Origin of the sequence: Pedobacter chinensis, from assembly GCF_003339865.1 — a bacterium.
Lineage (GTDB): Bacteria > Bacteroidota > Bacteroidia > Sphingobacteriales > Sphingobacteriaceae > Pedobacter > Pedobacter chinensis.
Genome location: NZ_QPKV01000004.1, coordinates 634,388 through 692,058, shown reverse-complemented (window position 1 = coordinate 692,058; position 57,671 = coordinate 634,388). Strand labels below are relative to the sequence as shown.

Here is a 57,671-nt window from a genome sequence, read left to right as displayed (position 1 = left end):
TAAAGTTTTACCTGCAATATTTTATCCCTTATTATTTTTCCTTTTGTGGTTAAAACATAAGCTTTAAACTTAACGGTATCTAAAGGCTTGTACTTTGGCTTGCTAAAAACCATAAAACCTTTGTATTTGGGTTGGTTATTAGAATTATTATAACCATTTGAAAAAAGTTTTTTAAAAGGCAGCCAGGTATATTTTATTGGCGATGAATAGGCCACTTTTTTAAAAAAAGACCAGTTCTTTTTGTAATTATAAGGTTTTTCCTCATCTAAATCGAATGTAAAAAAATTAGAAACCCCTTGATAATTAACCTTAATGTAGCTTTCTGATTTTGGAAATGGGGCTTTATAGAGTTTAGCCTGATGATCAAAATGTACCGTTTTGCCATTGCCAATTTCGACCTTATCGGCATTAATATAATTACCTTTTTGATCTGTTAAATAAAATTGAAATTCTTTTAAATTGTTGATGAATTGGAGATCAACATTTTTTACAGCTTTATAAAAGTAATTGAGCTTGTTTTGGTTTGTACTTAGATAAATGTAATTGCCAAATGGAAGATCTTTTTTATAGCCCTTCGATGTAAAGAAACTATCAATCTGTGTATGAAGAAAACTTTCATTGAAACCAGATTTACCTTTTCCGGCAATCTCAGCAGTTTCCTTTTCAGTGATTTTATAAATGTAGGTAAAGTAGCCCGAATCTTTACTTTGGGAAAGTTTATTTTGCGCAAAACTTTGAAAAGAGAAAACAAAAAGGATGCTGAGCATTAAAAGTATCTTCATTATAAATTGATTTTACAATGAAGATGCAACTTTAATACTTATTCCACAAAGCGCTTTATGATCCTCAGCTTATGGCTGTAAACACCTAGCTCTCTGTTAAAAATCCCCTGATCATCAATCGGGTCTATTTTAACCTTTGCTGATGAATGGATAATCTCATTCGGGTTCAGCATAATTCCAACATGAGTGATTTTGCCTTCAGCATTATCAAAAAAAGCAACGTCACCAGGTTTGCATTCTGCTAAAAAGCCAACTAATTCACCTTGTTCTGCCTGCTGTGAAGCATCTCTGTTTAATTTAATGTTCAACATTTTAAAAACGGTTTGCACAAAACCAGAGCAATCTAATCCAAACAAATTTCGCCCACCCCATAAATAAGGAATGTTTTGAAAAAATTTGGCAGTTGATTCAATATCGGCTTTAAAATCTGCGCCTGAGCTATTGTAGGGATCGAAACCAAGTTTAAATTGTTCTTTACCTGCATAACAATACCCATCTTTTAAATACGGTAAATTACTAGCCGGGCTTAAATGATACAAACTTCCATCAGCAGCGGTTAAAACATTATTAAAACTCAAAGGAGCCAGCAATTTGCAATCATGCAATTCCGTAAACTGATTTTGAGTGATATTGGCAAGCTGTCTGAAATCCATCCAGCCCTGATAGCCATCATATCCATTTTGGATTAACCACCATCGATCTTCTTTTTGAATGATTTCAACATGTTCTCCAAATAATAATTGCGAAACAATTTCTGCTCTGTCGGATGGTTCAGCTCTTAAAGATGCCACAGCAACTCTGCAAATGCCGTATTGATTTTCCATTTAAATGTGCTCGTAAAAGATTTAGTAAAACTAATAAATTACATCCATTGCCTAACATTTTGTGGTCAAATTTTGTTATTTTTATATGATCACAATTAAATCTGCTCAATATGAATTTTAAAAAAATATTAATTGCTGTTGATAATAGCACTTGCTCAGAAAAAGCAGCCAAGGCTGGCTATGACATGGCCGAAAAATTTGGTGCAGAAGTAGCATTGGTTAACATTATTGAACCAATTCCTGCAAATGTAAATCCCGATTTAACGTTGGCCCCTGTGTTTTTAGAAACTTATGATAACAGTGAAGAAAATAGTCACATTCTGCTTAAAGAGATGGAAACAAAATATGGAAAAGGCATTAAAACCACTTATTTAAGCATTGTAGATACGGCCGCACATGGAATTATCCAACAATCTGATGAGTGGGGATCTGATTTAATCGTGATCGGAACTTATGGCAGAACAGGCCTGTATCACTTTTTAATGGGAAGTGTTGCCGAACACGTGGCCAGAAAATCTGCTTGCCCTGTTTTAATTATTCCAAACAAGTGCGATGTTTAGCTGATTAGAAAAAAAATCAACATGAAAAAGCTAATCTATGCCCCTGTTTTGCTTTTTTTATTAGTTTTCAAGATTTCTTTTGCCCAAACAAAAGATTCGAAACTTTCCATTTCGGAAAAGGAACTAAATAAAATAGATCATCTTTTCAAGCAATATCTGGATAGCGGTTGGATTAAAGGTATAACTGCCAATATTTCTTTCGATGGAAAAACAGTTTATAATAAAGCATTCGGAAATCAAATCGGGCGTCCGTTTAAAAGCGATGATATTTTAAGAATAGCATCTCAAACAAAAGCGGTAACCAGCGTAGCCGTGATGATGCTTTTTGATGAAGGAAAGTTTTTACTTGATGATCCGATTTCCAAATACATTCCGGCTTTTAAAAACCCAAAGGTTTTAGATAAATTCAATAGCAAAGATAGTTCATACACCACTAAACCTGCTAAAAGAGAAATTACCATTCGCGATCTGTTAACCCACACCGCCGGACTTGGTTATGCACAAATCGGATCGCCGGAAATGAATGCCATTTATGCTAAAGCAGGCATTGAAGCTGGTTTTGTGATCAATAAAAAGTTATTACAAACCGATATCAACAAACTTGGCAAATTACCGCTTTCTTCTCAACCAGGGCAGAAATGGGAATACAGTTTGAGTGTGGATGTTTTAGGCAGGCTGGTTGAAGTGGCATCCGGATTAAGCTTAGATGACTTTTTTAGAGAAAAGATTTTCAATCCATTGGGCATGAACGACACTTATTTTGCTTTACCTAAAGAAAAACAAGGCAGATTAGCGTCAGTTTATACCGAAGATTCAAAAACCCGTGAAGTTAAACCCTGGATAGATGGAACCTTTCCCGGCGCAACAATTAATTATCCAATAAATGGTAATGGTTATTTCGCAGGTGGGGCTGGTTTAGTTTCTACCACGAAAGATTATGGTATTTTTCTACAGATGCTACTTAACGGCGGCGAATATAACGGGAACAGGATAATTTCCAAACGCAGCGTAAACCTTATGACAATTAATCAAATTGGAAATTTACCCTTTGGAGATAACCAGTTTGGTTTAGGATTTGAAATCATTTCTGATAAGGGTAGTAAAAAACTGGGGCAGAGTGCGGGTTCTTTTGGTTGGGGAGGTTTTTTCGGTTCCACTTATTGGGTTGATCCGCAAAAGAAAATTGTGGCACAAATTTACATTCAACAATGGCCGTTTTCTCATGGGCAATTGGGTGATCAGTTTAAATCGCTTATTTATCAGGCAGTTCAATAACTCAGGGCATAAAAAAAGTCCCGACAAATCGGGACTTTTCATTCATATTATTTTTTCTTATATGAACTATCCTTCCTGGTGCAACCAGGCTTTCTTAGCTAATAATTCCTCTTCTGTTTCTCTGATATCTTCATCATCCACGCAACAATCTACCGGACAAACCGCAGCACATTGAGGCTCATCATGAAATCCTTTACATTCAGTACATTTATCAGATACGATATAATAAACTTCATCAGAAATCGCCTCCTGAGTCGCATCTGCCTCTATTTGTTGGTTTCCAAAATCGATAATTCCTTCCAAATTGGTTCCATCAGAAAAACGCCATGCAGTTCCTGCATCGTAAATTGCATTATTAGGGCATTCAGGCTCGCATGCCCCACAGTTTATACACTCATCTGTTATTTTAATTGCCATGTCTTCGTCTAATTCTTTTGCTTAGTTTACCTTTGCAGCTGCAAATATAAGATATAATCAATTAATAATAATTCTAAATATGTCAGCATTAACTCAAGAAAAAATAATAATTGCGCTTAAGAAATTAGGAAGAAAGCTTACAAACCCTACTGACATACTAGGAAATGCATTATCTATCGCTCAAAACAGCAATGCATGGTTTACGTTAGAAAACATAAATAAATCTATTTTATCTTTTTCGGAGATGTTGAACGATGCTGAGATAGACCATTGGTTTAAAACAATCAGCTTTACATCAACACCCAAAAAGGTTGGACTAATCCTCGCCGGAAACATCCCTATGGTGGGTTTTCATGATGTTTTATGCGTTCTGGCGACAGGAAATATCGCTTTGGTTAAACTATCATCATCTGATGATAAACTTATTAAAGCTGTTATCACTGAATTGATTAACATTGAACCAGCATTTTTAGATAGAATAGAATACGTAGAAAGACTTAAAGATTTCGATGCCGTAATTGCAACAGGAAGTAATAATTCATCCCGGTATTTTGATTATTATTTTAGTAAAGTGCCAAACATTATCAGAAAAAACAGAAATAGCGTTGCTGTTTTAGATGGTACAGAATCTAAAGAGGAAATAGAAAACCTCGGGCATGATATTTTTGATTATTTCGGTTTAGGATGTAGAAATGTTTCAAAAATATACTTCCCAAAAGGTTACGACATAGCAAATTTTTACGAAGGAATTGAGAAATTTCTCCCTGTAATTAACCACTTCAAATACCAAAACAATTACGACTATAACAAGTCAATTTATCTGGTTAATGCTGCTAAACACTTTGACAACGGTTTTTTATTACTGAAAGAGGATGAAAGTTTAACATCGCCCCTGGCGGTGCTGTTTTATGAGGAATACGAAAATATTCAGGATTTGGATCAAAAGCTTAATCTTCAATCAGAAAATATTCAATGCATTATCACTAAAGCAAATCTGAGCGCCAACACGTTTGCTTTTGGCGAAAGCCAGCACCCCAAACTTTGGGATTATGCCGATAATGTAAATACGGTTGAATTCCTGAACAATTTGGCCTAACACATTTCATAACTTCTTATTTTATAGTTTTTTATTTGGATATTCGCTGAATGCCATTTAGCCATGCGAAATCCATTTAAATTACTTTTACTTCTATTTTTATCTTTTTATAGCGGTAATCTAATTGCTCAACAGTGTGCTGGCGCATTGGGAGATCCTGTAATCAATTTTGATTTCGGCTCTGGAACTGCAAATTTTGGACAATCATTAGGTTCAATTACCAATTATAACTTTGTTACCGGTACACCAAACGATGGAGAATACACCATTGCAAAAAACACTTTTGGGATGCATAACGAACAAAGGGGCTGGCACCAAATAACCAATCACACCCCTAACGACCCCAGTGGTTATATGATGATTGTGAATGCATCCACAAATCCAGGAATTTTCTATCAGGCTACCCTACCCCCATTATGCTCAGGAACCACATATGAGTTTGCCGCCTGGATTATGAATATTCTGAATTATTCTGGCATAAAACCCAACATCACTTTTCAAATCGAAACTAAAAGCGGGCAAATTCTGAAAGCTTACTCCACACAGGACATTCCAGAAACCACAACGCCAACCTGGATTAGGTATTCGACAACATTTACCACGGGAAATGAAACCGATCTTGTGCTCAAAATCATTAATTCGGGCAGAGGTGGAACTGGTAATGATATCGCTTTGGATGATATTACCTTTAGGGCCTGTGGGCCAATCATCACTCAAAAGATAAATGATAGTGATGTGACAAATACCAGTTTATGTGAAGGACAAAGTGGAAGTTATATCTTACAAGCCACTGTTTCAAACAATGTTTACACCAACCCAAAATACCAGTGGCAAACGAATAGTGGCACTGGTTGGACCGATGTTTCAGGCGAAACCAACACAACATATACGGCAACGTTCATCAATGCACAAAAAGGCATTTACCAATATCGATTAGTTGCGGCAGAAGCTCAGAACATTAATTCAGTAATTTGCAGAGTTGCATCTGCGCCCATTACCATTAACGTAAATGCTTATCCGGTGGCTGTTGCAGAAAATTTCGGGCCGGTTTGTATCGGGCAAACCATTCAACTTAATGCCAGTGGAGGCACATCTTACAGCTGGTTGGGCCCGAATTTTTCATCAACGGAAAAAAGTCCAATAATTACAAATGCCACAAAAGCCATGGCCGGAGATTATGTGGTTACTGTAACCGGCAATGGTTGTTCAAGCACTGCAACAACAACTTTAACGGTTTTAGATCCAATTGTTGTTACCACCAATATATCAGAAACCACTATTTGCGAAGGAAGTGCAATTACACTTTCTGCATCTGGCGGAAGTAATTACCAGTGGACTCCTGCAACGGGCTTGTCTGATCCAAAATCTCCAAACCCAATCGCTTCGCCAACAGAAACCACAGTTTATAGGGTGTCAGTATCAAACGGAGGTTGTACAAATTTTGCCGATATTAAAGTAAATGTCATTAAAAATGCAGTCGCAAATGCAGGAATGGATGAGAAAATCCTTGCCGGGCAATCCATAAAGCTGAACGGGAAAGTAAGTGGCGATTATGAATATTTTTACTGGACTCCATCAAATTATCTTAACGACCCAACAAGCTTAACCCCAACCGCAACACCACCAACCGATATTACCTATACCCTGCATGCAGTGACAAAACTGGGTTGCATAACCGGAACAGATGATGTTTTTATCAAGGTATATCCGAAAATAGTTATTCCAAATACGTTTTCTCCAAATGGCGATGCCATTAACGACACCTGGAACATTCCGGCAGCTTATGCATTTCCAAATCCAATTGTTAAAATCTTCAACCGGAATGGGCAACTCGTTTATCAAAGCACAGGAACATTCAAACCCTGGGATGGAAAGTTGAATGGCAAAGATCTCCCTCCTGCTGTTTACTATTACAGCGTTTATTTTAATGAAGATTTTGAGATCTTTACCGGTTGGATTAACCTGATCAGATAAAAAGCTCTTCTTACTTTCTCTTATCGTTTTGAAATGCTATTTTTGGACGCAATGTATATCATTAAAGTAAAAGGCATCGCCAAAATTCCGGATTACGTACAGCTAAGAGATGATAAGTTCACACTACTGGCTTATTTTAGGGTAGATAGACCTGATAAATCATTGGAAAAATTAGGTCTTGGCGATAAACAAGATTACATTATGGAAATGGTTAAAGATTTGCCTTTTGGGCAGATTGCTAAATTAGAAATATAAAATGGCAGGAAACGCAGTAATTCATTTAAGCAATGTTGATGTATTTCAACAGAAACACTTGGTGCTCTCAAATGTAAATTTACATATTGAAAAAGACGAGTTCATTTTTTTGATCGGTCAAACGGGTTCAGGTAAAAGTAGCTTACTGAAAATATTATATGGCGATTTACACATAGGCAATGGAGAAGGAAATATCGCTGGTTTCGACCTCAAAAATTTAAAAGAAAGCCAGGTTCCGTTTTTACGCCGTAAACTTGGTGTAGTGTTTCAGGATTTTCAATTATTAACTGATAGAACCATTGAAAAAAATCTGGAGTTTGTATTGAAAGCTACTGGCTGGAGTGATGAGAAATTAATTAATGAGCGTATTAAAGATGTACTGGATAAAGTTGGCCTGCGTTCGAAAATCAAAAAAATGCCACACGAGATTTCGGGTGGGGAGCAGCAACGTATTGTTATTGCAAGGGCTTTATTAAACGACCCGGAAATTATTCTGGCCGATGAGCCTACCGGTAACCTCGATCCGGAAACCTCAGAAGAAATTGTTACGCTTTTAAAACAAATTAGTCAGGGCGGAACTGCGGTATTAATGGCCACTCATGATTACCACATTATTCGCACTTTCCCGTCACGCATCATCAAATGCGAAAATGGCGCAGTGCTTGAAGGTGCACAAATAGCCTGATTGAATTATTATTTAGATTGACGAATTACGATTTACACTAAAAGCGGCTTTTGACAGCAATGCCGAAGTTCCTACTAGTATTCAATTTGAAAACGGATCAATTACCCCGAATAACTAATGAAGTATTCAACCAAAATAGTGTTGGCTCTACTAGTATATAACTTAGTATTCTTTTGTGTAAACTATTTCTTAAAGTTTGAAATTCGATTAAGCGTTCAGGTAGCATCATCATTGATTGTAGTTTTTGTGCTTTTTCCTCCAAGAAAACTTTACAACAAAAAATCTGAGCTATAATCTGGTAAATAGAGTAGCCGGTTAGAAGTATTCTAATCGACTCCGGATATCTATAAAAATCTTAATGCTCTATTAACATAGTTTAATGGCTATACAAATTATAAATGAGATTATGTTACGATTTAACGTTACGCCAATCTAAAGCTGTAAATCTACAATCGTAAAATATATTGTCAGTTAATCAGCCAATCTGTTCAGATAAATTCAAATAAATCTGACAGCTTGGCTGATTTCCGTTTATGGCAAAATAGTTGAGATCAACACCAAAAAATTCAGCCTGGTATTATGTTTAATAAGAAGAAAAACAACGATAAAGAAGAAAATATAATGAATCCTGAAAACACATCAGAAAATGCTGCTGAAAATGCAGAAAATACTGATGCCTCTGTTAATGAGACTGAACAGGCCCCTGAATTATCTGCCGAAGAGAAATTGCAGGCAGAAGTTCAACAGCTTAATGATAAATATTTACGTTTATATGCTGAGTTCGATAACTACAAACGTCGTACTCAAAAAGAACGTGTTGAGTTATTACAAACAGCTGGTAAAGATGTAATTGTATCATTACTACCTGTTCTTGATGATTTTGACCGCGCTTTAAAAGCAATGGAAACCGCAGCTGATGTAGCACCTGTTAAAGAAGGTATACTTTTGGTTAGTACCAAATTGAAAAATACCCTGGCGCAAAAAGGCTTAAAAGATGTGGAAAGCATCAACCAACCTTTTGATACTGATTTTCATGAAGCCATTACCAATATTCCTGCACCAACAGAAGATTTAAAAGGAAAAGTAATTGATGAAGTTGAAAAAGGTTACACGCTAAATGATAATGTAATCCGCTTTGCTAAAGTTGTAGTTGGAGCGTAAGGATTGAAATGTTGTAAGGTTTAAAAGTTGATATGTTTCAAACATAGCGCAACATGATACCTTACATAAATAAATAAAAAACTGAGTGTTTGCTATTGGGTATTAAGCATTAAAATGTTTTAACCTTCAAACATTTCAACGTTTACAAAGAAGATGAGTAAAAGAGATTATTACGACGTATTAGGCGTTAGCAAGAGCGCACCAGCTGATGAGATCAAGAAAGCTTATCGCAAGATGGCTATTAAATATCACCCAGATAAAAATCCAGGAGATAAAACAGCAGAAGATAAATTTAAAGAAGCTGCAGAGGCTTACGAGGTTTTAAGCAGCCCTGAAAAGAGACAGCGTTATGATCAATTTGGTCATGCAGGTGTTGGCAGCAGTGCATCTGGTGGTTATGGTGGCGGAAGCATGAACATGGATGATATTTTCAGTAATTTTGGAGATATTTTTGGTGGCCATAATCCTTTCGAAAGCTTTTTCGGAGGTGGTGGAGGCCAGCAACGTGGAGGCGGCCGTCGTGTGGCTAAAGGTTCTAACCTGCGTATAAAAGTTAAATTAACACTTGAAGAAATTGCGCACGGAGCAGAGAAAAAAATCAAGGTTAATAAATTAATTGTTTGCAAAACCTGCGATGGTTCTGGTGCTAAGGACAAATCATCAGTAAGTACTTGCGGTACTTGTGGTGGTAGCGGACAAGTTCGCCGGGTAACCAATACCATTTTAGGACAGATGCAAACAGCATCTACCTGTCCTACTTGTAACGGTAGCGGACAACAAATTACAGCCAAGTGTAATGTTTGCCACGGTGATGGAGTGGTTCGTGGTGAAGAAACCATTACCATTAACATTCCTGCCGGTGTAAGTGAAGGCATGCAACTGAGCATGAGCGGAAAAGGAAATGCCGCTCCTAATGGCGGTATTCCAGGAGATTTAATTATCTTAATTGAAGAAACTCCTCATGAAACTTTAAAACGCGAAGGCAATAACATTGTTTATGATTTGCATTTAAGCTTTGTTGATGCAGCTTTAGGAATGAGCATTGAAGTACCAACCATTGATGGTAAGGCTAAAATTAAAATAGAACCCGGAACGCAAAGCGGAAAGTTATTACGTTTAAAAGGTAAAGGTTTACCAGAGGTAAATTCTTATCACCGGGGCGATGAAATTATTCACATCAATATTTGGACACCAAAAGCTTTAAGTAGCGACGAACGTAATACTTTAGAGAAATTACGTGAATCTCCAAACTTTAAGCCGCAGCCTGGTAAAAATGATAAAAGCTTCTTCGAAAGAATGAAGGAATATTTTGAGTAATAGCAATTAAACAAATGAAAAACCGATGCCTGAAACATCGGTTTTTTTATGATCGTCATGATGAAAGTGAAGGTTTGGAAATGGAGTGAAGCAATCTTCTGCTTAAAATGTTAAATAAATAATAAACTGATAGCTGTATTATATTAGCCTAAGTTTATTCATTTAAAAAATAAATTTTCAGGCAGCTACGGGGCAAACTTTAAATTTCAATAGCTGTTATATCAACATGAAATGGAGAATTGGTTGTTCGGGTTTTTACTACCGCGAATGGAAGGAAGTATTCTACCCTAAAGGTTTGGCACAAAAAGATTGGTTTAAATATTATACAACACATTTTAACACCATCGAAATCAATTCGACCTTTTACAAAATGCCAACTCAAAAATCTTTTGATAAATGGTACGATGAAAGTCCGGCGGAGTTTGTATTTACCATTAAGGCACCAAGATTAATTACTCACTATAAACAGTTAAAGGAATGCGAAGAACTTTTAGCTGATTTTTATGATCGTATTTCTACTGGTATAAAAGATAAACTTGGCTGCGTGTTATTTCAGTTTCCGCCTAAGTTTGAATATAATGATGAAAGATTAGACCTGCTGTTGAAGAATTTGAATCCTAAATTCCAGAATGTAGTGGAATTCAGGCATATCAGTTGGTTTAGTGATGAAATATATGAAAAGTTAGGGACCAAAAACATTATTTTCAGCGGGCAAAGTTATCCCGCTGCCCTCCCCGATCAAGTTATTAAAAATACAAGTACAATTTATTATCGTTTTCACGGAAAACCAGTTTTATACAAATCAGAATATGATCCGATAGTGATACAAGATTTCGTTGAGGAAATTCCAACTGGTACTGAAGAAGCCTTTATCTATTTCAATAATACCTGGGGAGTGGGTGCTTTAAACAACTCCAGATACCTGAAAGAAATGATAAACAAAAGTTAATTTTACTAAAAATTTTAGTAATTTTGAGCATGGAAAATTTATTTTTGGTATGTCTTGTTCCACCGCCTGCAATTGTAGAAGATATTGATGAGATCAGAGCATTTATTTCAGCAAAATTTAATGTTCATGAATCATTAAAGCGGCCAGCACACATTACTTTATACAATCCAGTGAAAGTTACTTCATCGATGCAAGAACAGCAGTTCTTCAAAGCACTTGAAGAGGCTACATATTCTGAAAATTTTAAGCAAATAGTTAAGAATTTTAGTTCTTTTCCAGAACATACATTTTACCTCGATGTAGAGCAAAATGCAGGAATCATGAATCTTCATGCACAGATCAAAACGCAATTGAAACCATTGAAATTACTAACCAGTAAAGATAATTTCAAATTCACACCTCATTTAACGCTGGCTTTTAAAGATGTAAAACCACCAACTTACTATGCGATCATGGATGAGTTTAAGGATAGAAAATTCAAACGGGAATTTACTGTATCGGGTTTTTCCGTTTACAAACATATCGATAAAAAGTGGCGGCCTTTTAAAGAAATAGCCTTTAAGTTACCCAGTGAAAAGCCTAAACCGTTAAGACTTTTTGAATAGTATTAGAATGGCATCCCGATACCAAAGTTATATTGAAGAAAACGATAAGTATCAGGTGCATGGGTTGCATTATACTCGTTTTTGAAAGCTCTCGCGCCTGATAAAAATTTTCCGATAACCCATTGATTGCCTCCTAAAAACTGAGGATCTTTTAATTTCAAGCCAACATCAAATCTAAATACAAAGTACTGAACATCATAACGTAAGCCAACACCAGTACCTATGGCAACCTGTTGGGCCAATTTGCTTAGTTTAAACACAGTAATTTCATCTAGTTCTGAAACTTCCTGGCTAATCGATTCACCTCTACGAATATTCCATATGTTACCGGCATCTACAAATGCAGCACCTTTCAATGTAGCACCAAAAAACTTTTTTGCCACTGTAAAACGATATTCAAAATTTGTTTCAAGCCGCATTGTACCTAATTGATCTAAGCCAAAAAATGCTCTTCTCAAATCATCAGTTCTAATTACTTCTCTGTTATAATTCCCAGGCCCTATGGTTCTGGCTTGCCAAGCTCTTAATCCATTTGATCCTCCCGCAAAAAATTGCTTTTCAAAAGGGATTCCTGTCAATATAGAGTTGCCATAAGAATAAGCTATACCGGTATTTAAACGCGCAATGAATTGCCTATCACCACCTAAATGCTTATACCATCTTAAATCCATTTCAGGCCGTACATATTGATTGAATGGCAAGCCAAGTATTCTGGCAGGGTTATTATTGGCCGGGTCACTGTCAGCACTGCTAAGTTTTGATATACCTTGGAGCAAATTACCTGCTATATCCATATTTACCCTTAAATAAACAAAACTTCTAAGCTGATTTAACTTATCAGCATTTAAAGAATAACTATATTTCATTCCCAGTGTTAAATCTTTACGATCTAGCAAAGTAGCATAATATAAGTTGTTTACCACAGTAGCCGAGTCTACTCCAGGTTCAAGGGTTCCTAAACGATACTCAAAATTAAGCGGTGTAAAAGAGTGAAGTTTCGATTTTGTTTCAAACCAATCATAAGTTACAGAGTTTATAAATACACGCCTTACAGAAACATCCTTTTGCAAAGCATAGATATAACTTGATGAAAAAGTAGTGTGTGGCATCCCATTTCCACCAAGAATAGGTTTATAAAATGGGATTAATAACCTTGGTACCGAAATGCTGGCACTAATTGAAAAATCCCGCTGATAAATATCTTTAAGCGGAGTTTGTCCATTCCCTATTCTGGATTGCAAACCGCCTTTTAATTGCAACTCAAACCGTTCTGCCCCTCTGAATAAATTATTATTGGTATAGGTATTACTTAAGGTAAAGCCAACTGTACCTCCGTTAAAGGGAACTTCTCCTTCAATTCTGTTGCTCATCACTTTCTGAGGTGTAAGCAATATAATCGGGTTTATTTTATTCCCTGTACTATCTCTATTGAAGTAATCAATTTTAACATTTTTAAAGATATTTAATTCATAAAGACGATCATAAGTTAAATTCTCATTTCTGATATCGAACAGTTCGCCTTGTTTCAGGAAATCATATCTTACAATAGGATTTCTTCTATAACGTTTAGAAAAATCGGTAAAAATAATTCCGTTAACGGTGTCTTTACTCAACTTTGTTCTTGCAGAATCAGGAAATCCATCCGGGCTCGGAGCAATAACCATGTGAGTAATGCCTATATTATACTGCTTATGAGGACCATTTGGGGGATTGGTAATATTTAATCTTAAGTCTACTTTCTCTGGTTCATCCGTTTCTATTACATCAAAATTCACATATGGCCTTAAGAAATAGAAATAACCATTCTCTTTCATTACTCTATAAATCTGTTCACGTTCATAGGTTAAAGAGTCTACATCGTACTGCATTCCGGCACGTAAGCGGGTAAAAGTAGGTTTTGTGGTTTCATAAACTTCCTTAACTTTTTTACTGAAAATAGAATCGCTGAGTTTACCTACATATGATGCTTTCCCTTGATTGGCTAAAAAATTAATTTCTGCTTTTTTGTTTTTTACTTTGATTTCTGATGTGACTTTAGCACTGAAATAGCCTTTTCCATTAAGAAATTTCTGAATCTGATTTCTGGATATTTCGACTAAAGTACTGTCCAATATGGCTGGCGGAGTACCAAAGGGTTTTATGTTATTGGTTTTATAGCGTCCATCTTTAGTGTTGAATAAATTATATAATGGAACATTAATACTAAGTGCAGATGCTGGCCTGATGTCTTTCTGAACATAATTGTAAGCCTGTTCCTCAAATTTTGCATCCACGCTGTCAATTGTAACCTTTTTTACAATCGCCTGGTAATCGGGAATATATTTAGTAGATGAACAGCTCTGAATTAAAACAATAATAAATAGTAATATTGCAGTGCTTTTCAGTTTAATATTTATTAAGTATTGGTATGCTTTCAAAGTCTCAGATTAGTTTTATAAAGTCGTTACATCAAAAAAAATATCGTAAAGAGCATGGTTTATTTTTAGTTGAAGGTTTAAAATCCATTCAAGAATTTATCCATTCAAGTTACCAAATCCACAGCATATTTTACAATAGCGAACAATCCAATTTGTTACCCAAATTGCCTGCAAATATAAACTTATTTGAAGTAAAGAACGTTGAATTGGAGAAGATTAGTACTTTACAAACACCCCAGGGATTTTTAGCATTGATTTACCTGCCAAAAAACAAAAAAATTAACCATAAAGCATTGAAGAATCAGTTCACTTTGGTTCTTGACGGCGTGCAAGACCCAGGCAACATGGGAACCATAATCAGAACAGCAGATTGGTTCGGGTTTAACAAAATCATTTGCTCAGAAGATACCGTTGAAGCCTTCAACCCGAAAACGGTTCAGGCTACCATGGGCTCGTTAGCCAGAATTGATGTTTACTATGAAAATTTAAATTCTTTTCTTGCTCAAAGCAATTTACCCGTTTTCGGAGCTTTGCTTGATGGAGAATCCATTTATAAAACAAACTGGGGAAATGAGGGTTTGGTAATTTTAGGCAATGAGGGAAAAGGAATTTCAGAAGAAATTATCAAAAAAATAAATAAACCAATAACCATACCTCGGGTTGGAGAAGCTGAATCGTTAAATGTTGCAGTGAGTGCCGCAATTTTTTGTTCTGAACTAGTGAGAGTTAAAAATTAATAGGATAATAATTAAGATAATATTTGCGGGCTAATTAATAATTGCTATTTTTGCAGCCTTGAATTTAAAGGTCGAGTGGCCGAGTGGCTAGGCAGAGGTCTGCAAAACCTTCTACAGCGGTTCGAATCCGCTCTCGACCTCCATTTGTACAAATAAAATAATTAAAAGGTTATTACCATGGCAGTTACCAGATTAAAAAGAAAAGACAGAAGAAATAAAAATACAGCTCACCAAGAGGTAGCATTTTTAAAAAGAGCAACTAACATTGAGTTAGGAAGCCGCTCTGCACAACCTAAAAACGATCAATTAGCTAAAAACAATGCTGTTTTAGCTGGTTTAGCAAAATAGTTTTTAGAAAAATTCTTCTTAAAGATTTAAAGCATCCTTCTGATCAAAGGATGCTTTTTTTATGGACTGGATTTTCTATTTAATCAAATGGCTTTCACTTTGTTTTGCCAACATCAGTGATGTGTGTAAATTTGGTTGATGCTAAACTCTTATACCCTAACAGTTGCTGGATATACCAAATATCTGTTCCGCTTTCTAATAAACGTGATCTGGCAGTTTCCATCCCCCCGCTTAAAATCTCTGAATATTTCACATTTATTATATTTAGGGTAAATATTGTAAATTCAAAAAGATATACAGAATAACAAGTTGAATATGAACAAACTGATTAAAGAAATTTACTAAATTTTGATTTACGAAGTTTAGTTAATTAAGATTTGCGCAATGCGTAAATTTAGAGCTTGATGCCATATCCAGACGAACCGAAACATTTAATGAGAAATGAAGAAAAATTTAATACTTATTGTTTTTTTAGTGCACAGCGGTCTGACACTTTTAGCGCAAGACCGAGTAAAATTTAAATTGCATTTTTCCGAAATCTATGCGACTTATGATTTCCTTACTAAAATATCTGATAATTATCCAGACAATGATTTGAAGACAATTTATACTAACTCAAAGTATAATACAGAAAATTACAAGAAACAGGTTTCGGATTTTGAAAAAATCCGTTTAAACTATACTTATTCCTACGACCAGTATCCACAACCACTAAAAGTGGCGATGATGTCTGTTGATCTGTTAGAAAAAAATTTGGCCACAAGCCAAACCATGCAAGAGTTCAGGAATAAGTCTTTAGGAATTATTCCCAATGAAGACCTTATTGCTTTTTCTGAAACCATAGAAAAGTTTCAACCTATCTATCACGAACTAGTAGCCCTGCCAAATATTTCAGCTCTTGAAGAGCAGAAAACCAATCTGTTGAATTACGTGAAAAGCAACCAATTTTCAGATTGTTTTCAAATAGGCTTATCGTTTTATAATACAGCCTGGGATAAAAGCGTACCATTTGAGCTCAATCTGCTTCCTTCTCTTGACAAAGGGAATTTGGGAGCAAGAGCATTTTTCAATGTGGCTGTTTGTGAAGCATCATTGGGCCTTAAAGACCATAAATCTTTTTTTAGTGTGGCCATGCACGAAATATACCATATCATTTACGACAACCAGTCACTTCAATTGAAAAATAATATTCAACAATGGTTTAATAAAACAAATTCACCAAACAGTCAATACGCTTTGTTATTGTTGAACGAAGTGCTTGCAACTGCATTGGGAAACGCGTATATAATGGAACAGCTTAATGGGAAAATTGAAGACGACGACTGGTATGGAAATAAATATATTGCTGAAATGTCAAAGGCAATTTATCCAACAGTGAAAAAATATGTTGAGAACAAAAAAGCTATTGATGAAGACTTTATAAAAACATATGTACAACTGTATGATACTAATTTCCCCAATTGGCCAAACGAACTAATGCATTTATTTATGTACCGCTACATTGTAACAGACACAAGAGACGACTGGCAATATTTCAGAAAAACCTATCGTTTTTATTCGTACAACAGGCTATCAGGTAATATTTCAGAATCAGAGATAGAAAAGGCTAAAAACAGTCCTCTAACTAAGTGCTTTGTAATTTCTACGAAACATAAAGAAAAAATAGGGTTGTTAAGAAACAACTTTCCTGAGACGAAAAAAAGAAATATGAATTACAAAAAGGAATTTATTGAAATTTTTATGCTTGAAGACCGAACAAAACTAATTATCATTAACAAATATGAATCGACCGTGGAAGATTTGATGAAAAAATATTTTCCGAATAATATAATCAAATGATATGACATATAAGATCGGGACAATACTTGTTCGTTGCCAGCAATGTCAAACGACCGAACAATTCTGAGAGTTTGTAAAACATCTGTGGACTGTCTGCTGACAGAAATTTATCAGACTATGCCATAATTTGAGCAATAGTGCTTCAATCAACATTTGACAGGTATCATTTAACACAACTGATAACGCTAAAAACCATTACAACGATTAAAAAAACCAAGATATGACAACAAAAGACAGTAAAGTATTTTTTGCTCCTGAACTTTTCATCAACAATGGAGTGAAAGACATTTCATTTTATGAAAAAGCATTCGGAGCAACGGAACAAATGCGCTTTTCCAATGATGACGGCAGCATTCACGTTGTAGAGCTTTCTATTAACGGAGCTATATTTCACATGCATGAAATGACGGCAAAGCAGTATTTCTTTTCTCCTGACAAAAACCACGGCACTACAATCTGTATTGGCTTGTTTGTTTCTGACGTTGAAGAAGTAATTAGTAAAGCAATTAAAGCAGGAGCAACTGAAATAAATCCTGCCCAAGATTACGAATACGGTTACAGACAAGGAACAATCAAAGATCCGTTTGGACATTATTGGCAAATACAGAAAAAAATCTAAAGAACAAACACAAGTCTGCCGGCAACAAGGTATTGCCAAAAACGGGCTGTTTCATTTACCTATTTCCAACAATTTCATTTCTAAAATGAGTCCCCCATTTCAGAAACTCCTCTAAAAGCTTATCCGTCGATCTGCCAAGTGGAGTTAAAGAATATTCAACGGTTACAGGCATGCTATCATACAAAGTGCGAGTGATGATTTTATTTTCCTCCAGCGCCTTTAATTCCTGCGACAACATTTTAGGAGAAATATTACCAATTTCTCTTTGAATTTCTCCAAAACGCTTATCTCCATCTGTGAGAGAAATAATAATCGGAATCCGCCATTTGCCCTGAAGCACTTCCATAGCATCTTTTCCGGCTATCAATCTATACTGACAAGTCTCTTTTTTAATTGCTTTTGCCATTGTTTTTCAGATTTACTTACCTGAAGGTAACTACTTACCACGAGGTAACAACTATATTTTAGAAAGCAAAGATACCTATTTTTGCAGAACAATTAATAAAAGAAGAATGAAAAAGAACAAAATCATTTATTGGACAGCAACCATATTGATGCTGCTGAGCGGAGTATCAACAGCTCCAATGTATTTTACTAACCCTATGTTTATTGAATCATTTCATCATTTGGGTTTCCCTGATTATTTCAGAATAGAGCTGGGTGTATTCAAAATAATTGGTGCAATTGTGTTATTGTTGCCAATGATACCTGCAAAATTCAAAGAATGGAGTTATGTAGGTTTTGCAATCGCATTTATTTCTGCATTTATAGCACATTCTGTGGTAGATAGTTTTCCTGCTTCTATCTTCCCATTAATACCACTTGCATTTTTAGTAGTTTCTTATATTTATTTTCATAAGAACCTGGCAACAAAATAAATGATGGAAAATAATTCTCTGAGAAGTTTCCTGCGCCTACTCTTTTTGAGTACAATATCAGTATTTGGTTTACCCAAATTTATTTTCGCAAAACAATTATTTCAATGAACAAAAAAGTAATAAAAAAAACGGATTCAGCATTTAACCCCATTGCAAAAGGACTTAAAGGTGCGGGCTTCTTTGCAAGAGAATTTCCTATTGAACCATTTTTACTCTTTTCAGAATTTCGGATGTCACTACCTGTATTTGGTCCTCATCCACATGCTGGTGTTTCGGTAATGACCTATATGCGACCTGATAGTAAGGAAAGTTTTATAAACAGAGATAATTTAAGTGGCTTAAGTTTTATTGAACCAGGAGGTTTGCATATCATGCAAGCAGGAAGCGGAATGCACCATGATGAATTTCCCAAAGAAGATGGTGTAGTAACAAGCGGTTTTCAAATTTGGTTTAATCACTCTGGCAAAAATCGTTTTGTAACACCCCGGTCAATTCATGTAGATGCGAAGGATGTTCCGGAAGTAGAATCAGAAAATGCTTTGATAAGAATAGTTCATGGCGCTTATGGTGGTAAAAGCACCATGCATAAAATGGTAACAGATGTTGACCTTCTGCATATTTATCTGAAACCACACAAAAGCATTACCATAGCTACTAAACAGATGGCTTTTGTATATGGCATGGAAGGTGGCGGTACGACGGAAAGTGAAAAAATATTGCCCAAAACAATGATTAATTATTCATTGGATGGAGATAATATTACGATAAAAGCCGGCCAGGAAGGTTTGCAATTTATGCTTGGAACTGGCAACCCACATCATGAACCAATAGTTTATGGTGGACCATTTGTAGCTACTACATCCGAACAAATGGAAGAAATGCAGCGTAGATATTCTCGGGGAGAAATGGGACAATTAGAACCTTATGAAAATGAATGATGAGCAATCAAAAAGTGTGATTTATATAAAGACACCTTTCTTCTTTTGTTTTTTTCCTCGTTGACAACATGAACTTTGATACGACGAAAAGAAAGAAAGTAACCGCACAGGGGTAAGCAACCGTTTACCATATTTCATTTCTTAAAACAAGAATTAAGAATGTATTTGACCAAAGCAGTACGTTTCCAGGACAAGGTGGACAACGGAAATTCAGACAAGTTTAAACAAGCATTAAAAAGTTCATTTTTTTGATCAAACTTAACAACAAAAGTATGCCAGCCATCAACATCGGTTTGGCGATATGATAGCTAAAATGCTTCTTTTGAATTTTTAGTGCTTAATAAAGTTTAGGAATTTTAAGTAATTTAGTGTTGAAAGACCCCCATGTCGCCAAGTGCTGAACCGTTACCTGCAATGCGATTGGGCAGTTCTTAAATGCAAAATTTGACCATGACAAATCTTACCTGTATAATGCCTTGTTTTATTATTGCAGATTTGAAAATTTCGGTTTCATTCTATGTTGATCAACTTGGTTTTCAGATCACATATATTGGTCCTGACGAAAATCCTTATTGGGCTATTGTGGGTCGGGACAATATTTCTATTATGCTTAAGGCCGTTGCTCCTGAAATAAAACCTATTCCTAATCGTACCCGACACGAATGGGCACCCACAGATGCTTATATTTCTGCTGCTGAACCAGACACTTTGTTTGAAGAATATCGCTCAAATGGTGTAACATTTAGCAAGCCTGTACGCGACAATAGCGATAATTTGCGAGGCTTTGAAATAGAGGATGCTGACGGGTATATCTTGTTTTTCGGGCACCCCAATTTATAACAATTAACTTTTAGTGAACACTTTGCCTTTAATTGCAATTTGTGTCATTGCTCAATAAGAAAATGGGAGAAATGAAATGGCAACAGACAAATTTACGGTAACAATACACATGGTTTCAAGTCTTGACGGAATTATTGCCAAAAAAGACAACAGCGTTTCGTGGTTTGACACCTCAGACAACTATGATAAAGGAGTTGTTGGACAAGATCCCGAAGAATTTCTTAAAACAATAGATTGCTATGTAATGGGTTCACGTACCTATGAACACGCTTTTGAACTTTCAAAATCTTATGGTTGGGCTTATGGTGACAAGCCAACAATTGTGGTCACTAACAGAAATCTGCCGGTTGACAGACAGAACATTGAGTTTTATTCGGGCGACCTGAACAAACTTGTAAACGAACGACTGAAACCGGATTATAAAAATGTATGGGTAGTAGGCGGTTCTATGCTTACCAAAAACTTTATTCGCCTAAAATTGGCAGACGAGATAAGGGTAAGCATTTTGCCAATTATTTTAGGCGATGGGCTGTTATTTTTTGACCAAATAGGACAAGATCAGGCATTACATCTGAAAGACACGACAGCCTACAAAAATGGAATGGTTGAACTGTGCTACGGAATAGTAAAGTAACATCGAATGAAATACTGCCTGTAATATGGGTTTCACGTCTCGCGGACTGACCTGCTTCGTATGAACATTTGAGCTAAATTTAAATTCGGTCTCCGTACCAAGGTTAGTGCAAAAAAGCCCGCCCGAATGCAAAGCCCGAAACGTTGGCAACAAGGCTAACGAACGTCCGAACTAAATCAAAACACAGACAAAAACGAGCCGTTTAACTTGTTGTCGTAAATCGGAAAACAATTGCGGCAAAATCGAAGAACAACAAAAAAGGCGAGTTCTACACCCAACTTTCTGACATCAAAAGAGATGATGAGAACGAGGGTAAATTTTACTTTATCTTTTGAACGAGAGTAAATTTTTGGCGTTTTTACTCTTGTATTGGAAACGAGATTAAAACTTACACTTGAACAAACCATTCAGTTAGAAATGCGGTTGTTGGTTCAATTAAAAAAATGGGAGAGAAAAATCCTAAACCTATTTTGAAATGGGCGAAAAAATATTTGCATCACACAGACAAGGAAGTTCGCAGAGAAATTTGTCACGGCATTGAACTTCGCGGACGAACACATCCACAGGATATTTTACCATTGCTCAAAGAACTTCAATTTGACAAGACAATAAGAGTTAAAAACACTTTAGTTCACGTTTTAGGTCAAATTGCATATAAAAAAGGCTGTCTTGCAACTGTTGTTGAACAGCTTAAATCGTGGGATAACAAAGAGCTTGTTTTACAAGCTTTAGATGAAATTATTGATGTTCATAATCGTTATAAAGACCTTGCAATACTGACACAGGAACAAGCAATAAACTATATTGACAAGCATTACAAACAAAAAGGCAACAGTGCTTTTTAAGGCTTAATAACAACTCAATTGTTAACTTTTTCACACAGCCTGCCTTGCTTTTATTTCTGAAACAACCAGATTCCGTATTTTATTTATTTGCCAACGCACAAATGATTTGTGTATATTTACCGGTACAAAAGCACGGGGTGCCATTTATGGCTGAGATTATACCCGATACCTGATTTGGATAATGCCAACGTAGGGATGCAAGTTGAAAAAATCTATTTCAAATTCCATCTGTTGGTTTTTCCGGGGATGGGGTTTTTGTTAAATAAAATAACAGAAATGGATTTAGAAAAATTTTCAACTGACTTAATACCGCAAGGTCAGCAAAACTGGCAAGGAAGACCGGAATGGTTTTTCAATCGTGAACATACCGATACCTATGAGCAATGGTATGAAGGAAGGTATAAACGTGCCGAAATCTGGCAAAAAAAAATCATGGAACAGCTTGTTTCTAATGATAAACGGGTCAAAACATTATTAGAATTTGGTTGCGGAACGGCACGTTTTACAAGGTGGTGGAAGAAAATAGGTATTGAAGCAACCGGAGGAGACATTTCTCCCCTTATGTTATCGCAAGCAAAACACCTTTTTGAAGGCGATTTGGTAATGGCAGATTCGCATCACATGCCTTTCAAAAACCACAGTTTTGATGCACTTGCTTTCATTACCACTTTTGAATATTACAAAGACCCTGTAAAAGTTATCCGGGAAGCAGCACGCGTAGGCAAATACGGTATAGCAATGGGAATGATGAACCGTTACTCTACCAAAGTATTAAGAAGAAGAGTTCAACAATTATTTGGGAAGAATCCTTTTTACATAACAGCAACTTTTTACTCGCCACAAAAACTGACAGACATTATCCATGAAGCACTTGAAGGACGGGAATATTCTATTCACTGGACCTGCACCGGACTTCCAAAGTGGTTCCCTGTTCAACAATGGAAACTACCATTTGGCGATTTTTTCGGCTTGTATATACAACTAAAAGATGTAGACTAATGAGCGAAAAACTTGGCAAAATAGAGCATCATTTATTTGAACAACTCATCTATAACAAATGCGGCCATCAACGTGAAGAAGTAATTGAGGGGGCACAGTTTGGTGTAGATGTTTCTGTTATTGATTTACCAGGCGGCATGGCTTTGGCATTAACCAGCGACCCGTTATCGCTAATCCCTTCGCTTGGTTTGCAGGAATCGGCATGGTTGTCTGTTCATCTCATGGCAAATGACATGGCAACAACAGGGCATGCTCCAATGTATGGTCAGTTTGTATTAAATCTTCCTTCCTCATTTTCAAAAAGCGACTTCAAAATATATTGGGAATACATTCATAAATTTTGCTCAGAAATAAAAATTGCCATTACCGGAGGGCACACAGGCTTTATTGAAGGTCAGCACTCTACAATTGCCGGAGGCGGAACTTTTATTACAGTTGCACCTAAAAATAAAATACTGGTATCAAAATCAGCAGAATCAGGAAATGCGATTTTGGTAACCAAAACCTGTGCGTTATCATCATCGGCAATTCTTGCGATGAGTTTTCCAAGCACGGTAAAGAATAAAGCAGGAATGGAAATATACCAGCACGCATGCAATTCATTTTATCATACATCCTCTTTGCAAGATGCTTTAACTGCTGTGGGCGAAAACAATGATCATTTAAATGTTACCGCCATGCACGATGTAACCGAAGGTGGAGTATTGGGAGCTATCTATGAATTGGCCGTTGCTTCGGGAAACGGTGCTGTTATCTACAACAATAAATTACCCATTGCAGAAGTTCAGGCAGAAATTTGTAACATTTTTTCCATAGACCCAAGATATTGCATCGGTGCAGGCTCCATGATCATTACCTGTAAAAAGGAAGCATCTGATGAGGTAATTGCCCGTTTGGCTAAAAGAAATATCCCCTGTGTAGAAGTTGGCGAATTATGCGAAAAGAAAGATGGGATAACGCTTATTGAAAACGAGAAGAAAACTGATTTGAGATATACAGAGGAAGACCCATACTGGGCTGCATTTTTCAGCGCATCAAAAAAAGGTTGGAAATGAGAAAAAGAATACAGAACGGCATTTATCTTATCGTTGATCCATCCATGGATCGGGATAGATTACTGAACAAATTGAAGGAAATTGTTCACGAGGAAATAGCAGCGATACAAATATGGGATAACTTCAATCCCAATGAAAACCTGGTAGAATTCATAAACGAAATATTGAATTTGTGCCATCCTAAAAACATTCCCGTATTAATCAATAACCGATGGGAATTATTAAAGGACACCAATTTAGACGGCGTTCACTTTGATGAAGTGCAGGATAATATCCGTCAATTGAAAGATGAATTAGGCAAAGAAATTATTACAGGCATCACTTGCAATAATGACTTATCCATTATTAAATGGGCAAACGAAAACGGACTTGATTACATTTCATTTTGCTCTATGTTTCCATCATCAACAGCAAACAGTTGCGAATTAATAAATTTTAACACCGTTAAAGAGGCAAAAAAAATCACCTCACTACCTGTTTTTCTGGCAGGAGGAATAAAACATGAAAATATAGAAATGCTAAACGAACTGAATTATTCAGGCATCGCAGTAGTGTCGGGAATAATGAATACCGACAATCCCGTTGAAGTGCTTAAAAAATATCAGCAAAAAATAAAAACAAGTTAAGATGAGAATAGAAACCATTAAAAAACTCTGCTGTTCATTCGACAAAGCAGATTTAAAATTAACAGTAATATCAAAGGACATTCAGGAAAATATTTTAGAAGGGATTTTACTCTGCAAAGAATGTAAGCGAGTTTACCCAATAGTATCAGGAATACCCATTATGAGCCCAGACGAATATAGGGAATTTAGATTAGAGCAGCCTTTGTTACAGCGCTTGACAAAAGATAAAGTATCTGATAGTTTTCGGCTGATATCAAACGAATCAGAAAACAAATAACAAATCGACCATCGAATTCAAGCCATAGAATAGAAAGAGATGCGGAATTCAATGACGAAATTTTTGAAGCCTCAGGATTTAAAAGTATATGTAGCAACAAATCCTGATGGCAACATTATGAGGATTTTCCAGTAATGGTTATTTGAAATTTAAGATAATTTTTGAAAAAAAACCTACTGCGCGAAATTCAAATTGACCAGGAACACAATTATTAATGACTAAATATTCAAGCTAAACCAATGCCTTACAAATGCTTTTAATCAAACCGGGACCTTCATATATAAATCCGGTGTACAATTGAACTAAACTTGCACCTGCATTAAGTTTTTCCTGAGCATCCTCCGCAGAATGAATTCCACCAACGCCAATAATAGGGAAAGCTTTACTCGATTTTTCTGAAAGATAACGGATTACCTCAGTTGAGCGTTCTTTAACGGGTTTGCCGCTTAAACCACCTGTTTCTGCCGCCAGTGTTTGGTCGGTCGTTAAATTTTCTCTGCTAATGGTCGTATTTGTTGCAATGATCCCCGCAATTCCTGTTTCAGCAACAATTTCAATAATATCATCTAATTGTGCATCAGTTAAATCAGGTGCTATTTTTAATAAAATCGGACGGGAAATATCATTTTTACGATTACGCTGTTGAAGCGTATTTAAGATATTCTTTAATGGTTCCTTTTCTTGTAATTCACGTAAACCTGGGGTATTTGGAGAGCTTACATTAACCACAAAATAATCTACCACATCAAAAAGCCTGTCAAAACATTTAATGTAATCGCTTACGGCATCTTCATTTGGTGTAACTTTATTTTTTCCGATATTCCCTCCCACTACAATATCAGGATGTCTGTCTTTTAACAAACGTAAGCGCTCTGCCATCACATCAACACCCTTATTATTAAAGCCCATTCTATTGATCAGTGCTTCATCATTGGGCAAACGAAACATGCGTGGTTTATCGTTTCCTGGCTGGGGCATTGGAGTAACCGTTCCCACTTCAATAAAACCAAAACCGAGATTGCTTAATGCTTCAACATATTCTCCATTTTTATCAAACCCTGCGGCCAAACCAACTGGATTTTTGAATTTAATGCCAAAAACTTCGCGTTCCAAGCCTCTGATGTGCACATCGAAACTGCTGCGAATGATGGTTTTTCCAAGCGGAAATTTATCATTAAACCATTTTAACCGCTTAACTACAAAATAATGTACGTTTTCAGGGTCAAATTTGAAAAATAGAGGTTTAATAAGACGATACATGCAACGAAGATAAATAAAATCCAGAAAAATTTAAGAGAGAAAATTGTTAACGTATTTATACGCAACTTTCAATTTCCCCTCTTAAATCATACTTCGTTGTTGTTTAGTAAGCCGCAGTGAATTGTTCCTGATGATGTGCGTTATTCTCCAATTCATCAGCAATTACAATGGCTAAATCTTCTACTGATAAAACAGAACGTCCTTCTTCATTAAAAACCGGGCTTGTTTTACCTAAACGATATTTACCCGTACGACCAATGGTTATGCCTTGATGCATTTCAATTGCAGGACTAAAAAATAGCCAGTCTAATTCTGTTTCCTGTTTTAAAGTATTGAAATAATCTCTTACAGCAGATGCACCTGGCTTAAATTCAGCAGGGAAATCCGGACCATCAACCAATTGGTTTCCATCAATTTGCAGAGTACCGGCACCACCAATAAAAATGTAACGCTTAACACCTGATAATTTAACTGCTTTTTGAATGGCCTCTGCACCCTTTATGGTATCCTCATAAAGATTTGGGTTTGTCCAACCCGCGTTAAATGCACTTACAACTGAATCAGCACCTTGTAATGCATTTACTAATTTCTCTGTATCCGATACATCAGCGGCAACTTTGGTCACCTTATTATCTGTACTGTCAATTTTATTGATATCGCGGGCAATTGCAATTACTTCGTTACCGCGATCTACCAACTCTTTTAAAATGGCTTTGCCTACAAATCCTGAGGCACCTATTAATGCTACTTTCATATTATTTAAGATTAAATTGTTTAATTGTAATGTTTTTTATTACAGTTTTAGTTAAATTTTTTTAGTCGAATTTAGCGCTAAAATCAGCAAGTGTATAAGTAGATAAATTTTTGATCAGAGCGTTTTCTGCCTCATCATAAAGTTTTGATAAATGTTTGGAAATTTGCTTACCAACCAGGCAATCAGGATTTGGTTCATTTTTGCTTTCGCCAAACAAACTTTTCTGCTTCACTGCTTTATATACTTCGCCAAAATTAATATCTGCAGGATTTTTAGCCAAAGTTGAACCCCCACCCTTACCTTCCTTACTATGCACTAATCCATGTTTACGCAAATTAGCCAGTTCCTTCCTCACTAAAACAGGATTACAATTTATGCTTCCTGCAATATATTCTGAGTTCAGGAGCTGTCCTTTTTCATGATCTAAAAGAGTAAGAATATGCAAAGAAATTGAAAAATGACTATCGCTCATACTGTAATATTTTTAATTACAGTACAAAAGTATGAATATTTTTGAATGATCTAAAAAAACAATTGCATTTAACTTTGAACTGACAAATCAAGCATAACTATTTCAATCGGCATTATTATAAAATGAATGGCATGGGAGAAAATAAAGGAGCGCACCCAATGAATAACGATGCAAATAATTAGATAAAAAAGCGATATTTTTAATTCACAATCCTAACTTTTTTAAAATTGTTAAGCTTTTCTGAAAATTGACGGATTCTTAACTTACCGTATTTGATTTTCAATCTGAAAAAAGCCTTTAAATTTCGTACTTTTGCAGCCGAAATGATTTCAATAAATAATTTAACATTCCTGATTGGCTCGAGAGCCTTGTACGATGAAGCGAACTGGCACATTAAACCTGGCGATAGAGCTGGCTTAATAGGTGCTAACGGGACAGGAAAATCGACACTTTTAAAATTAATTGTAGGAGAATATGCACCTAGTTCGGGTACCATTTCTATGTCTAAGGACTTAAAAATAGGTTATTTGAATCAGGATTTACTTTCTTATGATTCTCACCATAGCATTTTACATGTGGCGATGGAGGCTTTTGAACGCCAAAATCAATTGCATGATGAAATTGAAGAATTGCTAAAAAAAATCGAAACAGATTATAGTGAAGAGGTTTTATATAAACTAAGCGATAAACAGCAGGAGTTTGAGGCTTTGGATGGTTACAATATCGAATACAGAGCAAACGAAATTTTAGCTGGTTTGGGTTTCAGTACAGCAGATCAGTTACGCCCTTTAAATACTTTCTCCGGAGGTTGGCGTATGCGGGTAATGCTGGCAAAAATTCTTTTACAAGATCCTGATATTTTACTGCTCGATGAACCAACCAACCACATGGACTTACCCTCTATTAAATGGCTGGAAAACTATTTAATGGGCTTTGAAGGTGCAATTGTGATTGTATCTCACGATAGATATTTCCTGGATAAAATTGTAAACCGTACCGTTGAATCGCGTAAAGGAAAATTAACCGTTTATGCAGGTAATTATAGCTTCTATGTAGAGGAAAAAGCTTTGCGTGGCGAGATTCAAAAAGGAGAATTTAAAAATCAGCAGGCTAAAATTAAACAGGAAGAACGTTTAATTGAGCGTTTTAAAGCTAAAGCATCAAAAGCAAAAATGGCGCAATCGCGAATGAAAGCTTTAGATAAAATGGAACGTGTGGAGGATGTTGATGATGATAACCCTACTGTAAATTTCAGCTTTAAATTCACCAAACAATCGGGCCGTCATGTGGTTCGCATAGAACATGCCACAAAACATTACCCAAATGTTCACATTCTGGAAGATGCAGAAGCGGTAATTGAAAAAGGCGATAAAATTGCATTAATCGGAGCAAACGGTAAAGGTAAATCGACATTATTGAGAATTATTGCTGGAACTGAAAAATTTGAAGGAATGTGCGAAACTGGCCATAATGTAACCACTACTTTCTTCGCACAACACCAATTGGAATCATTGCATTTAGGTAATTCTATTTTAGAAGAGTTACAGGCATTTGCCCCTAAACATAGTGATACCGAATTACGCAGTATTTTAGGCTGTTTCTTATTTACCGGCGATGATGTTTTCAAGAAAATCAAAGTACTTTCAGGAGGCGAAAAATCGCGTGTGGCCTTAGCTAAATCTTTAACTACAGATTCAAATTTCCTGATTCTGGATGAGCCTACCAACCACTTGGATATTCAATCGGTTAACATCTTAATTCAGGCTTTACAGCAGTTTGAAGGCACTTTTATCGCAGTATCTCACGATAGATATTTCCTTGATAATGTGGCCAACAAAATCTGGTTCATTGAAAATGAAAAAATCAAGGTTTATCCAGGTACTTATGCAGAATATGAAGAGTGGAACAGCAAGCGTGTTATTCCTGCTTCAAAACCCATTCCGATAAAAATGCCTGAAAAACAAAAAGAAGAGCCAAAACCAGTTGCTCCGAACTCGGCTAATCAGTTGAAAAAATTAAATGATGAGCTAAAGAAAACAGAAACATTAATTTCAGAATTAGAGCAAAGTGTAAAAAGTATCGAAGCCGAATTAGCTGATGAGAATGTTTATGGCAAAGCTGACAAATTAGCTGAAGCAAACAAACGCTATTTAGCCGCTAAACAGGATTTGGATGATCATCAGAATAAGTGGGAAAGCCTGGCTGCTGAGATCATGGAACTGGAAGGTTAAGTTAGCCGCAGATAAAATAAACTAGCCGCAGATTCGCAGATTATTGAAAGTATAATCTGCGAATCTGCGGCTTTTAGTTTTAAAAACCTCTCCCTGTTAATGGAAGCAGTAAAAGTCACATTGGTACTATCCCTCTCCTTAAAGAGAGGGAATGAACAGAAAGTTGTTTAAACCCAATCCATTTTAATACTAAGGGTTAAAAGCAGTTCCTTGATTTCCCTCTCTTCAAGGAGAGGGAGGCCACAATAAAAGCAAAACACCAACTTTCATAGGGAGAGGTTTTGCCACTTCATCAGAAAACTTTACTTTTAGCTATGCAAAAAATATTATTTCTGATTCTATTTTTCATCCCTACCCTAGCTCATGCCCAAACTGATAAAACTTTTATTCACGAAAACAAAATCTATCAGCCTAATATTAAAACGGTACTTTGTTACAATAGCTCGCGTGAACAAAGCCTGCCTGTTATACAACTAAACACTTTAGAAACCATCACTTTTTCTTTTGATGATTTATTGGCCGGAACTAAAAACTACTGGTATTCCATTGAACATTGCACATCAGATTGGCAACCATCAAAAATTTCCACTATTGATTATTTAGGCGGTTTTAATGATGACAGAATAATTAATTACCGCTATTCATCAAACACCACCAGAAAATATACACACTACGAATTAAGCCTGCCAAATACCCAGATACAACCAAAAATTGGAGGGAACTATCTTTTAAAAGTTTATTTGGATGGCGACAAAAACCAGCCTGTGATTTCACAACGCTTTTATATTGTTGATCATCAGGTTGCTGTTGCTGCCGAGGTTACCAATTCCATGCAGGTAATGGAACGGAACTCAAAGCAAAAAATAAATTTCACGATTAATCACACCATGCCCATCCCTAATCCTTATCAGGATTTAAAAGCCATGGTGATGCAGAATTTCAATTCCAATACGTTACAAATAAATACCCGCCCTTCTTTTATTCGCCCGAATCAATTGGTTTATAATGATTTAACCACCAACGATTTTTGGGGAAATAACGAGTTTAGAAAATTCGATACCAGAAGTTTACGCTATAAAGCAGATAACGTGAAAGATATTTATCGTGATAACGAATCAGTAAATGTATTGCTTTTTCAGGATGCACCGAGAAATACCGGAGCTTTTGCCAACCAATATGATGAGAATGGGAATTTCTACATTAAAAACACTGATGGAAGAGATGATAAAACGGAATCAGAATACATGGGTGTTCTTTTTACGCTTAATGCTACAGCACCAGACACTAGCGGCGATGCTTACGTGATCGGTCGTTTTAATAATTATACTTTAGGTAAAGAAAACAAATTACTTTACGATGCTGGCAGAAAGCAATTTTATGCCAGTATTATGCTTAAACAAGGTTTATACGACTATGAATATGCCTGGTTTAATAATGACACTAAAACTTTAGAAACCCAACCTTTTGAAGGATCATTTTTTCAAACAGAGAACACTTATCAAATTTTCGTTTATTATCGTCGTCCTGGTGCCCGTTGGGAAACGTTAGTCGGCTATGCTAATATCAGCAATAAAGCTGAAGATAGAAGATAAGGATCTTTTCAAATATTAATTGTCAATTATACCTTTATTGTTACACAAATTTTCGTAATTATAATAGCGGTTAATTACTTTAGTAATCAGATTATTAAGTAACCCAAAAAATGCTTTTAACAAAGCAATGCTAACCAAAATTATGTTTAAGAAAGTTATTGCCTTTGCATTAATTACCTTTATTTATCAGCAAAACTTTGCTCAAAATACGCTAAAATCCTATACTCAAGCCATCAATGGAACTAAATTAACCTTTGATATGCAGGCTGTACCAGCAGGCAAATTTCAAATGGGGAGCAAAGCTGGCAAAGCAGATGAACAACCGGCACATGAGGTTAAACTTGATGCTTTCTGGATTGGAAAATATGAAGTTACCTGGGATATTTTTGAGCCGTTCCTTTATCGTGATTATGAAAAACAGGCCAGTATTACGGCAATTCCTGCAGAGGTGGATGCGGTAACCAGGCCAACAAAGCCATACCTGGACATGACTTTTGGAATGGGAAAAGAAAATCAGCCGGCGGTTGCCATGACTCAATATAATGCCATTCAGTTCTGCAAATGGTTATATGCCCGAACGGGGGTTTTCTATCGCTTACCAACTGAAGCGGAATGGGAATATGCATGTAAAGCCGGAACCAATACTAATTATAATTTCGGAGATGATATCTCCAACTTAAAAGACTACGCATGGTACAGTGAAAATAGCGATAATAAAACTCATCCTGTCGGACAGAAAAAACCAAACGCCTGGGGTTTATATGATATGCACGGAAATGTAAGCGAATGGACTTACGACCAATATATTGCAGACTTTTATCTTCAGGGAAAAGGAAAAACAACAGAAAATCCTGTAGCGACCCCTGAAAAACTATACCCAAATGTTGTACGTGGTGGTTCTTATGATGAAACTCCGGAGAATTTAACTTCAACAGCACGCCTGGCATCTGATCCTTCATGGAAACAGTTGGATCCGCAAATACCTAAAAGCAATTGGTGGTTTCCGGAAGCTCCTTTTGTTGGGATGAGATTGGTTCGGCCTGCTAAAACTCCTTCTAAAGCTGAAATTGAAGCTTATTATAATAAGCAACCCATCAAAGATTTATAATCTACACTTATAAAACCAATATAATCCTCAGAAATGAAAAAAGAACCAAACACAAAAGAAAGACGAGATTTTTTAAAGGCCTCTGCCCTACTGGCTGGTGGTGCAATGCTCAGTAGCTTTCCACTTGCCGGTGCTTATGCTTCCGGAAGCGACACCATTAAAATTGCATTAATTGGTTGCGGAGATAGAGGAACCGGAGCCGCTTTTCAGGCACTTAGCACAAAATTCAATATAAAGTTAGTAGCCATGGCCGATGCTTTTCAGGATCGTCTGGATAGCAGTTACCAATCACTTAACACTAAATTTGCTGCAAAAATGGATGTTCCTAAAGAACGCCAGTTTGTAGGTTTCGATGCCTATTTAAAAGCTATTCCATTAGCAGATGTGGTATTATTGGTTACCCCTCCGGGCTTTAGACCAATCCATTTTGAAGAAGCCATAAAACAAGGCAAGCATGTTTTCATGGAAAAACCTGTTGCGGTTGATTCACCTGGAATCAGAAAGGTTTTAGCGGCAGCAGAAATCGCAAAAAAGAAAAAACTTAATGTTGTAGTGGGCTTGCAAAGACGTTATCAAAGTAATTATCGTGAGGCAATGAAACTAGTAAAGGATGGTGCTATCGGAGATATTGTTTCTGGTCAGGTTTATTGGAATAGCGGCGGTGTGTGGGTTCGTCCACGTCAGGCAAATCAAACTGAAATGGAATACCAAATGCGAAACTGGTACTATTTTAACTGGTTATGTGGCGATCACATTGTAGAACAACACGTTCATAATATTGATATTGCAAACTGGATCAAAGGAACCCATCCAATTTCAGTTCAAGGTACGGGCAGCAGAGCATGGCGAACCGGAAAAGATTATGGAGAGATTTATGATAACCACGCAGTAGAACTGACTTATGCTGATGGATCGGTAATTTACAGTCAATGCAAGCATTTTGAGGGTGTACCCAACCGTGTTGATGAAACTTTCCAGGGCACAAAAGGTAAAATTTTCTTATCTGCGGGCAACCAGGCCAAGCTATGGGACTGGAAAGGCAATGTCATTTACAATCACAACACCAAAGGAAATGCAAACCCTTACCAAACAGAGCACGATGAACTTTTTGAGGCAATATCAAAAGGAGAATATAAATTTGACAATGCAGAATATGGCGCAACCAGCACATTAACGGGAATAATTGGACGTTATGCAACTTATTCTGGCCAAACCATTAAATGGGAAGATGCCCTGGCTGCTGAAAATAGCTTGATGCCAGAGCGTTTCGCATGGGATGCAAATCCGAAATTAATGCCAGATGAAAATGGTTTATACCCTATAGCAATGCCAGGTAAAACGAAGGTTTTGTAAAAAATATGATAATCAGAATTCTGTTCCTTTGCCTTTCATTATGCTATGCTTTCGTTTCAGCAAAGGAATTGAAGCAATATAAAATCACTGGCTTGGCACAAGGTACAGATTATACCATCATGTACTATGCAACTGATAGTATTGCCACTAAAAAAGGCATTGATAGTTTGTTGGATGAAATTGATTTATCAATGTCGCTGTACAAAAAAGGCTCCCTGATCAATCAATTTAATGCAGCTGAAAAAGAACTGAAAGTCGATCTTTTTTTAATTGATGTTTTAAAAAGAAGCTTTGAAATCAACCGCGATACCAAAGGCATTTTTGACATTACGGTTGCTCCTTTGGTACAAGCATGGGGTTTTGGTCCGAAAGAAAATAACAATGAACCAAGCAGCATGGAAATCAAATCGATATTAAAATGCGTAGGGATGGAAAATCTGAAACTTAAAAACGGAAGATTGTTCAAAACAAAATCCTGTATTCAAATTGATTTGAATGGCATTGCTCAAGGTTATAGTGTAGATTTAATAGCATTATATTTATCGAAAAAAGGCATAAAAAGCTACGTTGCTGAATTAGGAGGAGAAATTAGAATTGCTGGGCCAAAACCAGATGGATCATCAATGAAAATTGGCATTGAGGGACCCGATAAAACCGGAATACCTACGATCAGGCATATCGCCACTCTTGACAGTGGGGCGATCACTACTTCTGGTAATTACAGAAAATTCCATCAAAGCGGGAAGAAAAAAATTTCGCACCTGATTAATGCAAAAACGGGTTATCCACTAGAAAATGAAATGATTAGCGTAACGGTGTATGCAAAAGACGCCATTACTGCCGATGGTTACGACAATGCACTAATGGGAATGCATTTGCCTGAAGCACTAAAATTTGTAGAAGAGCGGAAAGACTTAGAGGCTTATTTTGTTTATCATAAAAAAGATGGATCTGTTGCAGATACTTTATCAAGCGGATTCAAAAAACTAATTAAGAATTAAACTGGCTTTAAAATTCAAAAAACAAACGAATGAAAAGAAGTGAATTTATAAGAAATAGCCTGTTCACTGCAGGAGCAATTACTACGTGGACAGGATTTACAAATGCTTTTGCTACCAAAAAACAGGAAACATCTTTAAGCGATAAGCCATTTAATCTGGATTATGCACCACATCAGGGAATGTTCGCCAATCATGCAGGCAAAAGCTTTCTCGATCAGATACAATTTATGTACGACAAGGGGTTTCGCTCCATTGAGGATAATGGCTATCTGGCCAGACCAGTTGAAGAACAGGAAAAAATCGGAAACCTGCTTGCTAAATTAGGGATGCGAATGGGTGTTTTCGTAGTTGATGGTGGCGACAATTGGAAAACATCGCTAACTACCGGAAAAAAGGAATTCAAGGATAAATTTGTAGAAACCTGTAAAAAATCGGTAGAGGCAGCGAAACGTTGCAATGCTAAATGGCTTACCGTAGTACCAGGGTTTTATGAACGGAATTTACCATACGGAAATCAATTTGCCAACGTGATTGATGCCATGCGTGCCGGGGCAGAAATATTTGAGCCGCATGGTTTAATTATGGTTTTAGAAACCCTGAGTGATACTCCGGATTTATTTTTGCAAAAGACCAACGAAACGTATGCGGTCTGTAAAGCAGTAAAAAGCCCATCATGTAAAATTCTGTACGATATTTATCACATGCAACGTACGGAGGGTGATTTAATAAAAACCATCGATCGTTGCTGGGATGAGATCGCTTATATCCAAATAGGTGATAATCCTGGAAGAAAAGAACCAACCACTGGCGAGATCAATTACAAAAATCTATTCAAACACCTCCATCAAAAGGGCTATAAGGGTATAATGGGCATGGAACATGGAAATGCTAAAGGTGGTAAAGAAGGTGAGTTGGCTGTAATTGCAGCCTACCGCCAGGAAGATACCTTTTTATAAATAATGATTAGTTAATGCAACCAATTAGGTGGCCTGAAACCAATAATTGATATTAATGCAATGGGACATCTGATCATCCATTCAAGTTACAAATAATTTACCATTAAGAAGTTAAGAACAAGGCGGGCCTTAACTTCTTAATGATCAAATAATCTACTTTTCTGTTTCAAATCAAAATTCTATTCCGTTTTCAAAATCCAGACTGATACATCCTGCATCACAGTGAAATTCTGCCCAACCATTTTCATCAATTACAAAAATCTATTCAAACACCTCCATCAAAAGGGCTATAAGGGTATAATGGGCATGGAACATGGAAATGCTAAAGGTGGTAAAGAAGGTGAGTTGGCTGTAATTGCAGCCTACCGCCAGGAAGATACCTTTTTATAAATAATGATTAGTTAATGCAACCAATTAGGTGGTCTGAAACCAATAATTGATATTAATGCAATGGGACATCTGATCATCCATTCAAGTTACAAATAAGTTACCATTAAGAAGTTAAGAACAAGCCAGTCCTTAACTTCTTAATAATCAAATAATCTGCTTTTCTGTTTCAAATCAAAATTCTATTCCGTTTTCAAAATCCAGACTGATACATTACCTGCATCACAGTGAAATTCTGCCCAACCATTTTCATCAATTACAAAAATCTATTCAAACACCTCCACCAAAAGGGCTATAAGGGTATAATGGGCATGGAACATGGAAACGCCAAAGGTGGTAAAGAAGGTGAGTTGGCTGTAATTGCAGCCTACCGCCAGGAAGATACCTTTTTATAAATAATGATTAGTTAATGCAACCAATTAGGTGACCTGAAACCAATAATTGATATTAGTGCGATGGGACATCTGATCATCCATTCAAGTTACAAATAAGTTACCATTAAGAAGTTAAGAACAATCCGGGCCTTAACTTCTTAATGGTCAAATAATCTGCTTTTCTGTTTCAAATCAAAATTCTATTCCGTTTTCAAAATCCAGACTGATACATTACCTGCATCACAGTGAAATTCTGCCCAACCATTTTCATCAATTACTATTTCTTGCTCTCTGCGCCGCAAAGCATCAATAAAAGTTTTACCTGCAAAATCTGTCCCAATTTCCATTTGCTTATAGCCCTCTTCTCCAGTGCTTAATATAACAGCAATACCGCTATTTTCATGTTCCTCATCACCACCTCTTGTCCAGCCGACGCAACTTTCATGATCAAAATAATCACGTTGCTCGCCATAAGACAAATCACTTCTGATTTTACTCATGGTTACTACTTCGGGTAAAATGGCTAATTCAACATGTACATCTTCTGCCTCATTATTTTGATCGTCATAAATTCCCCCATAAACGTCCGGAAAAAATAAACATGGAATTCCCTGCTCTCTTAATAAAATAATAGCATAAGCAATCGGCCTGAACCAAAACTCCACATAGCTTTCCAAAGCCTGCAAAGGTTGCGAATCATGATTATCAACAAAAGTAACCGTTAATTCAGGGGAGATGGAAATTAAGGTATTATCGAATATGGTTCTCATGTCAAATCCATTTCCGTCCTTACTGGCCAGGAAAAAATTATGGTGCAGTAACGAATCAAAAATTTGCGTTTTACCATCCATTAAACGTAAATATTCTTCCTGCGATTCAGTATTTTCGACATTCCAGTCTTCGGCAACGATGAAAAACTGTCGATCAAATTTTTGTGTTAAATGGTCAATCCATTCTTTAATAAAATCAGGATTGATATGTTTTACCGCATCCAACCTAAATCCATCAACATGGGTTGTTTCGACAAACCATTCGCCCCAATATTTCAGTTCCTCAACCACAGCCCTGTTGCGGTAATCAATATCATCGAACATTAAATAATCATAATTTCCAAGTTCAGTTGAAGGTACTTTTTCAAAACCCTCTCCTACATAATTCTGGATAGAATAAATTGCAGTTTCCTTTAAGTCTTCCGCCCAATCTACTCCGCTAAAACACTGATGATCCCAAATAAATGCCGAATATTTTCCTGCCCTGCCTGGAAATGTAAATCTTGTCCAGGCTTCTATCTCAAAAACATCACTCGTAAATTCGGTTCTATTATCGGGATTTACTGTACGCACCGGAATCTTTTCCAACTCATCACCACCCGCCTTATGATTAAAAACAACATCAGCTAATACTGAAATACCTTGATCCTGAAGTGCTTTAATGGCATTCAAATATTCTTCTTTTGAACCATAACGTGTATTTACACTTTCCTTCTGATCAAATTCTCCCAAATCAAAAAGATCATAAACATCATAGCCAACTGAATAACCGCCAGTACTCCCCTTATAAGCAGGTGGCAGCCAAACACTGGTTACACCAATTTCTTTAAGATGAGCAGCCTCTTCAGTTACTTTTGTCCATAAATTCTGTTCTTCATTATAATACCAATGGAAATACTGGATAATAGTTTGATTTTGCATTAACTTGATTTTAAGCTAAGATAACATGCTATTATCTTAATTGTTTTTAGAAAACTAAGTTACCCATAAATGAGAAATATGGGTTTTGCCTGATTTTGAAATCTTAGCAAATCCGAATTGGAATAATTGTTATCCCAATTATAACCAAAAGCTATTTTAATACAATTTTACTTACTTTTGCGCTTGAATATGAGCTTGAAAAAGAAATTTGCCAGAGAGAGTTTTACCATAATGAATGAGTTGGTATTACCGAATGATACCAATACGCTTAATAATTTAATGGGTGGCCGTTTGCTGCACTGGATGGATATTGCAGCGGCAATTTCGGCTCAAAAGCACTGCAACCGCATTGTAGTGACCGCATCGGTTGATAATGTTTCTTTTAAACACCCGATTAAACTGGGCGATGTAATTACTATTGAAGCAAAAGTCACAAGAGCATTTAACACATCAGTAGAAGTTCGTTTAGATGTTTGGGCTGAAAATATTCCAAGCGGCGCCCGTCAAAAAAGCAATGAGGCTTATTATACTTTCGTTGCGGTTGATCAAAGTGCAAGAACGATTCCTGTACCTGAGCTAATACCAGAAACGCCTGAAGAATTTGATCTTTATAATGGTGCATTAAGACGCAGACAATTGCGTTTGGTTTTGGGTGGCAAAATGAGTCCGGATGATGCCAGTGAACTCAAAGCCTTGTTTTTTAAAGCATAATTTTTACAATAATTACCTTCATGCTTAAATTGATTGTTTTATTTTAGTAGCTTACCAGCACTGAAATATGACGACTTATACCATTCTTATTATTTTAAGTGGATTAGTAATTTTTTCTTATCTGTTTGACCTGGTGGCGAGTAAAACCAAAATCCCATCGGTTTTGCTGTTGCTCCTGCTAGGAATCGGACTAAAATTTCTAGTCAGTTATTTAAACATTCAAACCTTTAATTTCTTATCAATATTACCAGCTTTGGGCACCGTTGGGTTAATTTTGATTGTATTTGAAGGTTCACTGGAACTAAAATATGATCAGAACAAAAATAAAATTATTAAGAGTGCATTTCTTTCAGCATTAACCATTTTGCTTGGAACAATTACGCTCATCACAATCATTATTTATCAGATTTCACATCATAATTTGTATACCTGCATTACCAATGCCATACCTTTTAGTGTCATTAGCTCGGCGATTGCCATTCCATCGGCCGCAGCGTTAACCAAAAAAGATAAAGAATTTGTTATTTACGAATCTTCATTCTCTGATATTCTGGGCATTATTATTTTCAATTTTGCCATTACCAATCATTCCATAAACCTATCTGCAGTTATTGGGTTAGGCTTAAGCACTTTTTTAATCATTCTACTATCAGCAATTGCCTGTATTGTGCTTTTATATATCATGGGCAGACTGGTACATCACATTAAATTCTTTCTCATTATCTCAATACTCATTTTAGTATATGCGATTGGTCAATCTTATCACTTATCATCATTGGTGCTCATTTTAAGCACAGGTTTATTTTTAAACAATGCCGATACGATTCAGAATGTTTGGTTCAGAGGTATATTTTTGTACAAAAATCTATCTGCAGATTTATCGCAACTTTATCAACTATCTGCAGAAAGTGCATTTATTTTACGCACCTTTTTCTTTGTGATTTTCGGCTTTACCATGAATGTAAATGAACTCAACAACATTCCAATATTGGCTAACGGACTATTTATTTTAATTTCAATCTATGTGGTCAGAATAATTTTCCTGAAAGTGTTTAAGAAGGAGAAAATTGCCCCAATTCTTTATATCGCACCGCGTGGCCTGATCAGTATATTGCTTTATTTCAATTTACCCGAATCACTGAAAATACCCGAAGTGGGTACTTCATTTTTATTCTTAGTGGTATTAGGTTCTAGTTTAGTAATGACTTTAGGAATAGCGCTAAGTAAGAGAAAGACTGAAGAAGTGATTGTTTAAACATTGTTTAAACCAAATGAAATCTCCTTGTAAAGAAAATTGATTAAAACTGAACCTCTAATTGAAAACTGCTAACTGAAAACTGCTAACTGTTAACTTCCCATTTCCAAAATTTTATCAAACTCTTCGGCTTTTAAAGGCATAACCGATAAACGGCCCTGACGAACCAGAGAAATATCTGCTAAACTGGGTTCGGCCTTAATTTGTTCAAGAGAAACCGGATTTTTTAAAGCTTCAACCGGTGATAAATCTACCACTACCCAATTGGTATCATCAGTTGTTGGATCTTGATAGAATTCTCTTACCACCTTTGCAATGCCGACTACATTTTTACCTTCATTACTGTGATAAAAAAGAACCAAATCACCTTCCTTCATTTCTCTCAGGTTGTTACGGGCCTGATAATTACGAACGCCATCCCAAAAGGTACGCCCGTCCTGGTTAAATTTTTCCCAGCTATATTTAAAAGGTTCTGACTTGACCAGCCAGTATTGTGTTTTTTTCATGCTTTAAAATGGTTTAAAAAATATTTTGGGTGATCGTTGACAAAAACACTGACTATCCCGTTGGCAAGGTTACAGAAACATACGGTTAAACTTTGGAAAGTTAGAAAGTATGAAAAGCAAGCCAGATCACAACCCAAAAACCACTTCAAAGAATGGAACAGGATGGGGTTCTATCTATCGATCCCCGCAAAAATAACACATTCCGGCAAACCTTTCATATATTTTTATTGGTCAACTCGCAATCACGCAGCGATCGAATGAGTAAATAATTTACCATCAAAAGTGGGAGAATTACTTTCCATGAAAATAAGTAGTCACATTTCAGATAATTTCCAATTATTATAAATTGGGGTCAAAGAATTTTAGCTATATGCCGAATCTCTACAATAGAGAAATTTAAAGGCTGATCAATGATTGACCAGCCTTTAACAGATTTAAAAACTATATCTTGCGCCAAGTTGTCCTCTCCATCGGGAGTCAAACGGAGCATTGACAAACGAAGTGTTTACCGGGCTATAGCTGTATGTTGCTCTGGCTCTGCCCCCGGCAGTTGCGGGGTTCTCAAATCCCCTAAAGGTTAAGATCGAGCCACTCAAGGTTGCAGGTAACTGAGCGGTGGTAATTGAAGGAAGTTTTATCAGTCCCCAATCCTTATTGATCAGATTTCCGACATTGAACACATCGAAGGTAATCTGGAGCGTATGTTTACGGGTTCCCGAGCTGATGTGAAAATCCTGAGCAAGATGCAGATCAAAGATATGTGACCAGGGAGTTCTGGCAGCGTTACGCTCAGCAAATTCCCCTCTATGCTTACTCAAATAAGGATCTTGTTCAATAAAAGCATTCAACTGCTCGTAGATCTGGGCAGGTGTTCTGGTATCCTGTGCATTGGTAGGCAAAAGAACAATATCCGCCGCTGATTTTGGGATATACATGGCATCATTCTGGGTTTGCCCATCATTGTTAATATCTGAATTTAACCTATAAGTATATGGTAAACCAGACTGTCCGTTATAAACTATACCTATGGTTGTGGCCATATGCTTTAAATATTCAATGCGGTAAGAGACGGTTCCGATAATCCTGTGGTCAAGGTTCCAGTCAGAATAAGTCAGTGCGGGCGTATTTGGATTATTTGCAATGGTATTATTCCTGAAGTTGGTGGAGGCAATAGTCGAGTTCATGCTCGATAAATCTTTAGACTGGGCATAGGTATAGGCAATGGATCCCGAAACCCCTTTAGCAACATTCCGGGAAACCTGTGCTGTTAAGCTATATTGATATCCTTTATTGGTATTGGTCAGCAAAAATACGTTTGTATATTCCGGATAACGCAATCTTGCATTGCCGGATGGATACAAATCCCTACCATCGCCGTCAAGCTTCGAGGTAGGCTCCACCAGGTTTAAATCCTGAATGATCGGTGCATTAAGCTCCTTGCCGTAAATCCCCTCTAAGGTCGCCACGAAACCAAGTCCAAGTTTCTGATCAAGGGCCAGGTTTGATCTCCAAACCTGTGGCATCTTAAAGTTCTTATCGGTCAGGTCAATCTCTGAAGTGGCAACTGTTGAAGTACGGGGCTGATTGTTTACATCTCCTGAAAAACGGATCGGCTCCGTTGCTGTTCCCGTGGCATTGATGCGGCCAAGATCTACCCCTGAGTTGTTATAAGCATTTCCCAACCAAACGTAAGGAAGTCTTCCGGTAAATATTCCAGTTCCACCACGAAGGATTGTTGAACCATCTTTAAGCACATCCCAGTTGAAGCCTAGTCTTGGCGAGAACAAAAGCTGTGATTTTGGTTTCATATCGGTTACCAGCCCCTGGGTGGCAAATGAATTGGCAAACTGCGCATTGGCCAGGGGCTTGTCCAAGAACACCGGAATATCTATCCTTAAACCGCCGGTTAACTTTAACCCCTCGGTAACTGTATATTCATCCTGCGCATAAAAACCCAGTTGCATGGCCCTGAAGATCGAGGTTGGAATCTGTTCGCCAGGAATCTTTGAATATGTTAATTGATAAACAGAAGGTGCCTGGTTGTTCAGGAAGGATGCGAGACTGCTATAGGTATAGTTTCCCCAAATGTTTTGGATAAATAAATTGTTGAACCTGAAAAACTCATTCTGGGTACCAAAGGTAAAGTGGTGGTTATCCTTGATCCAATCCAGGTTGTCAGTCAACTGAAAAAGGTTTTGGGTTTGCCTGGCAGATGGCGAATATCCTTCAGTTCCTGCGGTAATACTTCCAGAAGCACCAAGCTGAATAAGCACCTGAGGAAAGGGGGCCCCGGGGATTTCCCTGTTGTCTCTCACATTGGAGTAACCAACAATCAGGTTATTTACCAGGTTGGGCGAGATATAACTATTGAGCTCGGCTACGGTAATATTGGTCTTACTGGTCTGAATGTATTTGTTGTTCTCAAATCGTAGTGCATTGATACCATTGCTGATATCATCTCGTCTTGCACCTACATAATTGTGCCGAAGGGTAAGCCTGTTCTTTGAATCGATCAGATAATCGAGCCTGGCAAAGAATTTTTCACTATTGGTATTCTTAGTGATGCCTTCAAAATTCCAGGTTCATAATTATAGGTGTTACGCAGCACATTTGCCACCTGGTTCGCAATATCAGCAGAGATCAATGATTCCGAAGAGGAACCTGTTCCCCTGTTGGCCATATAAAGCAATGGCTCATTTCTTCTGCTGATCTCTGCATTAACAAAGTAAAAAAGTTTATTTTTTACAATCGGACCTCCCAAACGAAAACCATATTGGTAATCGCTGAAATTGTTGTATTTGTTACGGTTCGCATCAGGACTCTTGCCAACCAGAGACTGGTTTTTGCCATAGGTATAAACCGATCCGGTAGTGGCATTGTTTCCCCTACGTGTTACTGCATTGATTCCTGCTCCGGTAAAACTGCCCTGCTTTACATCGAATGGGGCGAGCACAACCTGAATCTCATCAATTGCATCCAGGCTGATGGGCTGGGTACCTGCCTGACCACCTGGCGCACCCGTAGTCGTCCCTCCACCTACTCCATAACCCATAATATCATTATTCTGTGAACCATCTATCTGAATATTGTTGTAACGGTTGTTGCGTCCACCGAATGAAAGACCCGAGGACTGTGGCGTGAAACGGGTATAATCAGAGAGGGAGCGGTTGAGGGAAGGATAATTATCAATGTCATTCCTGCTGATGTTCTTCGAAGCTCCAGTTTTGGTAAGGTTTCTGCCCGCGTTCTTTGAGGTCTTTACCTCAACGGTATTAAGCTGCTGGTTCTCTCCATTCAGGAAAACCTTCATCGAATATACCTGTCCTAAGGGGAGCGTTACCCTGTCCTCTGTATATTTCTGCACCCCGACGTGACTGATCTCGATAGTATAGGGCCCGCCAACCGGAAGGTTCTGAAGGTTAAAGCTCCCTTTATCGGATACACGGGTCTGAAATTTTGCATTTGTAGGCAGATGAATAGCAACGACGGTTGCACCTTCCATCGGATTATTTGAATTGTCGAAAACATAGCCCTTGATACCTGAAGAGGTACTGCCCTGGGCCAAGGCACTGCTAAAATTCATGAACAACGCACAAAAAAGCATGCAACCAGCCATAAATTGATACATCTGTTTTATCGATGTAGATTTTTTTTTCATATTTTTATTCTTTTAGTATTTATGCCATACAGGCAACTGTTTGGTAAAAGTTCCATGAGTGTTCTCAGCACTCATGGTTTTTTTTATTGTCTGGTAATGATGATCCGGTCTTGTTTTATCTCATAATCTATTGGTATTTGCGTTTTGATCTCCTTTAATATTTCGTTTAATGATTTTCCTTTTGTATTTAAACTCACTGGCATGGCATCCTCAGCATTATCGCCCTGCTGATAAATAATTTCACGTCCAAAAGCCCCGCTCAGTTCAGAGATTACTGTGTTAAGTGGCGTCTGGTTGAAGGCAAGTGAGGATTGTGCTATCTTCCCAGGTACCTTTGTACCTACCTTAACAGGCGGTGTCAGTTTAACCAATCCACCCGTTGACTGAAAAAGTGCGCTCTCCTTCGGCGAGAGGAAAATTGCAGGCTTTCCCTGTTCGATTACGCCTACTTTACCAGATTTCACGTTAACGAGTATCCGTTTATAACCATTGCTGGCATCTACCCAAAAGGAAGTTCCCAAAACCACTGTCCGCAGGGTTCCGGTATGAACAGTGAAAGGTCTTTTTTCCATATGACGCACATCAAAAAAGGCCTTTCCAGAAAGATAAACTTTACGCTCGGCATTTAAACTTGCAGAGGTATAGGATAGTGTTGCGCCGGGATAAAGCCTGATAGCACTTGAATCGGGCAGGTAAAAATCCTGAATGGACGGCGAACTGTTTCTTCGCTCAAATTTTCCATCAGGCTGCTTTTGTGTGCTGACCACATCTGCCACGTTCTTATTGGATCTCTCCTTTCCCAGGAAAAGAAACAAAAATGCCAAGGGCAACATTGTAGCTGCTATGCCAATACTCCAGGTCCTTAACTTGTTTACCTTATTTCTTCGCTTCATTATACGCCACTCGATAAAGGAAAAATCCACCGCAGACTGATCCGTTTTAAATTGATCCATCTCCAGCATCTCCAGCTGTCTATCCATAAATGCCTCCAATACATCACTATTCTGCACAGAGAGCCAATCCAGCACCTGCTGATGCTGTGCTTCACTTAGGGTTCCTTCAAAAAAACGGGAGATGGTTTCCTCTCCGAACGGATATTTTTCCATATTGATACAGATTATACGAATGAAACCTACCTGAACCCTACCCTAAAAAATAAAAAAATGCAAAAAAGAATAATTTGCTAGTAGAATGACGTCCTAAAACTGAAGGGTAATACCCAATAAAGCCATCAAAAAAATCAGGATGTCATGTTGCTTTAAGAAAGACCGGATGGCCTTTAAGGTTCCGGTCATGTGTTTCTCCACCGTCTTTACCGAGATACTCAGTTCTGTTGAGATTTCGGCATTGCTCAGGTGGTGATTTCTGGAAAGAGAGAATACCTGACGGTGGCGTTCAGGCATTTTATTTATTACTTCGACAAGGCACCTCTGATAATCCGAGTAAATCACTCCTTCCATGGTACTATTGTCCCTGAGTATCTCAAGTCCGGCCTCTTCGGCATGGTGCTGCTCGAGTCTGATGCGCTTGAGCTGATCGAGTGCCAGGTTTTTGGCAATGGTAAACAAAAGGTTTTTAACATTTCTATCAGGATCTATCTTTTTTCTTGAATCCCAGAACCTCAAAAAGGTATCCTGAATAAGTTCGTCGGCAAGTGCACATTCCTTACAATAGGGCAAAAGAAAGCCAAAGAGTAGAGGCTTATAGCTGTTGTAGAAATATTCCAGAGCACGCATTTCTCCTGCGTGGAGTGCGGTGGCTGCCTGAGTATCATCTTTGTACAACTGCATAGGTCGTTTTTCCTGTCCAAAACTAGACAGACAACCTTGCTTATATATTTACCTTACGTTATCAAATAGTTAAATATTACAACATACATTAAAATTATAGGGTAGTCTCATTTAATGTTGGGATACCGCTGGCGTTGATCTGCCTGGTGGAAATTTTATCGTCCTGTCCAACTTCCACGATCCGAAACCCCTTGTATGCTGTTCCCCAGTTCCCACCAATGTGTGAATCAAAAAAGTGTGGCAGCTTATCGGTATAAAAAACGGCATCCAGACTATGATCATGACCGTGGAATACCGCCTTAACATTATTATAGCTATGCAATAGCGCAACTGTGTCTGGTGCATCAACGAAAGGATTTTGTGGTACCCAGACATGTGGTGGGATATGAAGCACAACAAATACGGTCTTCAAATCCCTGAACTTTTCGAGTTCTGTTTTGAGAAATTCATTGTTCGGGCTCAGGTAAGTGCCTTTAGTATTAGAGGTGTTCGCCAAAACAAAACCTACGCCATTTTTCTCAAAAGAATAGTTGTCCTCATATCCAAAAACAGACATCCAATGGGCAGTATCAGCATGGTCATGATTTCCTGGAATGGCGTAGAATGGCACCTTGAGCTTATCATAGTAATTTGTTTTTACTTCTTTTAGAAGATCGGGCCTGTCGTGCACAAGGTCACCATTGATAATGACAAAATCAAAAGGTGTTTTTTGATGTGCCTGATTAAGCCAGCCAACCATATTTTCGTGATCTTTTTTATATTCAGTGCCAGGTTGTCCATAATGTCCATCTGATGCAATTGCAAACCGTAGCTTTGTTGGAGTAGTAGTACCCAGCTCATCTGCAATAAGTGTTTCTGCTGTTGATGTTATTCCAGCCAGCAATAAACTGGAGATTGTTCCTTTTATAAAAGTCCGTCTTGATGATGCCATGATTAAATATGAATAGCAGGCCAATATTTCATTTGAAAACAAACTGACCATCTGATAAAAACGCAAAGCTACTCTGCAAATCCTTCATATACGACGCCGAACTCAAACTTAACAAAAAGATAATATAGAAACTTTTAACTTCATGTTGATGGCTAATTTTTTTGATTGTACGGAATGTAGTTTTCCCAAGGCCGGGGCTTAAAATTTTCTGTTTCACAATAGTCACGCTTAATGTTAGCAGCTTTAGAATATGATTATCATGTAACGATTAGAATATATAACAGCAGGATTCACACAAATTGGTTAATTTTAGTCTGTATCCTAAATCAATATGTTATGGCAAATTCTAACAGACATGAAAAGGAGTCAACCACTGGCAAAGACACTGATGACTTGATTAAAAAATCTCAGGAGCTCAGGGAAAAACATAAAAAAACCCAGGAGGCATTTGAAAAATTGAAAAAACGAACGGAAAAGTTTTTATCCTCTGACAATGATATAAAATAGCTGTTATCAACTCATCACAGGATTATTCAATATCGGGAGTTTTTAAAATTTATCATGTAACAACCTTTATGCGCATTGATCATGTTTAGATGAAATGGATTGGTCAAAAATCCAACATCACATGGGGTTTGGGCCGGTTATGCGCCAGAATAAAAAACCGTCCGTTCGAGAAAATTCCATTGAAACCAATTAAAAGGACATAAAAAGCAGGAATGTGTTTTCCTGCTCGTATGTTTTGAAAAATATCATTGCCCGTGATAATCGCAATGGTTCTAGCTAACTTGACAAGACGCGTTCATTTTGAATGATGGTATCGGCAAAACGCTCCATCTCCTCGAGTTGAGGACTGCACTGAAGCAAGAAAAAGTTCACACCAATCTTCTCGAATTCTCCAATCCGGTCCTGAACCTGTGCCGGAGTGCCAGTAAGTCCTGTTCTTAAGCCACGGTTTGAAACAGAATAATCGGATAGAGAGACCTGTTGCTCGAGCTGTGTGCCTGAGATCCATTGCTGGTAATTTTTATACCCGGAACTTCCCTCCCGCACATTGGTAATTCTATCAAGTTCCTTTTTTACCTCTTGTTCGCTGTTCCTGATGATACTGTAAGCCGCAACACCAAATTGCATTGGGGCAAGGCCTTTCTTATCCCTGCGTTCAGAAAGATCAGCAATACGTCTGGCGATCAGTTCCGGTGAATCGCCATGCATCACGTAACCATCGCAGGTTGAGGAGATCAGATCCTTTGCTGCTTCAGATTCCCCTCCTGCGTAGATTGGCGGGCGTGGCGAGGATATGGGTTTTGGCTGAAGGATATTATCCTTTACCTTATAAAATTTACCATCAAAACTGAAGTTGTCCTTTTTCCAAACATTGTCGAGTACCTCTAACCATTCAGCTGACCTCGCATAACGATCATCGTGCTGCTCAAAGTGTACACCATATTTTTCCGCCTCATCCTTCCACCATGAAGAAACCAGGTTAAGCGATAGCCTGCCACCGCTGATGTGGTCAATATTTGCAGCCTGTTTGGCCAAAAGAGCCGGATTGTGAAAGGTCGGCCGAACGGCAACCATTAACTCCTGTTTACTTGTTACCGCAGCAAGGGCAGCTGCAGTTGACCAGGCATCGAGCGAAGGAGCACCTTCTCCCTTAATATCGTTCAGGTTCAATTCAGCTATCAACGCCAGATCAAAACCAATTTCTTCACTTCGAATGGCAAGCTGTTTTACATAATCCCATGTAGGCTGCATGTTTTCATCTTCCACGTTTCGGAGCCATCCCCCGAAAACAGGTAACCAGTATCCGTATCTCATACCTTTGAATAAGTTGTTTGTGTTCCGTTAACTTTTTCCAGCTGTTCTTCAAGGAAATCGACCAGCCTTTCATGTGGATTGAAACCGATAACGTTTATCGCATCGGCCACAAAGTTTGAAAGTGCGTTCACATCGTAATAAAGCACCCTACCATCCCGGTCATCGATAATATATTCGATACCGCCAACATCTACCCCACTCTCCTGAACAATCTTTTCGATATTGTCAATAATCTCTTTTGAAGGAGTAAAAGCCTCAACTTTGAGTCCGTTCTTAGGCGCATCGAGGGCGCAGGCGTTACGTACCAGGTCTTGCCCTGTTGTGGTTTGACAGATATCGGCCGGGCAGAGATTGAAACTTTCCCCACTGGTATATACCCTGATTCCATAGAGATATTTTCCGCCAAGCGTCTCTACACGGGTAATATAGCCACCTCTGGCCGGAATAAACTCCTGTACCAAAGCGGTATGGTCAATCCCGAAGTCGATGCGGTTCTTAGCTATTGCTAACCTAACTTCTTCTATGGAATCAAATTTTTCTATTCCAGCACCGCTCCCACCAATATTGGCTTTAATAACAATTGGAAAACGAAGGCCTTCAGCTGCCTTTTCTATTTGAGAGGTGTGGTTAACAACCCTTGATTTAGGATAGCTGATACCAAGTTTTTCCAAAAGCAATAGCTGAAGTGCTTTAGAGGTTTCATATGTAAAAGCTTTATATCCATTGATTACCCTTACCCCATGATCTTCTAAAAACCGGAGATAGTTCAAGGTGTAAAAAGTTCCCTGAACACCATCTCTCAAATAAGCTGATGGACTCATACGGTTAAAAAACAGGTCGAAGTCGGGCTTGCCCCCATCAATGGCAAAATAGTTTTTAGTGGGATTGGTAGTTTCAAAAGGAATACCACGTTTCTCCAGTTCAGCAAACAATGGCTTGAACCAATCGGGTTGTTCGTATGATACGGATATAGAACTCATTTCAATTTAATTAACTATAATTTATATAGGATTAGTAGATTTTATAACAAAGGTATCATTCAATCTGCAGAAAAGCTCACACAGGTAATTTGTATTAAGTATTTTACACTCTACCAAAAGGGCATGGAATTTTACAGCTCCTTCTGTTTTTTCGGACATACTTTCCTTATTTAAGGGTGGCATGTGTTGCCACCCTTAAATATTACCGGCTTCCTCCGCCAATAAGATTTCCGAAGAAGATTGAATTTAAAAATAATCTGGAGGTACCAAGCCAATAGCCCCGATAAGTAGGGTCATCGGCAAACAGGATTATTTCTCCGCTACCACTCCCTGTGGCAATTATTGCAGCCGAATTTGCCACTTTTGCCGTATTGGCTTTTGAAGAGTAACCATTAACCAGGGGCTTTGCTGTATACTGCGCTACTGTTGCATATTTATTTGCGCTTGGCAGCAACAAAGTCGGACCATTTTTATTGATGTACAACTTTCGCGAGGTTACTCCAAAAGCAACCGGATGAGAGATATCCAGATCGGACACGAATATGGCACCATTAATCCTTTTTGAACCTTCCACATCTTCCTGCCTTGAATAATCAAGCCTTTCCACTGCTGGCTTAACTGCTGCTACCGGGCTTCCGCCGCCTGCTGTTTTCGGCTGCGCCTTCGTGGTTTCCTCTGTAGGTTTTTCTACAGGAGCTGATACAGGTGGAACTTCACCCCTCCTTGCAAAGAGATCGGTTTGAGAAAGTTTTTCTCTAACTATCTCCTGCTGCACGGCCCAGGCAGTCGCCGTTTGGAAAGTAATCAGCGTGCCGCCATCATTTACCCAGCTTTTTATCTTGTCAACCGTTGCCTTGTCCCATGCACTATAATTTCCGCCAGGAAGAACGAGCACATTATACCTATTTAAAGAAACCCTTGCGAAGCTCTGTAAATCCAGTTTAGTTACAGGAAGATCCAATTGCTGGTTCAGGAGAAACCACACCTGACCTGCTTCTGAAGAAGTCACACCCTGACCGAATGCTAATGCCACTTCCGGTTTCCGAACCGCTTTAATGTTACTGCTTCCTAAATCTATGCCTTCTGCGCTGAAACCACTCGAAACCGGCGTGATTTCCAGATTTGCAGATCTGGCTACACTATTTAGTGAAGCTAAAAGTGAATCGGCCGAAATACGCTGACCAACTACAGGAATAACGAGTGTACCTGGTAAATAAGATTTTTTTCCGGTTGAAGTATTAGCTACAAATGATTTAAATGCCGTTTTTACCAGTACATTTTTAAGCTGTAGCTGATAAAGTGCTTTGGTAAAAGCATAATCACTTGAATTAATCAGGTAAGCATAAGCTGCACGTTCAACACCTAATCTTCCATTTTCTACTGGAAGATTTTTAACAATGGCGCCCTTAGCAAAAGCACCATTAAGCTTTGCATATTTCAAGCCGTAGGCATGAATAATACTCCAGCCGGTATTGTCATAAAAAATACTATCCTTTAGTGAATTTTCTTCGAAAATAGAATGTACAATTAAGAAGTTTGGTTGCGCTGATGGCACAATGTAAGATTTGCCTTTTTCAAAAGTTTTACCATCCTGGTTAAGGTTATCGGCTACTTCGTAAACTTCTACATGATGCTGCAGCAGCAAACCCAAAAATTTCTGTGTTAAATTAACATCATTTTTATCTCCAAAAACAAATCCCTTGGCCGGGTTTTTCTGTCCCTGTTCAAGTGCATACTTAAAGAAATCTTTTTGAACTTTAAAGAGACCAGCTTTTTCAGCTATAGCACCTTTTATCGTCGAAAAACTTGTTGCCAGGTGATTACGAATGGTAAAAGCAAAAGTTAAGGGACCATTGGTAGATTCCTGAACAATACCAAGAGACCTTGCCTGCTCAAAAGTTGCGGCAACTGAGCCAAAAAATTTGGGATAAGTTGAACCATATATTGGAGACAAATTATCATAGTTCTCTTTAGTGAAGTAAAAAGAGCCGATGTCATCCAGCGCTTTTGCATGGTATTTTGCCAGGATAACCTGATAATCGTAAAGGAATTGCGGAATAATCGGACTTTCATGGCTTTTTGGAGTTGGCTCAAAATAGTATGTGGCATTTGTTCCCTGCTCATGAAAATCTATTTGCACATTTGGGTACCATTTATGGAAAAAAGTTAGGCGGTTGCGGCTTTCTACCTGAACCAGGTTAAGCCAGTCACGGTTCAAATCGGTAAAATAATGATTGGTTCTGCCACCAGGCCAACCTTCCTGATGCTCTTTATCAGCAGGGTCGCCAACCGGGGGAAAAGAATGATAAGCATTTAACCAGTTTGCAGCCCGGTCTCTCCCATCAGGATTTAAAGAGGGATCAATAAATATCACAGACTCTGCAAGCCATTTCTGGGTTTCAGCATCATTACTTGCAGCCAGATAATAGCCGGTAAGGAGACTGGTTTCAGTGCTTGAGGTTTCGTTTCCATGAACACCATAGCCAAGGTTAATGATAATTGGGGCATTTGCTCCAAGTGCAGGTTTTGAAGGATCAACCTGAGCGAGATGTTCTTGTCTGATTTGCTCGAGTTTTTGGTAGTTTGACGGTGCCGTGATGGTAACAATAATCTGCTCACGCTGCTCATAGGTTTTACCAAGGCTTTCTACATGTACGCGATCAGATACTTTTTCGAGTTGACGAAAATAGGCCACAACCTGATCATGCCTGGTCAGGTAGCTTCCTATCGGATAACCAAGGAATGACTCGGGAGTTGGAATCTTTGCATCAAGTTGTGTTGCAGTTGGAAAGAAATAACCGTTTTGGGCGGTTGCCTGCCCGATCCAGATAAGGCTAAGGGCCAGTAATAGTTTTGTAGTATTCAGGAATGTTTTCATTTTTTCTTTTAGCTTTTAGTTTAATAGCCTGGATTTTGGGTTACGTCAGGATCGGATTGCACATCTGAATAAGGGATCGGGAAAAGCCAGAAATTTTTGTTGGTAATCCCCAGCACCGCTCCTGCCCTTTCGGTTCTTACCAAATCAAACCAGCGATGCGCTTCAAAGGCAAATTCAATTGCATTTTCATCTTCAATGGCCTGTATTAATGCGCTTTGAGTGGTTGCGGTGGTTGCCGGCACATCTGCTCTGGCTCTTATCGCATTAAGATCAGCGGCTGCCTCTGTGAGTTTGTTCTGCTGCGCCCTCGCTTCTGCCCTGATCAGATAAAGTTCAGCAATGCGGATAAGATAAGAAGGATCAGTACTGGTAGAAGTTGTATTATACAGCACACCATATACTGTGGTTCCGCTGCCAGCTATCAAAGTATTTCTGGTTCCGCCAACAGCCGGATTGTTAAGTTTGGCCACCAATCCATCCGAAGGTTTCAATGTAAACTGACCACCTGAAGAACTTGGGTACCAAAGGTTCCAGTAGCTGTTCCGGTCGTTTACTGAGTAAGCGAGTTCCAAAACGGATTCTGCAGTCTGAAATGGTGCTGTAAAAAAAGATTTATAAGGCTTTACCAGTGAATATTTAGTATTATTGATGACTTGACTCGCATAGCTCTCTGCATCTGCCCATTGTTTTCTGTACAGGTGAAGCCTTGCCCGAAGCGCCCTTGCAGTACTCTTCTGGGCCCGGTTTCTGGTTGTGGCATCTTCAGGCAGGAGTTGTTCAGCCTGAATTAAATCGGCCAATACCTGATCGTAGGTTTGCTCAAGAGTACTACGCTTAATACCTTTAAGTACGCTGAGGTCAGTTGTTGGCTTTAGTTGTAGCTGAACACCACCCCATCCTCTTGCAAGATCAAAATAAGACAATGCACGGATGAAGTACGCCTCGCCTAAAATTTTGTTTTTCTCTGCCACTGTTAAAAGTGGATCGTTCACTAAAGGAACATAAGTAATTACGCTATTAGCGGAATTGATTGTACGGTAAATACCCTGGTAGGCGGAAACTGTAATTACATTATCCGTAGGAATAGCGTTCTGATCGAGCTGAAGGTATTCGCTCAAAGTACCATTGAAGATAACATTATCAGTGGTTATGGTTCCAAGCGTCGGATAGCTGGATGCATAATAGCCCTGCAGGCGGTCATAAGTGCCAATGATAGCAGCTCTTGCCGTGCTGGCATCTGTGATGGAGGTCTCTGTAGGAAGCGCATTGTTTGGCGCTTCTTCCAAATATTTTTTGCAGGATGAAGAAAGCAAAACTATTGCTAACAAAATTGCTTTAATACTATATGATGTTTTCATATTCTTAATTATCATTAAAACGTTACACTTGCACCAATTTGAAAAGTTCTTGGCTGAGGAACTGTTGCCCAATCATAACCAACGGTGTTCTGGTTATTGGACTGTGAGCTTACCTCAGGATCAAGCCCACCGTAATTGGTAAAGGTGAGCAGATTGGTTCCCTGGGCATAAATTCTGAATTTACTTATACCGATTCTACTCAAAACATCCTTTGGCAGTGTATAACCAAAAGTCAAGGTTTTCAGCCTGATGAAAGATCCGTCTTCAAGGTATCTTGAAGATAGACTTGCCACATTTCCACCATAGTTATTGGCAGCCCCACCATTTTGAGTGGGATTGGCACTATAGGTAGTTAATCTTGGTATGTCTGTTATATCTCCTGGTTTCTGCCATCTTTCCAACTGGCGGGGAAGGAAACCAATGTTTGCCTGGGTACCGCCATGAACCATAAAGAAATCGTTCATGTTCATGATCTTATTGCCCTGCTGGAAATAGAAAAAGAAACTCAGGTCAAATCCTTTGAAGTTAAAGTTGTTGGTCAGTCCTCCGGTGTATTTTGGAAGTGCATTGCCTACAATCTGACGATCAGCAGAGGTAATCAGTCCATCCCCGTTCACATCCTCATATACCGCGTTACCAGTCTGTGGATCTACATAAAGCTGCTTATAAAGTTGAAAGGAATTGCTGGAATAGCCTTGTCTTAAAATTGAAATATTTCTTCCTGAAGCACCAAGACTGATATCCGAGGCAAGTTTTTCAATTTTATTGTTGTTAAAGGAGATGTTGAAATTGGTTGTCCATTGGAAAGCATCGGTTTCTATATTGGTAGAATTGATGCCCAGTTCAACTCCTTTGTTTCTTACAGCACCGTAATTCTGCAGATAAGATGCAAAGCCGGAACGGTATGGTACCGGAACGTTCAATAGCAAATCATAAGTGTATTTATTGTAGTAATCTGCAACAATGCTCAGCCTGTTCTTAAAAATTCCCAACTCGGCACCTACATTGAACTGGCGTGTTGTTTCCCAGGTAAGATCAGGATTGGCAAGTTGCGTTGGTGCTATACCCGGTTGCTCCAGGTAATTGGCACCTGATGACCAAAGACCCTGGGCTGCATATGCACCAATTCCGTTTTGATTACCAGAAAGGCCCAAACTCGCCCTTACCTTCAGTTCATCAAAAAAGTTCAGGTTTTTGATGAATTCTTCCTGGCTCAGCCGCCATGCAACTCCACCGGATGGAAAGTAACCCCAGCGGTTGTTCGTTCCAAATTTTGAAGAGGCATCGGCACGAATACTTCCATCGATGGTATACTTACCATTATAGGTATAGCTTGCCTTACTGAAAAATGATACCAGTTTGGATTCAGAACGTGATGCTGAACCTGACCGGGTTGCTGCAACAGAAACCGACCGAAGACTATTGGCTGCAAAGCCAGTTCCGCTTGCACTTGTGCTTTCATTTAAAACAGTATTCAATGTATTTCCGACAAGGGCATTGATATTGTGTTTTTTCCCCTCCCCAAAAGATTTAACAAAACTTAAAACCTGCTCATTGGTAAGTACCAGATTCTTGTTTTCTATTGATGATGCTGATCCGTTGACTGCAATACCGGCACTGATGAGTGTACTTGAATAACTGTTGTCATACTCGCTAGTGTTGTCAATGCTCCAGCTGCTGCGAATCTTAAGGCCAGGCAGGAATGTATATTCACCGAAAATATTTCCGATGGTTCGCCAGCCTACGGCTTTGCTGTCCAGATTTTCAATCAATGCGATATGATTGTCGAAACTTCCATAACGGGCGTATGTTCCATCTGTATTATATATCGGCAGATGTGATCTGGGAAAAAGGGCTGAATTGATTACGCCCGTAGGGTTGTTATCACTTCCACTCAAGTTTCTTTCCGAACGTGTAAAATTAATGCTCGTTCCAACCTTCAATTTATCAGACAAATAATTGTCATAATTCAGCCTCGCTGAGTAGCGTTTATAATCAGATGGTTTAACAATAGATTCCTGTCCCAAATAACCCAGACTAACGTAATATGTACTCTTATCGGTACCACCCTGTGTGGAAACCTCGTAGTTTGAGCTTTTTGCTGTTCGGAAAAGCCCGCTTATACGGTCATAGGTGGGTAGGCTTTGCGGGTTTGGAAAAGGAAGTACAACTGTTGAAGGATCCTGTCCATTATCAATGGCAGTATTGATTCGTGATTCGTTGGTAAGTAAAGCCACTTCAGGACCAGACGCAACTTCGAACTTTTTTACCGCTGTAGACCAACCCTGAAAGGTGTTCAGATTTATATTGGCTTTTGTGTTGCGCTTTCCTCTTTTGGTGGTCACTATGATGACACCATTGGCACCTAGTGAACCATAAATTGCGGTCGCATTCGCATCTTTCAATATTTGAATATCCTCAATATCCGAAGGATTAAGGTCTGCAATCGGGTTGGAAGCCTGCTGGTTGCCAAGGCCTGCGGAAATGGGGTCTGCATTGCTTACAAAAACCCCATCAATAATGTAGAGCGGATCAACTGATGCATTGATGGAATTGTTTCCCCTTACCCGGAAGGTAATCCCTCCACCCGGAACACCAGAATTAGAGGTAACCTGAACACCTGTGGTTTTTCCCTGCAATAGCTGATTGAATCCACCTGATGGCTGGTTTTGAACCACAGAACCGCTGACACTACTAATGGAACCGGCTATGTATTTACGTTCCTGAGTGCTATAACCTGTAACCACAACATCAGTAAGCTGGCTTTGAACTTCCTGTAAACGGATGGTTACAGGCGTTCCATCCACAACCTGTTCTTTCTGATCATATCCGATATAACTGACGATAAGTGTGTAGGGAAATTTTTGACCGGTTACGAAAGTAAACCTTCCGTCAGGACCTGTAGAGACCGTATGGGTTGTTCCCTTAATCTTAACCACTGCCCCTGGCAGTGGTTGGCCTGTTGCTGCATCCAATACCGTACCATTCAGGCGGGATTGGATTGTTGGCGTTACCTGTGCATAACTCAATACTGCCCAGAAAACGCATAGAAGTAGGTAAAACCCTTTTCTGTAAAGATTTTTCATGTGTTTTGATTAAAATGTTTGGATATAATCCTTTCCTTACCCAAAAAATGGGTTTATGAAAAAGATAAAGTCGATTTGGGAATTGACAGACCAGGTTGTCTGTCTAGGATCTATTTGCCGTTGCTATCACACATGCAGGTGGCGCAAGATTTCAGGGTCGTTAAAGAACTGTCACTTTTCCTAAGAAACTTAGGCTGATTGGGATGTAAAAATTGTTTCATGATTAATTGTATATTAAATCTATAGATTTAGTAGGACAAATTAAAACAATTAAAATCATTTATCCAATTTTTATTCCGAACGCCCCCTGCAACATCATTACTCTTTCAGAATAATATTCTGTTTATTTTATAAATACCAGAAAATTTAAATATTCAGACCTACTCAACCATCTAATCATTCCAAAACAAGGTCAAAAAAAATTCATTTAATTGAGGGTTTCCGGAATTGATAATGTTCATATCCGATATGACTTCTACCATTACAATTCCATTGAAAGCTAGCTACGGCTTGTGCCTTGCCAGTCTTTCAAATCTTTGGCAAGATAATTGGAACGGAGGAAAATA

At 38.0% G+C, this 57,671-nt stretch carries 55 protein-coding genes, 1 tRNA gene and 1 riboswitch (1 of these 57 cut by a window edge); of the genes, 35 read left to right on the top strand and 21 right to left on the bottom strand.

Annotated elements, in window-relative coordinates; all coding sequences use genetic code 11:
• On the bottom strand, positions 1–782 hold the start of the coding sequence (locus DU508_RS13465; RefSeq protein WP_115403298.1) for an alpha-2-macroglobulin family protein. 5,023 nt of this gene lie to the left of the window's left edge; 782 of the gene's 5,805 nt are visible here — the first part of the coding sequence; its start codon is at positions 780–782; its stop codon lies beyond the left edge, outside the window.
• 38 nt (positions 783–820) lie between these two features.
• Positions 821–1,606 carry a C40 family peptidase gene (locus DU508_RS13460; RefSeq protein ID WP_115403297.1) on the bottom strand — a complete coding sequence of 262 codons (786 nt, stop codon included), beginning with the start codon at positions 1,604–1,606 and terminating at the stop codon, positions 821–823.
• Between the two features lie 110 nt (positions 1,607–1,716).
• Here DU508_RS13460 and DU508_RS13455 point away from each other — a divergent pair, with 110 nt between their 5' ends.
• Both DU508_RS13455 and DU508_RS13450 read left to right on the top strand, forming a co-directional pair.
• Entirely contained in the window at positions 1,717–2,166 is a 450-nt protein-coding gene (locus DU508_RS13455; protein WP_115403296.1) for a universal stress protein, read from the top strand.
• A gap of 21 nt (positions 2,167–2,187) precedes the next feature.
• The gene (locus DU508_RS13450) at positions 2,188–3,441 is read left to right on the top strand and encodes a serine hydrolase domain-containing protein (protein ID WP_115403295.1); all 1,254 of its coding nucleotides are present in this window, start codon (positions 2,188–2,190) and stop codon (positions 3,439–3,441) included.
• Positions 3,442–3,507: 66 nt separating this feature from the next.
• Here DU508_RS13450 and DU508_RS13445 read toward each other — a convergent pair whose 3' ends face one another.
• The gene (locus DU508_RS13445) at positions 3,508–3,858 is read right to left on the bottom strand and encodes a 4Fe-4S dicluster domain-containing protein (RefSeq protein ID WP_115403294.1); all 351 of its coding nucleotides are present in this window, start codon (positions 3,856–3,858) and stop codon (positions 3,508–3,510) included.
• A 79-nt stretch (positions 3,859–3,937) separates the two neighbouring features.
• On the opposite strand from DU508_RS13445, the gene DU508_RS13440 reads away from it, so the two are divergent.
• The 8 genes from DU508_RS13440 (at position 3,938) to DU508_RS13405 (ending at position 11,900) form a co-directional block, all read left to right on the top strand.
• Complete coding sequence (locus DU508_RS13440) at positions 3,938–4,954, top strand: acyl-CoA reductase (protein ID WP_115403293.1); 1,017 nt, start codon at positions 3,938–3,940, stop codon at positions 4,952–4,954.
• Positions 4,955–5,017: 63 nt separating this feature from the next.
• On the top strand, positions 5,018–6,928 hold the full coding sequence (locus tag DU508_RS13435; protein WP_115403292.1) for a T9SS type B sorting domain-containing protein: 1,911 nt from the start codon (positions 5,018–5,020) through the stop codon (positions 6,926–6,928).
• A 51-nt stretch (positions 6,929–6,979) separates the two neighbouring features.
• A complete protein-coding gene (locus tag DU508_RS13430) occupies positions 6,980–7,183 on the top strand; it encodes a fructose-6-phosphate aldolase (RefSeq protein WP_115403291.1) in 204 nt (67 codons plus the stop codon).
• A 1-nt stretch (position 7,184) separates the two neighbouring features.
• Positions 7,185–7,868, top strand: a complete 684-nt coding sequence (locus DU508_RS13425) for a cell division ATP-binding protein FtsE (RefSeq protein WP_115403290.1) — start codon at positions 7,185–7,187, stop codon at positions 7,866–7,868.
• Between the two features lie 579 nt (positions 7,869–8,447).
• Positions 8,448–9,029: a nucleotide exchange factor GrpE gene (locus DU508_RS13420; RefSeq protein WP_115403289.1), complete on the top strand. Its 582-nt coding sequence runs from the start codon at positions 8,448–8,450 to the stop codon at positions 9,027–9,029.
• Positions 9,030–9,182: 153 nt separating this feature from the next.
• Positions 9,183–10,346 (top strand): molecular chaperone DnaJ, encoded by a 1,164-nt coding sequence (dnaJ, locus tag DU508_RS13415; RefSeq protein ID WP_115403288.1) that lies wholly within the window; start codon positions 9,183–9,185, stop codon positions 10,344–10,346.
• 226 nt (positions 10,347–10,572) lie between these two features.
• Entirely contained in the window at positions 10,573–11,295 is a 723-nt protein-coding gene (locus DU508_RS13410) for a DUF72 domain-containing protein (protein WP_115403287.1), read from the top strand.
• Between the two features lie 29 nt (positions 11,296–11,324).
• Positions 11,325–11,900 (top strand): 2'-5' RNA ligase family protein, encoded by a 576-nt coding sequence (locus DU508_RS13405; protein ID WP_115403286.1) that lies wholly within the window; start codon positions 11,325–11,327, stop codon positions 11,898–11,900.
• Positions 11,901–11,902: 2 nt separating this feature from the next.
• Here the strand turns inward: DU508_RS13405 and tamL are convergent, their stop codons facing one another.
• Positions 11,903–14,317 (bottom strand): translocation and assembly module lipoprotein TamL, encoded by a 2,415-nt coding sequence (tamL, locus tag DU508_RS13400; protein WP_115403285.1) that lies wholly within the window; start codon positions 14,315–14,317, stop codon positions 11,903–11,905.
• Here tamL and DU508_RS13395 point away from each other — a divergent pair.
• The 3 genes from DU508_RS13395 to DU508_RS13385 all read left to right on the top strand — a co-directional run bounded on the left by DU508_RS13395 (position 14,308) and on the right by DU508_RS13385 (position 15,402).
• Positions 14,308–15,054, top strand: a complete 747-nt coding sequence (locus DU508_RS13395; RefSeq protein WP_115403284.1) for a TrmH family RNA methyltransferase — start codon at positions 14,308–14,310, stop codon at positions 15,052–15,054. The genes tamL and DU508_RS13395 overlap by 10 nt on opposite strands.
• Before the next feature lie 69 nt (positions 15,055–15,123).
• Positions 15,124–15,197: transfer RNA gene (locus tag DU508_RS13390), tRNA-Cys, on the top strand.
• A gap of 34 nt (positions 15,198–15,231) precedes the next feature.
• Positions 15,232–15,402 (top strand): hypothetical protein, encoded by a 171-nt coding sequence (locus DU508_RS13385; protein WP_010602219.1) that lies wholly within the window; start codon positions 15,232–15,234, stop codon positions 15,400–15,402.
• A gap of 94 nt (positions 15,403–15,496) precedes the next feature.
• Here the strand turns inward: DU508_RS13385 and DU508_RS23840 are convergent, their stop codons facing one another.
• Positions 15,497–15,655 (bottom strand): hypothetical protein, encoded by a 159-nt coding sequence (locus DU508_RS23840; protein ID WP_158542172.1) that lies wholly within the window; start codon positions 15,653–15,655, stop codon positions 15,497–15,499.
• Between the two features lie 188 nt (positions 15,656–15,843).
• On the opposite strand from DU508_RS23840, the gene DU508_RS13380 reads away from it, so the two are divergent.
• Positions 15,844–17,241, top strand: coding sequence for a hypothetical protein (locus DU508_RS13380; protein WP_115403283.1), 1,398 nt, complete (start codon positions 15,844–15,846; stop codon positions 17,239–17,241).
• Between the two features lie 220 nt (positions 17,242–17,461).
• Entirely contained in the window at positions 17,462–17,860 is a 399-nt protein-coding gene (locus DU508_RS13375; protein WP_115403282.1) for a VOC family protein, read from the top strand.
• A gap of 55 nt (positions 17,861–17,915) precedes the next feature.
• On the opposite strand, the gene DU508_RS13370 is transcribed toward DU508_RS13375, so the two are convergent.
• Entirely contained in the window at positions 17,916–18,266 is a 351-nt protein-coding gene (locus tag DU508_RS13370) for a winged helix-turn-helix transcriptional regulator (RefSeq protein ID WP_115403281.1), read from the bottom strand.
• 106 nt (positions 18,267–18,372) lie between these two features.
• On the opposite strand from DU508_RS13370, the gene DU508_RS13365 reads away from it, so the two are divergent.
• The 9 genes from DU508_RS13365 (at position 18,373) to DU508_RS13325 (ending at position 24,952) form a co-directional block, all read left to right on the top strand.
• Complete coding sequence (locus tag DU508_RS13365; protein ID WP_115403280.1) at positions 18,373–18,738, top strand: DoxX family protein; 366 nt, start codon at positions 18,373–18,375, stop codon at positions 18,736–18,738.
• A gap of 104 nt (positions 18,739–18,842) precedes the next feature.
• Positions 18,843–19,676: a pirin family protein gene (locus tag DU508_RS13360; RefSeq protein ID WP_115403279.1), complete on the top strand. Its 834-nt coding sequence runs from the start codon at positions 18,843–18,845 to the stop codon at positions 19,674–19,676.
• Between the two features lie 450 nt (positions 19,677–20,126).
• Positions 20,127–20,516, top strand: a complete 390-nt coding sequence (locus DU508_RS13355; RefSeq protein ID WP_147273631.1) for a VOC family protein — start codon at positions 20,127–20,129, stop codon at positions 20,514–20,516.
• Positions 20,517–20,592: 76 nt separating this feature from the next.
• Entirely contained in the window at positions 20,593–21,150 is a 558-nt protein-coding gene (locus DU508_RS13350; RefSeq protein WP_115403277.1) for a dihydrofolate reductase family protein, read from the top strand.
• Positions 21,151–21,593: 443 nt separating this feature from the next.
• On the top strand, positions 21,594–21,995 hold the full coding sequence (locus tag DU508_RS13345; protein WP_199562706.1) for a HEAT repeat domain-containing protein: 402 nt from the start codon (positions 21,594–21,596) through the stop codon (positions 21,993–21,995).
• Between the two features lie 123 nt (positions 21,996–22,118).
• Positions 22,119–22,208, top strand: a riboswitch (TPP riboswitch).
• Between the two features lie 63 nt (positions 22,209–22,271).
• Entirely contained in the window at positions 22,272–22,994 is a 723-nt protein-coding gene (locus tag DU508_RS13340; RefSeq protein ID WP_115403361.1) for a class I SAM-dependent methyltransferase, read from the top strand.
• On the top strand, positions 22,994–24,049 hold the full coding sequence (locus tag DU508_RS13335; protein WP_115403276.1) for an AIR synthase family protein: 1,056 nt from the start codon (positions 22,994–22,996) through the stop codon (positions 24,047–24,049). Before DU508_RS13340 ends, DU508_RS13335 begins: the two co-directional genes overlap by 1 nt.
• A complete protein-coding gene (locus DU508_RS13330; RefSeq protein WP_115403275.1) occupies positions 24,046–24,675 on the top strand; it encodes a thiamine phosphate synthase in 630 nt (209 codons plus the stop codon). The genes DU508_RS13335 and DU508_RS13330 overlap by 4 nt, the downstream gene beginning before the upstream one ends.
• Position 24,676: 1 nt before the next feature.
• Complete coding sequence (locus DU508_RS13325) at positions 24,677–24,952, top strand: Trm112 family protein (RefSeq protein ID WP_115403274.1); 276 nt, start codon at positions 24,677–24,679, stop codon at positions 24,950–24,952.
• Positions 24,953–25,183: 231 nt separating this feature from the next.
• Here the strand turns inward: DU508_RS13325 and DU508_RS13320 are convergent, their stop codons facing one another.
• From DU508_RS13320 to DU508_RS13310, 3 genes are all read right to left on the bottom strand, one after another.
• On the bottom strand, positions 25,184–26,212 hold the full coding sequence (locus DU508_RS13320; RefSeq protein ID WP_115403273.1) for a quinone-dependent dihydroorotate dehydrogenase: 1,029 nt from the start codon (positions 26,210–26,212) through the stop codon (positions 25,184–25,186).
• Between the two features lie 103 nt (positions 26,213–26,315).
• Positions 26,316–26,966 carry an NAD(P)-dependent oxidoreductase gene (locus DU508_RS13315; RefSeq protein WP_115403272.1) on the bottom strand — a complete coding sequence of 217 codons (651 nt, stop codon included), beginning with the start codon at positions 26,964–26,966 and terminating at the stop codon, positions 26,316–26,318.
• Positions 26,967–27,027: 61 nt separating this feature from the next.
• Positions 27,028–27,438: an Rrf2 family transcriptional regulator gene (locus DU508_RS13310; protein WP_115403271.1), complete on the bottom strand. Its 411-nt coding sequence runs from the start codon at positions 27,436–27,438 to the stop codon at positions 27,028–27,030.
• Between the two features lie 323 nt (positions 27,439–27,761).
• Here DU508_RS13310 and DU508_RS13305 point away from each other — a divergent pair, with 323 nt between their 5' ends.
• The 8 genes from DU508_RS13305 to DU508_RS13270 all read left to right on the top strand — a co-directional run bounded on the left by DU508_RS13305 (position 27,762) and on the right by DU508_RS13270 (position 36,461).
• Positions 27,762–29,669: an ABC-F family ATP-binding cassette domain-containing protein gene (locus tag DU508_RS13305; RefSeq protein WP_115403360.1), complete on the top strand. Its 1,908-nt coding sequence runs from the start codon at positions 27,762–27,764 to the stop codon at positions 29,667–29,669.
• Between the two features lie 314 nt (positions 29,670–29,983).
• Positions 29,984–31,261 carry a type IX secretion system plug protein gene (locus tag DU508_RS13300; RefSeq protein ID WP_115403270.1) on the top strand — a complete coding sequence of 426 codons (1,278 nt, stop codon included), beginning with the start codon at positions 29,984–29,986 and terminating at the stop codon, positions 31,259–31,261.
• Positions 31,262–31,403: 142 nt separating this feature from the next.
• Complete coding sequence (locus DU508_RS13295; protein WP_115403269.1) at positions 31,404–32,369, top strand: formylglycine-generating enzyme family protein; 966 nt, start codon at positions 31,404–31,406, stop codon at positions 32,367–32,369.
• A gap of 33 nt (positions 32,370–32,402) precedes the next feature.
• Positions 32,403–33,722, top strand: coding sequence for a Gfo/Idh/MocA family oxidoreductase (locus tag DU508_RS13290; RefSeq protein WP_115403268.1), 1,320 nt, complete (start codon positions 32,403–32,405; stop codon positions 33,720–33,722).
• A 5-nt stretch (positions 33,723–33,727) separates the two neighbouring features.
• On the top strand, positions 33,728–34,723 hold the full coding sequence (locus tag DU508_RS13285) for an FAD:protein FMN transferase (protein ID WP_115403267.1): 996 nt from the start codon (positions 33,728–33,730) through the stop codon (positions 34,721–34,723).
• A gap of 29 nt (positions 34,724–34,752) precedes the next feature.
• A complete protein-coding gene (locus DU508_RS13280) occupies positions 34,753–35,679 on the top strand; it encodes a hydroxypyruvate isomerase family protein (RefSeq protein ID WP_115403266.1) in 927 nt (308 codons plus the stop codon).
• Between the two features lie 222 nt (positions 35,680–35,901).
• A complete protein-coding gene (locus tag DU508_RS13275; protein ID WP_233509519.1) occupies positions 35,902–36,069 on the top strand; it encodes a hypothetical protein in 168 nt (55 codons plus the stop codon).
• Positions 36,070–36,293: 224 nt separating this feature from the next.
• Positions 36,294–36,461, top strand: coding sequence for a hypothetical protein (locus DU508_RS13270; RefSeq protein WP_233509519.1), 168 nt, complete (start codon positions 36,294–36,296; stop codon positions 36,459–36,461).
• A 179-nt stretch (positions 36,462–36,640) separates the two neighbouring features.
• Here DU508_RS13270 and DU508_RS13265 read toward each other — a convergent pair whose 3' ends face one another.
• A complete protein-coding gene (locus DU508_RS13265; RefSeq protein WP_115403265.1) occupies positions 36,641–38,131 on the bottom strand; it encodes an alpha-amylase in 1,491 nt (496 codons plus the stop codon).
• A gap of 189 nt (positions 38,132–38,320) precedes the next feature.
• Between DU508_RS13265 and DU508_RS13260 the strand changes: the two genes are divergently transcribed.
• A complete protein-coding gene (locus DU508_RS13260) occupies positions 38,321–38,842 on the top strand; it encodes an acyl-CoA thioesterase (RefSeq protein ID WP_115403264.1) in 522 nt (173 codons plus the stop codon).
• A gap of 67 nt (positions 38,843–38,909) precedes the next feature.
• Positions 38,910–40,097 (top strand): cation:proton antiporter, encoded by a 1,188-nt coding sequence (locus tag DU508_RS13255; protein ID WP_115403263.1) that lies wholly within the window; start codon positions 38,910–38,912, stop codon positions 40,095–40,097.
• 92 nt (positions 40,098–40,189) lie between these two features.
• On the opposite strand, the gene DU508_RS13250 is transcribed toward DU508_RS13255, so the two are convergent.
• The 6 genes from DU508_RS13250 to DU508_RS13225 form a co-directional block, all read right to left on the bottom strand.
• The gene (locus DU508_RS13250) at positions 40,190–40,603 is read right to left on the bottom strand and encodes an EVE domain-containing protein (protein WP_115403262.1); all 414 of its coding nucleotides are present in this window, start codon (positions 40,601–40,603) and stop codon (positions 40,190–40,192) included.
• Positions 40,604–41,037: 434 nt separating this feature from the next.
• A complete protein-coding gene (locus DU508_RS13245) occupies positions 41,038–43,119 on the bottom strand; it encodes a TonB-dependent receptor domain-containing protein (RefSeq protein WP_449415922.1) in 2,082 nt (693 codons plus the stop codon).
• Positions 43,116–44,261, bottom strand: coding sequence for a TonB-dependent receptor (locus DU508_RS13240; RefSeq protein ID WP_115403260.1), 1,146 nt, complete (start codon positions 44,259–44,261; stop codon positions 43,116–43,118). Before DU508_RS13240 ends, DU508_RS13245 begins: the two co-directional genes overlap by 4 nt.
• Positions 44,262–44,344: 83 nt before the next feature.
• Entirely contained in the window at positions 44,345–45,367 is a 1,023-nt protein-coding gene (locus DU508_RS13235; protein WP_115403259.1) for a FecR family protein, read from the bottom strand.
• A 93-nt stretch (positions 45,368–45,460) separates the two neighbouring features.
• Positions 45,461–46,051 (bottom strand): RNA polymerase sigma factor, encoded by a 591-nt coding sequence (locus DU508_RS13230; RefSeq protein ID WP_115403258.1) that lies wholly within the window; start codon positions 46,049–46,051, stop codon positions 45,461–45,463.
• Between the two features lie 94 nt (positions 46,052–46,145).
• Positions 46,146–46,982: a metallophosphoesterase family protein gene (locus tag DU508_RS13225; protein WP_115403359.1), complete on the bottom strand. Its 837-nt coding sequence runs from the start codon at positions 46,980–46,982 to the stop codon at positions 46,146–46,148.
• Positions 46,983–47,318: 336 nt separating this feature from the next.
• On the opposite strand from DU508_RS13225, the gene DU508_RS23835 reads away from it, so the two are divergent.
• Positions 47,319–47,489, top strand: coding sequence for a hypothetical protein (locus DU508_RS23835; protein WP_158542171.1), 171 nt, complete (start codon positions 47,319–47,321; stop codon positions 47,487–47,489).
• 276 nt (positions 47,490–47,765) lie between these two features.
• Here the strand turns inward: DU508_RS23835 and DU508_RS13215 are convergent, their stop codons facing one another.
• The 5 genes from DU508_RS13215 to DU508_RS13195 all read right to left on the bottom strand — a co-directional run bounded on the left by DU508_RS13215 (position 47,766) and on the right by DU508_RS13195 (position 57,105).
• Complete coding sequence (locus tag DU508_RS13215) at positions 47,766–48,803, bottom strand: LLM class flavin-dependent oxidoreductase (RefSeq protein ID WP_115403256.1); 1,038 nt, start codon at positions 48,801–48,803, stop codon at positions 47,766–47,768.
• Positions 48,800–49,783: an ATP-grasp domain-containing protein gene (locus DU508_RS13210; protein ID WP_115403255.1), complete on the bottom strand. Its 984-nt coding sequence runs from the start codon at positions 49,781–49,783 to the stop codon at positions 48,800–48,802. The genes DU508_RS13215 and DU508_RS13210 overlap by 4 nt, the downstream gene beginning before the upstream one ends.
• A gap of 202 nt (positions 49,784–49,985) precedes the next feature.
• Complete coding sequence (locus DU508_RS13205; protein WP_115403254.1) at positions 49,986–52,661, bottom strand: M14 family zinc carboxypeptidase; 2,676 nt, start codon at positions 52,659–52,661, stop codon at positions 49,986–49,988.
• A 20-nt stretch (positions 52,662–52,681) separates the two neighbouring features.
• A complete protein-coding gene (locus DU508_RS13200) occupies positions 52,682–54,019 on the bottom strand; it encodes a RagB/SusD family nutrient uptake outer membrane protein (RefSeq protein WP_115403358.1) in 1,338 nt (445 codons plus the stop codon).
• Positions 54,020–54,033: 14 nt separating this feature from the next.
• Positions 54,034–57,105: a SusC/RagA family TonB-linked outer membrane protein gene (locus tag DU508_RS13195; RefSeq protein ID WP_115403253.1), complete on the bottom strand. Its 3,072-nt coding sequence runs from the start codon at positions 57,103–57,105 to the stop codon at positions 54,034–54,036.
• Positions 57,106–57,671: the final 566 nt, after the last annotated feature.

Coding starts and splice junctions, on each gene's coding strand:
- DU508_RS13460 (WP_115403297.1), bottom strand. CDS start 1,606: ATGGAAAATCAATACGGCATTTGCAGAGTTGCTGTGGCATCTTTAAGA.
- DU508_RS13455 (WP_115403296.1), top strand. CDS start 1,717: ATGAATTTTAAAAAAATATTAATTGCTGTTGATAATAGCACTTGCTCA.
- DU508_RS13450 (WP_115403295.1), top strand. CDS start 2,188: ATGAAAAAGCTAATCTATGCCCCTGTTTTGCTTTTTTTATTAGTTTTC.
- DU508_RS13445 (WP_115403294.1), bottom strand. CDS start 3,858: ATGGCAATTAAAATAACAGATGAGTGTATAAACTGTGGGGCATGCGAG.
- DU508_RS13440 (WP_115403293.1), top strand. CDS start 3,938: ATGTCAGCATTAACTCAAGAAAAAATAATAATTGCGCTTAAGAAATTA.
- DU508_RS13435 (WP_115403292.1), top strand. CDS start 5,018: ATGCGAAATCCATTTAAATTACTTTTACTTCTATTTTTATCTTTTTAT.
- DU508_RS13430 (WP_115403291.1), top strand. CDS start 6,980: ATGTATATCATTAAAGTAAAAGGCATCGCCAAAATTCCGGATTACGTA.
- DU508_RS13425 (WP_115403290.1), top strand. CDS start 7,185: ATGGCAGGAAACGCAGTAATTCATTTAAGCAATGTTGATGTATTTCAA.
- DU508_RS13420 (WP_115403289.1), top strand. CDS start 8,448: ATGTTTAATAAGAAGAAAAACAACGATAAAGAAGAAAATATAATGAAT.
- dnaJ (WP_115403288.1), top strand. CDS start 9,183: ATGAGTAAAAGAGATTATTACGACGTATTAGGCGTTAGCAAGAGCGCA.
- DU508_RS13410 (WP_115403287.1), top strand. CDS start 10,573: ATGAAATGGAGAATTGGTTGTTCGGGTTTTTACTACCGCGAATGGAAG.
- DU508_RS13405 (WP_115403286.1), top strand. CDS start 11,325: ATGGAAAATTTATTTTTGGTATGTCTTGTTCCACCGCCTGCAATTGTA.
- DU508_RS13395 (WP_115403284.1), top strand. CDS start 14,308: ATGCTTTCAAAGTCTCAGATTAGTTTTATAAAGTCGTTACATCAAAAA.
- DU508_RS13385 (WP_010602219.1), top strand. CDS start 15,232: ATGGCAGTTACCAGATTAAAAAGAAAAGACAGAAGAAATAAAAATACA.
- DU508_RS13380 (WP_115403283.1), top strand. CDS start 15,844: ATGAAGAAAAATTTAATACTTATTGTTTTTTTAGTGCACAGCGGTCTG.
- DU508_RS13375 (WP_115403282.1), top strand. CDS start 17,462: ATGACAACAAAAGACAGTAAAGTATTTTTTGCTCCTGAACTTTTCATC.
- DU508_RS13370 (WP_115403281.1), bottom strand. CDS start 18,266: ATGGCAAAAGCAATTAAAAAAGAGACTTGTCAGTATAGATTGATAGCC.
- DU508_RS13365 (WP_115403280.1), top strand. CDS start 18,373: ATGAAAAAGAACAAAATCATTTATTGGACAGCAACCATATTGATGCTG.
- DU508_RS13360 (WP_115403279.1), top strand. CDS start 18,843: ATGAACAAAAAAGTAATAAAAAAAACGGATTCAGCATTTAACCCCATT.
- DU508_RS13355 (WP_147273631.1), top strand. CDS start 20,127: ATGACAAATCTTACCTGTATAATGCCTTGTTTTATTATTGCAGATTTG.
- DU508_RS13350 (WP_115403277.1), top strand. CDS start 20,593: ATGGCAACAGACAAATTTACGGTAACAATACACATGGTTTCAAGTCTT.
- DU508_RS13345 (WP_199562706.1), top strand. CDS start 21,594: ATGGGAGAGAAAAATCCTAAACCTATTTTGAAATGGGCGAAAAAATAT.
- DU508_RS13340 (WP_115403361.1), top strand. CDS start 22,272: ATGGATTTAGAAAAATTTTCAACTGACTTAATACCGCAAGGTCAGCAA.
- DU508_RS13335 (WP_115403276.1), top strand. CDS start 22,994: ATGAGCGAAAAACTTGGCAAAATAGAGCATCATTTATTTGAACAACTC.
- DU508_RS13330 (WP_115403275.1), top strand. CDS start 24,046: ATGAGAAAAAGAATACAGAACGGCATTTATCTTATCGTTGATCCATCC.
- DU508_RS13325 (WP_115403274.1), top strand. CDS start 24,677: ATGAGAATAGAAACCATTAAAAAACTCTGCTGTTCATTCGACAAAGCA.
- DU508_RS13320 (WP_115403273.1), bottom strand. CDS start 26,212: ATGTATCGTCTTATTAAACCTCTATTTTTCAAATTTGACCCTGAAAAC.
- DU508_RS13315 (WP_115403272.1), bottom strand. CDS start 26,966: ATGAAAGTAGCATTAATAGGTGCCTCAGGATTTGTAGGCAAAGCCATT.
- DU508_RS13310 (WP_115403271.1), bottom strand. CDS start 27,438: ATGAGCGATAGTCATTTTTCAATTTCTTTGCATATTCTTACTCTTTTA.
- DU508_RS13305 (WP_115403360.1), top strand. CDS start 27,762: ATGATTTCAATAAATAATTTAACATTCCTGATTGGCTCGAGAGCCTTG.
- DU508_RS13300 (WP_115403270.1), top strand. CDS start 29,984: ATGCAAAAAATATTATTTCTGATTCTATTTTTCATCCCTACCCTAGCT.
- DU508_RS13295 (WP_115403269.1), top strand. CDS start 31,404: ATGTTTAAGAAAGTTATTGCCTTTGCATTAATTACCTTTATTTATCAG.
- DU508_RS13290 (WP_115403268.1), top strand. CDS start 32,403: ATGAAAAAAGAACCAAACACAAAAGAAAGACGAGATTTTTTAAAGGCC.
- DU508_RS13285 (WP_115403267.1), top strand. CDS start 33,728: ATGATAATCAGAATTCTGTTCCTTTGCCTTTCATTATGCTATGCTTTC.
- DU508_RS13280 (WP_115403266.1), top strand. CDS start 34,753: ATGAAAAGAAGTGAATTTATAAGAAATAGCCTGTTCACTGCAGGAGCA.
- DU508_RS13265 (WP_115403265.1), bottom strand. CDS start 38,131: ATGCAAAATCAAACTATTATCCAGTATTTCCATTGGTATTATAATGAA.
- DU508_RS13260 (WP_115403264.1), top strand. CDS start 38,321: ATGAGCTTGAAAAAGAAATTTGCCAGAGAGAGTTTTACCATAATGAAT.
- DU508_RS13255 (WP_115403263.1), top strand. CDS start 38,910: ATGACGACTTATACCATTCTTATTATTTTAAGTGGATTAGTAATTTTT.
- DU508_RS13250 (WP_115403262.1), bottom strand. CDS start 40,603: ATGAAAAAAACACAATACTGGCTGGTCAAGTCAGAACCTTTTAAATAT.
- DU508_RS13240 (WP_115403260.1), bottom strand. CDS start 44,261: ATGAAAAAAAAATCTACATCGATAAAACAGATGTATCAATTTATGGCT.
- DU508_RS13235 (WP_115403259.1), bottom strand. CDS start 45,367: ATGGAAAAATATCCGTTCGGAGAGGAAACCATCTCCCGTTTTTTTGAA.
- DU508_RS13230 (WP_115403258.1), bottom strand. CDS start 46,051: ATGCAGTTGTACAAAGATGATACTCAGGCAGCCACCGCACTCCACGCA.
- DU508_RS13225 (WP_115403359.1), bottom strand. CDS start 46,982: ATGGCATCATCAAGACGGACTTTTATAAAAGGAACAATCTCCAGTTTA.
- DU508_RS23835 (WP_158542171.1), top strand. CDS start 47,319: ATGGCAAATTCTAACAGACATGAAAAGGAGTCAACCACTGGCAAAGAC.
- DU508_RS13215 (WP_115403256.1), bottom strand. CDS start 48,803: ATGAGATACGGATACTGGTTACCTGTTTTCGGGGGATGGCTCCGAAAC.
- DU508_RS13210 (WP_115403255.1), bottom strand. CDS start 49,783: ATGAGTTCTATATCCGTATCATACGAACAACCCGATTGGTTCAAGCCA.
- DU508_RS13205 (WP_115403254.1), bottom strand. CDS start 52,661: ATGAAAACATTCCTGAATACTACAAAACTATTACTGGCCCTTAGCCTT.
- DU508_RS13200 (WP_115403358.1), bottom strand. CDS start 54,019: ATGAAAACATCATATAGTATTAAAGCAATTTTGTTAGCAATAGTTTTG.
- DU508_RS13195 (WP_115403253.1), bottom strand. CDS start 57,105: ATGAAAAATCTTTACAGAAAAGGGTTTTACCTACTTCTATGCGTTTTC.